This window comes from Roseobacter sp. TSBP12, from assembly GCF_009129705.1.
Classification (GTDB): Bacteria; Pseudomonadota; Alphaproteobacteria; order Rhodobacterales; family Rhodobacteraceae; genus Celeribacter; species Celeribacter baekdonensis_A.
In genome coordinates, this window is the sequence record NZ_PYIB01000031.1 from 1 (window position 1) to 48,787 (window position 48,787).

Here is a 48,787-nt window from a genome sequence, read left to right on the forward strand (position 1 = left end):
AAGAGGAAGCCGCAAAGGAGGTTGGTAAGAAAGGTTCATCGTCAAAATGACGGTTCTTGTGCCTGTTCTCATAACGCCTCCGGGTGCGCTTTTTACCTCTATTGATGAGGTGAAAGCGCACCTTCGCGTGTCGCATTCTTATGAGGACACCCTGATTTCTCAACTCACATCTGCGGCAGTTGCGTATCTTGATGGGTGGAAGGGGGTTTTGGGGCGCTGTATCATGCCGCAAACGTGGAGTGTGGATGCTGAGGCGGGCGATGTCTTGTTGCCCTTTCCCGACATCACAGATGCGCGGGTTGGTGGTGTCTCTGTGCCAATCACGCTCTGTGCAAATGGCGCTGTCGTGACCATCGAAGAGGCCGGGACAGTAGAATTTGATTGTGAGTTGCCAGAGTCAAACCGTGAAGTGGTCAAGGTCATTGTCAAGCTTTTGGTGGGCCATTGGTATGAGAACCGCGAAGCTGTCGTCATCGGAAATATCACGACATTGCCGATAGCCGTTGATGCCCTTATGGCACCATTGCGGTGGAGGGTGATCTGATGGCGGCTGGACGATTTCGAGAGCCGGTTACCTTTGAGCGTCTGGTCGCTGGTGATGATGGATATGGGAATCCGAATTCAGCCTGGGCGGATATCGAAACAGCGCCCGGTGTGGTCATGATGCTTTGGGCGGATATGCTTGAAGGTCTTGGAAAAGAGGCTATTGCGTCCGGTCGGCTGGAAAGCCCGCGAACTGCCACAATCCGATTTCGTCAGTCTGATGATGTTTTGGCAATTGGTGAGGCTGATCGCATTAAAGCGCGCGGTGCAACATGGGACATTCGCGGCATTGGTGCGGTTGGTCGAAAGGGTGCGGTCGTTGAAATGACCTGTGAAGAGGTCACTTCTTAGCGGCATCCTCAATGGCTGCAATGATGCCGCCAAGACCAATGTAAATCACACCAAATCCGATCGCCAATACGGCCAGTATTTCGTGGATTGCTGATTCCGCAGTGAGGAAAGTGACCATGCCGCCAAACATGAAAACAATCGAAATAATCATGAGAATGGTTTTCAAGAAGGGGTCTCCAAATGACTGTGATCGGTGGTGATCGTGTTGCAAGAAAATTGTCCGCTTTGCCTGATCGTATCAAAAAAAAGGTCGATCAGGCGACAAAAAAAAGTGGTGACGAATTGATCGCCATGACGAAGGTCTTGATCCCGGTTAAGAGCGGCAAAAGTCGCGCGGATATCAAGGGCAAACAGAACGCCGATGGGTCATATCTGGCTGACTTTGGTGCAAAGTCAAAGGTGATTGAGGGTGAGAGTGGCCCAAGGCCATTTGTAAATCCAGTGCTCAATGTCACGCGTAAGCGGCGTAAAAATCGTGCGAAGCGCGCAGTGAGCAAGGCGGCAAAGGAGCTTTTCAATGGCTGACGATTCAGCGCTTGCTTTGCAATCTGCGCTTGTTGGCTGGTTAAAGGCGGATACTGGCGTATCCGCACTTGTGTCTGGTCGCATCTATGATGAGCCGCCGCAGGATGTTGTTTTTCCCTATGTTCGGATCGGCAACATTGATCTGAGTGCGGATCGCATCGGGTGCTTTACGGATGATGACATCAAATTTTCGATTGAGTGCCATTCACGGCCCGTGAATGGTCGTGTTGAGGCCACACGAATTTCCGCCGCGGTGCGCACGTCTCTTGATGATGCGGCGCTGATATTGCCGGGATTTTCCGTCGATTGGTGTGATTACCTCACGCAAGCCGTGATCCGCGCGGCGGATGGCAAAAGCTACATCGCGACTGTCGCTTTTGAGGCGTCTATCGCTTTGGCCGACTAAACGCCCTTCGGCAAGGCAATCCGGGCGCAGGCCCATTTCCAAAAAATGGAGGCCGATATGGCAAAGAAAAAGGGGCGCACGCTCCTGATCAAGATTGGCGATGGGGCGGACCCAGAGGTTTTTACGACGCTCTGCGCGTTGACGACCAAAACCATCACGATCAACAACGAAGAGATCGATGTGACGACGCCTGATTGTGATGCGCCTGAGGGTCCGATGTGGACCGAAGTTCTTGATGGCACCAAGCGTGTGAGTTTCTCCGGCAACGGTATTTCAAAAGGTCGCACCGAAGAAGTGGCGGCGCTCACCACTGTTTTGGCCGACACGCCGTTTGCCAATTTGCAGGTCATCGTTCCAAATTTTGGCACATTTGCGAGCAGCTTCTTTTTCTCAAGTTTTGAGCTTGGCGGGGAAATGTCAGGCGGTGTGACCATGGGCATTTCGGCTGGGTCGTCTGGCGCTGTGACCTTTACGCCGGAGGCTGATTTTGGCGATTTCTGGCACGGGCGCATATGAAGAGGAGATCGGCGGGGAGTCCCGCCGTCTCTTGTTGCGGAACGCTGAGATTGAGCGGTTTGAGCAGCAATATGATTTCGGCGTTTTCCAGTTGTTCGATCAGCTTTTTGGTCGTGGAGATGCGCCCAAGGTCAGTCATGTGCGTGACATCGTGGCACTTGCGTTGGTGGGCGGTGGCATGACGGATCGTGCGGCTGACGCGCTGATCGCCTCTCTGCCGCCATCCGATAATCTGTCTTTGCGACTGACCGCACAGCGCCTTTTGGGCGTGACTTTTATTCCCGCTGCTTTGGTCGATGGGGATAAAAAAAAAGCGGCTGGATCGCGCGTGAAAAAGTCGATCGAAAAGAGCGGTACGATGCAGGTCAGCGCGTTAAAAACATCTGTGGAGTGATGGGGCGATTGCCCGCCGAGGTGCGCGCCCTCACGCCAAAAGAGACCAGTGAATTGGTCGAGGCGTGGAATGAGGCACAGGCGGCAGCGTCTGGAGAATTGCCGCCGCCCACAATCGAAGATCTAGAGGAGCTTGAAGCGCGCTATGCCTGATGAAAACCTTGAACGCATCACGATCCTTTTACAGGCAAAGGACAAAGATTTTGCGCGCGCGATGGATCGGAACAACAAACTGATTGCGCGCATGACGCGGGATGCAAGTAAAAATACCACAGGTATGGCGCGTACCGTTGATGGAAATCTGACAAAAATCAGCAAAAGTGCGACGGCAATGGGCAAGACGTTCATTGCCGGTATTGCGGCGGGTGCGATCACAGCTTCGCTTGATATGGTCCTTAGCAACATCGGTCGTACGGTCAATGGCATTGCTCAGATCGGCAATGAGGCAAAGCGGTCCGGTCTTGGGGTGGAGGAATTCCAAGAGTGGTCATATGTCGCGGATCAAAACCGGATCAGCGTCGATTCATTGGTCGATGGATTCAAGGAACTGAACCTTCGGGTGGACGAATTTACAGTCACTGGCGTCGGTCCGGCTGCGGAGGCGTTGCAGCGCCTTGGATACACATCCGATGAATTAAAGGAAAAAATCAAAAAACCATCTGACTTGATGCTTGAAATGCTGGGACGGATGGAGGGTTTGGATAAGGCGGCACAAATCCGTATCTCTGATGAGCTGTTTGGGGGCACGGCGGGTGAGCGGTTTGTCGAGCTGTTGGGTCAGGGTCAGGTTGCGCTGACGGATACCATAGAGCGGGCACATGAGGTTGGTGCCGTGCTTGATGATGTGATGATCAAAAAGGCAGATCAAATTGACCGTCAGTGGGCCGCTTTGTCAGTCAAGATGCAGGGATATGCAAAAAAAGCGGCCATGGGTTGGGCAGAGGTATTGTCTGACATGGGGACGACGACCCTTGATGATATTTTTCCCAATGATGCGCTTGCTAAATCAATGCTTGGGTCTGATGTCTTTGCAAAATTTTCAGAAATCGGTGATTTGAGGGCTGAGCAGGCTGATGAGTTAAGAAAGCTCGCGGATCAAATCGGCGCGGTTTTGGCCGAATCTGAAAAGTTGTCTGGGTCGCTTTATGCTGATGCAGAACTGTCTGGTATGAGTGGTTTTGGCGATATCGGTGCCGACTTGGGGCAGGCCGCGCAGAACATAGCGGCATTAAATGCCCAGCTAGAGAATGGCATGATTGATGTTGATGAGTACAACGCGTCCCTTGGCGATACTCTCGATTCAGCTATGGATGCAGCGGGCAGTTTGGAGAATGTTGCCGGTGTCGATATGTCGGCAATCAGCGAGCAAATTTCATATATTGTTGGAGTTCTTTCCGCCGCGACGGCTCAATCGGACAGTTTAAATGCATCTCTTGCAAATCGGCCTGTAGCAACATCGCCGGAAGCAGCGGCGTTATCCGAAATTGCCGCTCTTGGCCGGCAAGCCGCAGCGGCATCGGACTATGTAGCAGAGCAAGAGCGCATCCAAAGTCTGACCAAAGATCAGCTATCACTTGAGCGCGAGATTGCATCTGTCCGATCAGAGGCGCAGAAAAAGGGGCTCACCCTATCAGATTCTCAGGTGTCCTCTATTGCTCAGGGGAATATTGCCGCAAATTCATCAAGGTCAGGTGCTGGTCGCGGTGGTGGATCATCGTCAAGCGTCAGTGATGATATGCGCGAGGCTGCGCGTTGGATCGACAAGACGCGCACGGCGCTTGAGCTGTATGAGGCCGATATTGCCGAGCTTGAGGAGTTGAATGCCAAGGGGTTTTTTGCGGCACATCCTGAGGCCTATTCCCGCGCCATTGAGATGGTCGAAGAGGCTTTGTCCGATGCAAATGGAGAGGCCAGTATTTTTCTGATATCAGCGCTGATATCGGTGAGGCCATATTGGATGTGGCGGGCGGGGCGACAGATGCTTTTGATCGGTTGTGGCAGGCTATCAAGCGTGCCGCTTTGGAATATGCGCTTTTTGGCAGTGGCGGCGTCTCTGGTTTCAGTTCTGGTCTTTCGTCTCTTCTGGGGTCTGCTTTTGGTGGCTCCGGTGGCGGAATTATTGGATCACTTTTGGGTGGTGCGCGGGCTGGTGGTGGGTCTGTGAGTGCCGGTGTGCCCTATCTCGTCAATGAAAATACGCCAAATTCTGAGGTGTTTGTGCCGTCACAAAATGGTGCGATCCTCAATGTGCCGCAAGCGCAAAAGGCTTTGTCCGGGTCTGTGTCGGGGGGTGAGGTCAGGGTGGTTGTTGACGTCAATGTCAATGATGATGGCACCCTTGGTGCGATCGCGCGCCAAGAAGGTGCAGCCGCTGCGTTGCCGGTCGCTGTGCGTGTTGTGCAGCAAAACAATCGTAACGTATCAGAGCAGCAAAGGCGTCCAAAATGACGGTTATTGACTGGCCTCTTGACATCAATGGTCGCATTGAGGGTTCGCCGTTTTTGTCAATGACGTCTGTGACGGCGGGTCCTGGCCTTGATGGTGATGAGCAAATCGTGGGTCGCGAAAATGGCGTTTGGGAAGTAAAGATCACTACGGGGAAGCTCATTCGTGAGACAATTCCTGTCTGGCGCGCATTCATCCATTCTTTGCGCGGGCGGCAAAATCCGTTTCGCTTCAAGGTCTGGAATTCTTTTGCTCTGCCAATTTCCGGCCCGATCCCGGATGGCGGTATCTGCATTGTGGCCGCTGATGCGCCAGCCGGTAGCACGATCATAAATCTGTCTGGATATTCGGGCGAGAACATCAATCCGGGCGGGTATTTTTCGATTAATGACTTTTTGTATGAGGTCCAATCAAATGCTTCTGGTGTGGTCTCATTTTTGCCGCCTCTGCGTATGTCTGTGGCGGTGGGTGATGAGGTGAAAATATCAGGTCCAACCATCCTTTTGCGGCTGTCAAATGATAGCGATGGTCGGGCCTATCCGACCGGCATGCGCTACGCTGCACCTGTTACATTCACGGCTAAAGAGGTCTTTCAGAGATGAGCGTTTTTCTTTCGACGCAGCCTGACCCTGAGGCCATGATGTCGGCTTTGGACCGAGAGGTGATCCACAAGGCTTTCATGCTGGAAATGGATTTTGCCAGCGGTCCTGTGCGTGTCTCAGATTGGAGTGTGCCATTTATCGCTGGTGGCTATGAGTGGGAAGGTCTTGGCGATCTCGTCGGCATGAGCGAGATCGGCGGTGGCAGTGAGCTTGCGCCATATCGTGAGTATCAGCTTGGTTTGCCAAAAGATTTGGTCGGATATTCTGAGGCACGTATCCCTGAGCTTATCGGCAACAGGGCTGATTATTTGGGTCGCTCCGCAAGGCTTTGGATGCAGATTTTTGATCCCGTGAGCCTTGATGAGCATGGCCGTCGTGTTCCGCTTGGTGATCCGATTACAATGGATTACGGCATCATGTCCCGAGTGATTGGGACGTTTGTTCCGGGTGGAGCCGTGGTGTCTCTCACTGTTGAGGGCGGTCTTTTCCGTGCTGGTGTCCCGCTCTCTGGCTATTACACCGACCGCGATCAACAAAGGCGGCATCCCGAAGACCTGGGATTGGGATTTGTGGTCGAGGTGTCTGACACCGAAATTAAGCTCACGGACTGGTGATGTTTCTGAAATTTGTGAGTGAAACACGATCAGACCCTTGGGTCTGGGGGCGCAATGACTGTTGCCTGTGGCCGTCTTTGGCATGGGAAAGTGTGACAGGGCGAAACCCCGGATATCACATCATTGGCGCTTATGACGACTGGATGAGCTGTCGTCGCGTAATGATTTCTGGGGGCGGGCTTTTGAATATGAGCCGTAAAGCGATGCGCGGTGAGCGCGCCGGCGAAACGCAGGATGGGATCGCCGTGATCCGCACGGCGGGTCAAACTCTTGGGGCAATTCTTGTTGGCGCTCGGCCCTATGTGCGCACGAAAACCGGCATAATGATGCCATGCAGCTTTGAGATATTGGAAGGGTGGGGCGTGTAATGGTGCAGGCTGTCGCATGGGCATTTACGGCTCTCACCGGCCTGACGGGTAGCTTGTCTGTCTTTGGCGTGACTCTGGTCGGGGCTGGCGGGGCGCTCACGCTTGCCGGGTCTCTCGTGAATTTTGCGCTTATCAATGCCGCAAAAGGAGCCTTTGCAAAAGGTCAGAGTGCCCCGACGCCGGATGACATCAAGACCGTATTCAAGCAGACTGTAGGGCAGCGGTTTGTGCATAAGGGTGAGGTCCTGACGGGTGGTCAGGTCGTCTTTCGGCGCGCCAAAGATGGGTTTTATCATCAGGTCACCGTTCATGGTCATGGCGGGCCATATACAATTGTTGAGACGCGCCTTGATGGCGATGTGGTCGAGATTGATGGGGAAAATTTTGTCGCCAATAAGTATCTCTACGACACTGATGATGGTGGTCTTTTTGGTGATTGGACCATTGATTTAGGCCCGCCATGGGACCCTGAGGTTGGATTGCCCACAAATGTTTCTCGGCGGGTCTATGTTGAGACCCGCACAGGTCAAATCCCAGAGACGCACTATTCTGAGCTCACGTCTTACTATCCGGTCTGGACAGAAAACCACCGGCTCGATGGTCTGTGCTCCACATATATGCGGCGGCAACAGGTTCCCGCAGAAAGCTATCGCGATGTCTTCCCGACTGATCCGCCTATCATCACGCAAGTGCTTCGATCTCCGCCGATATATGACCCAAGGTCGAACGGCTATGCATACTCAGACAATGCTGCGCTTCAAATTGCTGATTTTATTGGGTCGCCGGATGGTCTGAATGTGCCTGTCCGCGTCAATATGAATTGGCTATCCGCCGCAGCGGATGATTGCGATGATGCGATCCCGCTTGCTGGCGGCGGCACAGAGCCGCGCTATCGGGTGTCGATGACATATTCCATGACGGAGGCCCCGCAGGATATTTTGGGGCGCATGCTTGCATCCTGTGGCGGTGACATTGTCCTCTTGCCGGATGGGACATTCGGGATTCGCGCCGGTAAATATGATGCGCCAACCGTCACTTTGACGTCTCGGGACATCATTGGCTTTGATGAGGTCAATAATGGCCCGGACCTGCTTGATTATTTTACCGAGCTTCCTTTCACATACACCGATCGCAGCCTTGATTATGTCTCTGTGACCGGCGATCCATGGGTGCGCGACGATTTGGAGGCTGAGTTTGGTGCAAGCCTTGTTGCCGATACCTTTGATCTTTCGGCGGTGCCGAGTCACAGCCAAGCGCGGCGATTGGCAAAGCTGAAAAGCTACATCGACAACCCGGAAAAGCGCATCACTGTGCGGCTGCATCCGCGTGGTCTGCGCGCCATCCGCGAGCGCCTTGTGACTTTGGATTTTGGAATTTTGTCAGGCGTTTATCTGATTGAAAAAGCGCCGATTGTAGACATGAGCACACTTCAGGTGACGCTCCAGCTTTCGCTCTTTGACTTTGCGGCGACGACATGGAGCACCATCGAAGAGGGCCTTCCGCAGGTGCGACCGGATGATGACACGCCAAGCACAATCCCGACATTGGCAAATTTCAATGCCGCGCCGTCTGGTGTGCAGACGGCCCAAAACGCATGGGCAGCGGCGATTGGTGTGGCATGGGATGCGCCCGTGTCGGATGCTCTCACGCCGCGCATAGAGGTCTCTCCGGCTGGGGCGGACACTTGGACCACTCTTGTTGTCACTGCGATGCAGACAAGCGCAAACACCGGAATCCTGACAGACGGTGCGCTTTATGATGTGCGTGGATGTCTTGTCACACCAGGCGGCACCAAGGGCGCATATGTCATTGAGGAGGATGTGCCGGCATTGGCCGTCTCTACCGCCCCTGATGCACCATCATCATTGATCGTCACCGACAACGCCGATGGCACAGCAAATGTCGAGGTCACCGCCTCCGCCTCCGCCTCAAATTGGAAAACACAGGTGCTGCGCGATGCTGTCGTTATTTTCGAGTTTGCGAGTGAGGCGGCTGTTGTCCTCGAATTCACAGACAGCCCCGGCGCCGGGACATATGACTATACCGCCAAGGCCATCAACGTGTCACAGATCGAAAGTGTTCTGACGCCGACGGTCACGGCCACAATCACATAACATCGGAGTACATGACATGGCGACAGCCAAAACCAACATCGTTGGTCCTATTGAGATGCCTGATGGCTCCAAGCCTGGCAGTGGCGTGATTTCTTTCCAACTGAACAAATGGGATGTCGAGTTGGGTCAGGCTGTTGTTGCCGGTGCTGCAGAAAGCTATGCACTTGATGTCGATGGCAACTTTTCGGCCATGCTCTGGCCGCCGGAAAGTGGGGTCAATGGGCGGCTTTACAATGTCTCATTGCATTATGTGATTGCTGGTCTCAATGGTCCGGTATCAAAGACCGAAAACCTTGGGCCGATTTCGTTTTCCGGCCCAGGACCGCTTGAGATCATGTCCCTGTTGGGTCAAGACATTGAAGAGCCAACCGCACCAAGTGTCCTAGCATTGGCTCTGTCAGCCCAAGCGGCGGCTACAGCGGCGGCTGGATCGGCGCAGGTAAATGCCGATCAAGTGGCTGCGATTGCCGCGCAGTTTGGTGATGTGGCCGGAGCAATTACTGCGGCAGAGGCGGCACAGGACAAGTCCGAACAATGGGCCGAAAATCCAGAAGATGTTGAGGTTGATCCGGGTCAGTATTCGGCCAAGCACCACGCTGCGAAGGCATCTAAACAGAAAGATATTGCGGCTGCTCATGCTACCACAGCAAACGAAAGTATGGCTCTAGCTGAAGCTGCCGCCGCTATGGCAGAGACATACGCAGGGGTTGTTGATCGGGCCACGTCTGTCGCTGGTCTTGAGGACCCAGCAACGCTGGCGGATGGTGATCAGGCAATCGTTAGCGGGTCCGGTGACATCGCGGTGGACGGACTTTATGAGGTGCAAACAGGCGCTTGGGTGCGTATCGGCGATTCTGGTCTGGGTGGCAAATCTGACAAAACGGCGAATGCAGCGAGTGCGGTGTGGCGCGCCGATGTTTCGGGAACGGCAAATGCAATTATCCTGACACTCACTGATTGCGATCTGACAAATGCGCAAATTCTCGCCTCTAAAACACGCATTTTGTTTACGCCGACCGCTGCGAACACGGCTGCGCCGACTGCGACGGTGGCCGGTGTGACGCGTGATTTGGTTGATTACACAGGCGGTGCGATGAAGGGCGGTGAAATTCAACCGGGCAGGTCGATGATCATTCGGCCAAATTTGCCGGGCGCGACTTTTATTGTTGAATTCAATGCGGCGGACGTTTCTACGATCAATCATCACCTCGCGCGCTCAACATCTGTGGCCTATTCTAACGATGGCACATATGACATTTACACTCTGACCACGCCACGGCCTGTGAGCGCGACAGATGGCACACTTGTATCTTTTCAGGTGCCTCAGGCCAATACCGGACCAGCAAAGGTGGTCCTGAATGGATCATCATATTTGTGTAAACATGGCGCGAATGAGGCGTTTAGCGGCGGAGAGTTTAAGCTCAATCGTCATGCTCTACTGCGCTTTGCCGGTCCGCCACAGAGTGCTTGGGGACTGATCGCATCGGGCGTCACCACTGCCGATCTGGATGCTGTCATTGCGGACACCATTTCAAATTCGGACCGCATCGCATTGCTTGAGGCGATAGCAGGCATTGGCAGTTTTGCCGATGAAGCGCGGACCTTGACCACTAAAATTATGGGCGTGAACCCGCTTGACGTTGCTTGGCCTGATGATCCACGAAATCCAGTCAATTTCTACACATGGAACGATGGCGTACGCACAAAAGCAGCTGCCCGCACAATCAAAATCGGGGCATCTGGGGATTCCATTGACACGGGTGCGACCGCTGAGGGCGGAGCCGCAGGGCCGTATGCTCCGGCGCAACTATTGGCCGACCGCGCGAGTGATGCGTTTGGGCTGATGCAGAATGTCGAATTTGCGGTTGATATGAAGGCCGTTGGCGGCACAGTCATCTCGCAGTTTCTGGCGCAAATTCAGGGCACGGTTGAAACGGACCACGACATTTGGGTCGGTTTTAATCCGATGAACTCGGGCGGAAAAACAGATATGGATGGGCAATCTAGCTATCCGTCTATGCCGCAAGATCTGTTAGAAATCGTTGCCGAAATTCGCGGGCGCGGCGGCATGCCCTTCCTATCCACGACTGAACACCCGCATTTGGCGCGCGGTGGTGCGCAAGATTTCCCGGACACACACCGTCAATATTGGCCCTATCTCAGCTATTCCGTAACAGCAACACACGCCTTCGACGCAGTTGCGAATACGATTTCTGGGCCATTTGAGACCTACTCTTTTGGCGGTGAAGCAATTGGTATTGGCTCCCGCTTGTCTGTCGCGACAGGTGACTGTGCGGGCACATACACAGTGACTGCGAGATCGGGTGGCACGGTCACAGTCTTGGAGACGATCCCGGTCACAACATCCTACTCCGTCCTCGTGCGCATGGTCGAACTGGATGAGGAAACGACAATCTGGCCGCCCGATAGCGACAGCGTGGTCATACGCGATTGGACAGGCAACGGCATCCCAACTCCCGGTCTGCGCACATATGGCTATCTCAATAACTCATACCGGCTGGTGGCGGATTTATTGGATGTGGCACTTCTGGATATCGAAAAGGCGACATTCGCCTATGTGCTCGAACCATATTGGGCCACTGGGTCATATGATCAAAGCACACTCTATGACGTGCTCTATGGTCCAGTGGCGTACAATCACAAGCTGGCGGAGCATTACACCAACATCAATGGCCGGGTGATGGCTAAGCTGATCCGCCACATTGAGGAGGGCACGCTGCAACAAAACCGGGTGATTTGGTGATGATTTTTTTACTCAAGAGAGTGTGGGGGTAACATGAGCTGTATCAAGCACATGTGCAGATGGGTCAGGCCCGCATCGCGATTTTTGCGCAAAAATAGGCATGATCTTTGGACGCTGGCCGTGCCGGTCTTTTTTGTCACGACGATTGGCCTCTCGTCCATCGGAACGGGTGCCGGGTTTTTGATCATTTGGGCCGCTGCGCGGCAGGTGGGAAGGTTGGCCACCCATGTCTGAGGATGAAAAAAGCGCCGAAGTCGATAAAAAGGTCGGCTGGGTCCAGGTGTTTGCCACGCTCTGTGCGATGGCGTTGTTTGTCGCTGATTATGGTCTTGATGTTTTGGCCAAGCCCGTCCCGCAGTGGACCTACATGTCTCTGGGCCTTTTGGCGCTTGGTGTTGAGGCCGGGGCACTGCGTCGGTTGTTGTTGCAGATCGTGCGCGCGTTGGCGCGTGTGCCTCAGGATGGGGGTGAAAAATGAAATTTGTAGGGACGGGTGAGCGGCTGGCCGATCTGGATATATCGGCGCTCGCAGCAAGCATTGGCTGTGGAGAGGATCACCTGCATGCGGTCATGGATGTCGAAACATCGGGCGGCGGTTGGGACGATAAGAACCGCCTTAGGGCGCTGTTTGAGCCGCATATTTTTTACAAAGAACTGCCGACTATGGCCGAGCGTGAGCGCGCCGTGCGTGAGGGTCTGGCCTATCGCAATTGGGGTGAGCGCGCCTATCCTCGCGACAGCTATCCCCGAATTCTGGCCGCGATGGGAATCAATCGCGAGGCAGCGTTCAGATCTACATCGTGGGGCCTTGGGCAGGTCATGGGCTTTAACGCCCGCCTTGCTGGATACATCACCGCCGAGCACATGGTGAGAGTCTTCCTTGAGGGCGAGGCGGAGCAATTGGCGGGCATGGTGCGTTTCATCGTCAACAGCGGTTTGGATGATGAGTTGCGCCGCAAGGATTGGGCCGGTTTCGCGCGCGGCTACAACGGCCCCGGATATGCCAAGCATGGATATCATACAAAGCTGGCCGCTGCGTACAAGAAATGGCAGGGCATCAAGGACACGCCCTTTGTTGTGGATCGTACCGCGCCGGATTGGAACACGGCGCTTGAAAAGCGTCAGGCGCTCTCATGGCTGCGGGCATTTAATTTGGTGCAATCATGAAGTGGGTCACCAAATATGCGCTTGGCGCGGCTCTGGTGGCCTGTCTGGGCCTCTTTGCATGGGCGCAGGGGCTGCGGGCGGACAAGGCAGATTTATCCGCTGACTTGCGCGCGCTGCGCACAAATTTGGCGCAACAGACGGCGCTTGCGACATCGCACAAAGAAGAGGCCGCGCAATGCCGGGTGATCCTGTCAATCAGAGAGGGAGTGTCAAATGCGACGGACGATGATTTGTCTCACCGCCTGTCTCGTCCTTAGCGGATGCGCCGGCACCACGGTGCAAGTGCCGGACGGTCAGGTCAATTTTTGCGATGTGGTGACGCGCGAAAAAACATTTGTGCCGGACACCGCGCGTCAGATTGTCCTGACCGATCGCGCCACCGCCGAGCAGATCGAATTTGAGAATGGCGTTTTTGAGGCGGAGTGCTGATCACTCACGCGCGACTGCGTCGGTCGGCCAGTCGTCGGGACGGTATCCTCTGAGATAGGCGGTCATGAGCCGCGCATGCCACAGGGGCACCTGCGCCGCCGACTCGATGTTGTAGATCCGTGATTTGTCACCCAAGCCAAAGAGCGGAGCGGCTTGTTCTGCTTTGAGGCCCAGCGACAGGCGGGCCTCTTTGAATTCTGCGGGGGTCATACCTCACGCACCGACACGTCGATTTCATCAAGATACTCGTAGACCGTGCCGTCAAAATCCACGCCAAACATCGGGTCATTGTCGCCACTGAACACGCTTGCGACCCACTCATAGAACTCATCGATCTGATCGGCGGGAACATCGTAGGCGCGGTGGCGCGTGTCGTGGCTGACGATATGGGTTGCGCCTTCTGTCTTCGGCATCCCACCGTCGCGCCAGTCTGCTTTGTGGAAGAGTGCAAAATCGGTCATCTGTCTATCTCCTGTTGGGCGTCTGCCCGTTTCCATGCATTTATAGTGCGCTATCCGCACCACTATTGCAATAGGAAAAATGCGGAAAACGCATATTATTTTGTGATCTGATATTTTTGCGAAGTGTGCATAGGTTCCGTGAACCTGTTGAACTTGATCTATGCTTGATAAATTGCCCAAATGAGACATTTAAAAACAGTCACTTGGGCCAGAAAACAATGGGTTGGCGGATACTTGCTTCGTTTACACCGAAGATGTCGGGAGTTCGAGCCTCTCACGACCCACCATCCCCCTCTACTCTTGGCAAAACGCAGTCTTTGATCTGGCGTGTATTGGCAATTCTGATCCCGGTTTTACGACCGAAGAGTCCAAAGCATCCTTGTCTTTCGCACCTGTCCTTTCGTCCTCTCAAACCGCTCGTGCCTGTGCCATGAACTTTTTTCACCCCTTAGACGCTTTTCCTCGATTCCCCGCTTGACGGGGGCGCGTACCGGCCATAGAACGCCCCTCACGTTCGGGGCTCGGCCCCGGTCGGGTAGCGGGCGGTTGTAGCTCAGTTGGTTAGAGTACCGGCCTGTCACGCCGGGGGTCGCGGGTTCGAGCCCCGTCAACCGCGCCATGCTACCACACCGGAAACGGCACGCGTCTGAAAGGGCGCATAGGAAAGACCTTGCCTCTTTTGGCAATGCGCGGTTGTAGCTCAGTTGGTTAGAGTACCGGCCTGTCACGCCGGGGGTCGCGGGTTCGAGCCCCGTCAACCGCGCCACTTTCTCACTCTGAGATCCATGATGTTCTCTCATACCTGTTACCTTTGACCCTCTTGCGCTTTTGCGCCGGCCCCCTCAGCATGGCCTCTCGCACACCGCGCGCTAGGGGGCATTCATGGGCCGTATCGACATCAAAACCTTCGGCCTCTTGCTGCTGACGCTCCTCGCTTTTGCGGGTAATTCGCTTTTGACCCGCGCCGCGCTGTCGGACCCGGCGCATGCCACAGGTGGCAGCGCCATGGCATTTGCGGCCGTGCGGTTGATGTCTGGGGCGGTGGTTTTGGCCGGTTTGGCAACGTGGCGGCATCAGCCCCTGCGCCCTAGCCGTTCCGATTTGCCGACCATTTTGGCCCTGTTCACCTATGCCGCCGCCTTCTCGCTCGCCTATGTCTCGATGTCGGCGGCCAGTGGGGCTTTGATCCTGTTCGCGATGGTTCAGGTCACCATGTTGGTGCTGGGCTATCTGCGGGGCCACAGGATCGGTGGGCGGGCGATTTTGGGCGTTGTCATCGCCTTGTCTGGCCTTGCATGGCTGCTGTTCCCCGGCTTGACGGCTCCGCCTTTGGGCGCGGCTCTTTTGATGGCGCTCGCGGGGGGCGCTTGGGGCGTTTATAGTCTGCTTGGGCGCGGGGCCTCGGCACCTTTGGCGCGCACGGCGCGCAATTTCGTCGGCACGGTGCCCTTGGCGCTGATCGCATTTTTCCTCAGCCCAATGGCCACGGCGCTCACCGGTTTCGGCTGGCTCATGGCCCTCACCTCCGGCGCTGTGACCTCGGCCTTGGGCTATGCGCTATGGTATGCCGTGCTGCCGCGCCTGCCGCCGTCCTTGGCCGCAAGTGCGCAGCTCTCAGTGCCCGTCATCACGGCCTGTGCGGGAGCACTTTTGTTGGCCGAGCCGATGGGGCTGCGCGTGGTGATGGCCTCTGGATTGATCCTTGGTGGGGTTTGGCTCAGCGCGCGCGGCTGATGGGTCAGTCGATCCGGTAGGGCAGGGTGCCACGGTTGTTCGGATCAATTGTCAGACGCCGTTCCAGCGGCGGGATCGAGCGTTGGTGGCAATCGCGCCGCTCGCAAATCCGGCAGGAAATCCCAATCGGTTCAAACGCCGCCGGTTTGGTCACATCCAAGTCATCGGCATACACCATCTCTGAGGCGTGGGTAACCTCGCAGCCCAGTCCAATTGCATAGCGCCGCACAGGCGCATGAAAGGCGCCACCGGGTTTGGACACATCCCGCGCGATCGACAGGTAGCGCACCCCATCCGGCGTTTCCGCCAATTGCCGCAGGAAATGTCCGGGCCGCTCAAAGGCTTGGTGGACATTCCAAAGCGGGCACGCGCCGCCATAGCGGGCAAATTGCAACCGTGTGGCAGAGTGGCGTTTGGTGATGGTTCCGGCCTGATCGACACGGACAAAATAGAACGGAATGCCCTTGGACCCCGGACGCTGAAGCGTCGAAAGCCGATGCGCAACCTGTTCGATGGACGCGCCAAAGCGATCCGACAAAAGTTCAAGATCATGACGCACCTCTTGGGCCGCCGCCAGAAATTCGGTGTAGGGCAAAAGTGCGGCACCTGCGAAATAATTGGCCAAGCCAATGCGGGCGATTTGTCGGGCTTGTTCGGATTGAAACCGCGCCAGATCCAGCGTGGCGTCCAACAATTTGCCTTGGGTCACAAGGGCGAGTTGGTGCAGGATTTGAAAGCTGCGTGTGGCGCCTGAGGCACGGGCCGAAATGGTCAACGTGCCGCTGTCCGGGTCAAACCGGCGCAGGCTATCGCCGGAGGCGCGCAGGGTGATGCCGCTGCGCTCCAATGTGTCAATTGCGGCCTTGACCACATCGCGGCTCTCGCCATGCGGGCGGGCAAAATTTTCCGCCGCGCGGTCCACCGGATCGATGTAATTGTCGCAATAATGAAAGAAATCGCGCACCTCTTCCCAGGCGCTGGGTCGGGCGGGATTGTTTTCGCGATCCAGTGCCTCGTCCATCGAGGCCAACCGTTCGGTGGTCTGACGATAGGCGCGGTGCAGTTCCAAGAACGCCCGTGCGAGTGCGGGCGCGTTTGAAGCGGCGAGGCGCAGATCGGCCAAGGGCGGCGCGCCGTCGGCAAAGACCGGATCGACCAAAGCCTCGCGCATATCGGTGACCATGCGTTCGGCGTCGCCCGAGGAAAGCTCGGTCACGTCAAAGCCAAACTCCTGCGCCAACGCCAGGACCACGCCGGTCGAAACCGGGCGGTTGTTGTTTTCCATCTGGTTGAGATAGGGCAGGGACACGCCGAGTTTTTCGGCAAAGGCACGTTGGGTCAGGCCCAGCCGTGTCCGGGTCTCGCGCAGTTTCGCACCGGCGTAGAGTTTTTGCTGAGCCATGGCTGCCCTCGTGTCTCTGAGTTATTTGCAAAGTAAGGTTTGCCAGTGCAAACCCGCCTTGGCAAGAGGGTTCAGAGCGGGGGTGGTGGCTCAGCTTGCGGCAATCACCCGTTCACGCCGCACCACCCAAATCGCGGCCAGGATCGACGCGCCGGAGGCAGCGGCCATGATATACAAAAGGGGCAGCGCGCCACCTTCGACGGTCAGAACCGAGCCTGCAAAGGCCGCCAAAATTGCCCCGCCGCCGATATACATCGAACCGCCCAGTCCCGCTGCCGTACCCGCAAGATGTGGGCGCACGGAGAGCGATCCGGCGATGGAATTGGGCAATTGCATGCCATTGCCAAGGCCAACAAAGGTGATGAAAAAGAAAAAGCTTTCGGGCGTGGCATGGTCCAAGAGGAACAAAACGAGCGAGCCGAGGATGCCCAACGTGCTGACGCTCGCGCCGATCATGATCATCGTGTTCATGCCGAGGCGTGTGGAAAATTTACCGGCCAGAAAATTGCCAAAGAAATAGCCAACGGCGGGCGCGGCCATGTAGAGGCCAAGCCGATCTTCTGAAAGGCCAAACAACGTCGAGCCGACAAACGGCGCGCCGCCGAGAAAGGCGAAATAGGCCCCTGATGCGGTGGCCGCCGAAAGGGCATAGCCCAGAAAGCGCTGGGATTTAAGCAGTTCCGGAAAGCCGCGCAGCGTGTCCATCATGGACCCTGTGCGCTTTGGCGCGGTTTCGCCAGCATCGAAAAACACCATGGCCAACAGCAACAGACCAACGCCGAACAGCAACCAAAAGCTGCTCTGCCAGCCATAATGTGAGGTCAAAATACCGCCCACGGAGGGCGCAACCATGGGCACAAGCGACATGCCCATGGTGACATAGGCGATCATCTGCGCCGCCTCTTCGCCCGGCACCATGTCGCGCACGATGGCGCGTGACAGCACCATGGCGGTGACGATCCCGGCCTGTGTGGCGCGCAAAACCAAGAACACGCCAGCAGTGGGGGCAAAAATGGCGCCAAGCGTCGCAAGGAGAAAAATCAAGATACCGCCGATCAACACCGGACGGCGACCATAGCGATCAGACAGGGGGCCGACGACAAGTTGCAGCACCGCATTGACGCCAAGGAAAATCGCCACGGACAGCTGCATCACCCGATATTCAGTGCCGAAATAGGCGGTCATTTCGGGCAAGGCGGGCAAAAACACGTTGATGGTCATGGCGGACAATCCGGCCATGAGCACCAAGGTGACGATGTGTGGCGGCGTTGTCCGGTCGAGAAAGCGGACAACGGGCTTTGACGAGATGTTGGGCTTTTGTGTCATGGCGCAACAATAGGCGGCCATGCTCGGCTGTCTATGGCAAACCCATACATGTTTTTGCACAGGGCATTCTCTGCGGATAGAGACTCTCACCGCCCTGCGAGTATGGCGACCTCATTGCCATGCAGCAGGACCAAATCCCCGCTCTCGTTGATTTCAAAGCGGTCGATGGTGGCCAATGTGGCCAAAAAATCATGCTCCTGTTGCATCGCATCCATGGCGCAGGCCATGCGCGTTGTGGCCAGTGGTCCAATGATCACCTGGCCCTCGCCGGTGATCGACATCTGCCCTGTAAAGCGGTTACAGCCTGTCGAACCCGAAAGCTGACCAGAGTCTGTGACGGCAAGGGTGATAGGGTGCGCCGCAAGCGGGGGGTGGCCAGTATGGTCTTTTACCTGCCAGTCCCCTTGCAAAAGCGCCATTGTGTCGCCGCCACAGCCGCGAAACTCAGCCGTCGCGGTGGCGAGGGTGACGGTCTGTGGGTAAGGCCGTCCGCTCATGTCATCGTAGCACATCTTATCCTGCCGGGTGAGAGTGAGGCCAAAGGCCGGGATGGCGTAGATCGTGCGCACCCCGTCCTGAACGGGGTCAGGTTGGCGCAGGTCAAGACGGTCTTCGCCATAATTGAGATCAAAGAGAATCCGCTCTCCGGTGAGCTGAACCCGCCAACCGGGCTCATTGCCCTGCGCCCTCCAGGGGGCGGTGAGGGGCTCAAGGCGGCAATCGATCAGGGGCGTGCCGTTGAGCGTGACCGTCGCTGCGCGGCCCTTGACCCAGACAAGCGTGCTTTCGTCGGGTGTTGCAAACTTTGCCCCATCTGCGGACGGCACGTGCGGCAGGGTAAATCTGTCGCCGTCTGTCGCGATCACAAGGGCCTCACCCGCGAAGGTGATATCGAAGGCCTCAGAGGCACAGACCATCCGGTAGGATTTCGTGTCAGCGCTGTCGCCTGCGGGGGTGTCATCTGCGAGGCTGGGGGTGGCGAGGGCCATCAGGGCAAGGGTCAGTGCGATGGACGGGGAATAGGGGACTCTATACATATATGCCTCATACAAAGAGATCGTCTTGATCATTGCCGTGAGGGTATCAGTCGTGAGAGGGGAGACCCAAGGGGGTAGATTTTGCGGTCGGCACAAATCTGCCACTCCAATTTTCAGTGTCGAATATTTGCGAATTTGCGATTAGCAAAAAAATTATTTTGCATAGTTTGCAAATCTGCCAGACTCTGCTTTGATGCGGAGCTTTGCCCGCGTAAGGTGCGCCCTGAAATGACGAGGAGGCCCACCCGTGAAAGACATCATCCAAGAACTTCACGATCGCCGCAATGAGGCCCGTCTGGGAGGCGGACAGCGACGCATCGACAGCCAACATGCCAAAGGCAAACTCACCGCACGCGAGCGGGTTGAGCTTTTGCTGGATGAGGACAGCTTTGAAGAGTTTGACATGTTCAAAACCCATCGCTGCACCGATTTTGGCATGGAGGAGAGCAAACCCTACGGCGATGGCGTGATCACCGGCTGGGGCACGATCAATGGCCGCATGGTCTATGTGTTCAGCCAGGATTTCACCGTGTTCGGCGGGTCTCTGTCGGAAACCCACGCGGAAAAGATCGTCAAGATCATGGATATGGCGGTGCAAAACGGCGCGCCTGTGATCGGGCTGAACGACTCGGGTGGGGCGCGCATTCAGGAAGGCGTGGCGTCCCTTGCGGGCTATGCCGAAGTGTTCCAGCGCAATATCATGGCCTCCGGCGTCGTGCCGCAGATCTCCGTGATCATGGGGCCATGCGCGGGGGGCGCGGTCTATTCGCCTGCGATGACCGACTTTATCTTCATGGTCAAAGACACGTCCTATATGTTCGTCACCGGCCCTGACGTGGTGAAAACCGTGACCAACGAAGTGGTGACCGCCGAGGAACTGGGGGGTGCCTCGACCCACACCAAAAAATCCTCGGTCGCCGATGGTGCCTTTGAAAACGACATCGAAGCGCTGACCGAAGTGCGCCGCCTTGTCGATTTCCTGCCGCTCAACAACCGTGAGAAAGCCCCGGTGCGCCCGTTCTTTGATGCGCCGGATCGGATTGATGCCTCGCTCGACACGATCATCCCGGACAATGCCAACACCCCCTATGACATGAAAGAAGTGATCTACAAGATCGCGGATGAGGGTGATTTTTACGAGATTCAGGAAAACCACGCCAAAAACATCATCACCGGGTTCATCCGCCTCGAAGGCCAGACGGTCGGCGTGGTGGCGAACCAGCCGATGGTCTTGGCCGGGTGCCTCGACATCGACAGTTCGAAAAAAGCCGCGCGGTTTGTGCGCTTTTGCGATGCGTTCGAAATCCCTGTTTTGACCCTCGTCGATGTTCCGGGCTTTTTGCCGGGCACCTCTCAGGAATATGGCGGCGTGATCAAGCATGGGGCGAAACTGTTGTTTGCCTATGGCGAAGCGACCGTGCCGAAAGTGACCGTGATCACCCGCAAAGCCTATGGCGGTGCCTATGACGTGATGGCATCCAAGCATCTGCGCGGGGATTTCAACTACGCCTGGCCGACCGCAGAAATCGCGGTGATGGGGGCCAAAGGTGCCACCGAAATCATCCATCGTGCCGATCTGAAGGATGCGGAAAAGATCGCCAATCACACGGCCAATTATGAGAGCCGTTTTGCCAATCCTTTCGTGGCCGCCGAACGGGGCTTCATCGACGAGGTGATCCAACCGCGCTCGACCCGCAAACGCATCACGCGGGCCTTCGCCTCTCTGCGCAATAAAAAGCTCGAGAACCCGTGGAAAAAACACGACAATATCCCGCTCTAAGCGGGGTCGTGAGGACAGATGACCCGCAGTCAGTGGCATATCTCTGAGGCGGATGGCGCGGTGACCTTGTCGCGCCGTCTGCCCGCACAGTTTGATGTTGCGGTGCAAACCGTGATCTCAGGCGGTGCGGGGCTGCGCAAAGTGCGCATCGCTCATCAATTGCGCCAAGACATGTGGCGGGCACTGCAAAATCTGCGCGGGTTCAGCCCGGTGGTGCGCGTCGTGGCGATTGGTTCCGATCTTGAAATCACCGCTGGCGGCACGGTCGCCGGACGGTTCCCGAAGGCGGCCACAGAGGCGCGGTTGAGCGAGGTTCTGGAAAACCCAAATCTGCGCGCCCGTTGGGCCAGATATGCCAAGACCCACACGGCCACCACAGATGATGGCTCAAACACAGATGATGGCTCAAACAAGGAGAGGACCACATGATCACCCGTCTTATGACCCTCTGCCTTGGGGCGTCTTGCGTGGCTTTTGCGGCCGCCGCCGATTTGATGCCGGTCGAGAGCGAAGATCTTTCCGTGCCCTCAGGCCAGCCGGTTGAATTTTATGAGAACCTGATGGATCGCCCGGCGATGGGCCTGACAGCGCGATTTCGCTTTGTTGCGCCTGAATTACGGGCCCGGTTGAGCCAGATGTCCTATGAGGAGCTTGAGGCCGATCTTTCGTATCTTTGCCAAAGCTACGCCTTACCGCGCCTGTCTCAGCCGAAACCTGTGATGGTTGTGATCTCTTTGTCCGAACAGGCGACCGAATTCGGCGCCCCCTCGGAAGACATCCCGCAAGTGTTCGAGGCCTACCGCCCGATGGTCACGCCCGCAGGCGAAGTTTGCGCATGGGAGGCGTTTTAACATGGCCCCGAAATTTCATATGTTCTCCAACGGCCCGCGCCCGGTCGCGCCGTTTTCCCATGCGGTCGAAGATGACGGTTGGGTGATCCTGACCGGGCAAATGCCGACCGACCCGGCCGCGCCTGACGCACCGCTGCCCGAGGGGATCGAGGCGCAGACCCGCCGGGTGATGGACAATCTGTTGTTGATCCTGGCCGAATTGGGCCTTGGCGCGGCGCATATTATGCAATGTCGGTGTTTCCTGACCGAATTCGAGCGCGATTACGCCCTGTTCAATGACACCTACAAAAGCTACTTCCCGCCTGAGAGGCTTCCGGCACGTACCACGGTGGGCGTGACCGCGTTGGCCGTTGGCGCGTTGGTTGAGATCGACCTCATTGCGCGCCGACCAGATCAGGGAGACAGCTGATGGCACGCGACTATATGACCAAACACAAAGGATTTCCGGGCCGGTTTCCGGGAACCGATTTCCAATTCACCATTCGCCGCGCGAACCCCAAAGGGGTGACGCCGCTCAAGGCGCTGGAACGTTACAAAGACCGCAAGGCGCTCGACAAACGGGTCGATGCGGCGTTTTTGATGGCGCTGGTCGAACAGTTTGGCGAGGAGCCGTTTGAGCGCGGCAATTTGGACGCGGGTCGTTTGTCCTGGCTCTTTGGCCGCGAAGTTGTGCCCGCCGATCCCGAGGATTTCGATCCGGCCTCTTATGAGGCGCTTCTGAAGGTCGATATGGGCCGCGCTATGGCCTCCTATCCCGAAATTTTCGCCTCGGAAGAGGATGAAGAAGCCCCGGATTGGGACGAGATGTGGAACGGGGAGCAAGAGGACTGATGCGCGGGTTTTCGCTTGGCACATCGGCATTTGCGCGAACTGCTGCCAGTTTTGGCGGGCGGTTTGGCTATGCTCTTGCGAGCGAAGGCGATGCACCCCATCTTAGTCACAGGACGCAGGTGACCAGCAACACCTCGCCCTGTTCTGAAAACCGTTACCCTTCCCCTTTGGCGAGGTCTGTATGTCCCCCATATGGATCTCGCCGCTCTTCTTTGTGCGTGGGTTTTTCTCGCGCGGATTTTTGCGCACATGGGCTTGGTTTTGCCGATTTCACGGTGAGCCGCATTTGTCGCTTTGCGTGGGCTGCGGGCTGGGATAGAATCACTCCAGTCGTAACATCATCAGAAGCAGAAAAAACATGCGCAAATCCATTCTTGTTCTTGGCCTCATCTCCGTTACAGCCCTTGCCGGTTGTTTGCAGACCGACGGGGAGCGCGCACTTGCAGGTGCCGCAGCGGGCGCTGTCGTCGCAGACGCGACTGACAACAATGTGCTCACCGGGGCCGCTTTGGGCGCGCTTGCGGGCACCTATTGCGACAACGCGGGCGTTTGTAACTAACTTTATTCGTCTGACCGGCCCGCACTCCGCGCGCCCGTTTGACCGATCACAATACAGCTTCCCGGGCGGGGTCCGCCGGGGAAGCTTTTTTGTGGCCAAAACCATACCGACCATCATGACAGAAAGTTCAAAGACCACCCGTGCAACCGCGCGCGTGCTCTGCTGAGATTTGAGAAAAGGGAGAGGGACTGTGGATGTTTGACAAGATCCTGATTGCGAACCGCGGCGAAATTGCTTGCCGTGTGATGAAAACCGCGAAGAAAATGGGGATCAAAACGGTCGCCATCTATTCCGATGCGGATAAAAACGCCCTGCATGTGGCGATGGCGGATGAGGCGGTTCACATCGGCCCGCCGCCCGCAAACCAATCCTATATCGTCATCGACAAGGTGATGGATGCGATCCGCCAGACCGGTGCGCAGGCGGTGCATCCGGGCTATGGGTTCCTCTCCGAGAACTCGAAATTCGCCGAGGCTCTGGCGGCCGAAGGCGTGGCCTTTGTGGGTCCCCCGGTTGGTGCGATTGAGGCCATGGGCGACAAAATCACCTCGAAAAAACTGGCGCAGGAGGCCGGTGTTTCGACCGTTCCGGGCTATATGGGCCTGATCTCGGATGCGGATGAGGCGGTGAAAATCTCCAACCAGATCGGCTATCCGGTGATGATCAAAGCCTCCGCCGGTGGTGGCGGTAAGGGCATGCGCATCGCATGGACGGACGAAGAGGCCCGCGAAGGCTTTCAATCCTCCAAAAACGAAGCCGCAAGCTCCTTTGGCGATGACCGGATTTTCATCGAGAAATTCGTCACCCAACCGCGCCATATCGAAATTCAGGTGCTTTGCGATGCCCATGGCAATGGGATTTATCTGAACGAGCGCGAATGTTCGATCCAACGCCGCAACCAAAAGGTCATCGAAGAAGCCCCGTCGCCTTTCCTTGATCCCGAGACCCGCAAAGCCATGGGCGAACAGGCCGTCGCACTCGCGAAAGCGGTGGATTATGCCTCCGCGGGCACTGTGGAATTCATCGTCGATGGCGACCGCAATTTCTACTTTTTGGAAATGAACACCCGGCTTCAGGTGGAACACCCCGTGACCGAGCTGATCACCGGCATCGACCTGGTCGAACAGATGATCCGGGTTGCCAATGGCGAGCCGCTTTCGATCACCCAAGACGACGTGAAAATCAACGGCTGGGCGATGGAAAGCCGTCTTTACGCCGAAGACCCCTATCGCGGCTTTTTGCCGTCCATCGGGCGCCTGTCGACATACCGCCCACCGGCGGAAATTGTCACCGACACCAATGTCGTGCGCAACGACACGGGCGTTTATGAGGGTGGCGAAATTTCCATGTATTACGACCCGATGATTGCGAAACTTTGCACTTGGGGCCCGGATCGCGCAACCGCGATTGAGAACATGCGCAATGCGCTCGACGGGTTTGAAGTCGAAGGCATCGGTCACAACCTGCCGTTTCTCTCCGCCGTCTACGACCACCCGAAATTCATCGCGGGCGAAATGACCACGGCCTTTATCGAAGAGGAATATCCCGAAGGATTTGAAGGGGTTAATCTGCCATACGCCGATCTGGAACGGATCGCTGCGGCCACGGCGTCGATGTACCGGGTCGCCGAAATTCGCCGCACCCGCGTGTCGGGGCGGATGGACAACCACGAACGTGTGGTGCCCAACGAGTGGGTCGTTCAAATCGGCGATCTCGATTTCCCGCTGACGATTGAGGCGGATAAAACTGGCTCGACCGTGTTGATCAACGACAAGACATTGCGGTGTGAAAGCACATGGGTTCCGGGTCAAAGCCTGGCCGTGATCGACATGGGTGATGACCGTTTGACGCTGAAAGTGGGCAAAACGCCGGGGGGGTTCCGCATCCGCAACCGGGGTGCCGATATGAAGGTCTATGTCCGCTCGCCACGTGCCGCCGAACTGTCCAAATTCATGATCGAAAAATTGCCGCCGGACACGTCCAAATTGTTGCTCTGCCCGATGCCGGGTCTGATCGTCAAAGTGAATGTCGAAGAGGGCGATGAGGTCCAGGAAGGCCAAGCGCTGTGTACCGTTGAAGCGATGAAGATGGAAAACATCCTGCGTGCTGAACGCAAAGGCATCGTGTCCAAAATCAACGCAGCGCCGGGCGACAGCTTGGCCGTCGACGAAGTGATCATGGAGTTCGAATAAAGCGATGCTGCGCTGGCTGATCCATTTTGTGTCTTTTCTGTGCTCAGCCAGCGCAGGCCTTTGGGTTTTTATGGTCTCTCAACACCATCTGGGTACGCCTTTACGCAAACTGATGCTGGCACATAGTGCTTTCGTGCTCGACGTTTGGCTGCTGATCTTGAGTGCTGTTGCTTTTGGCCTCGGTTTTGCGGCCTTTTGGTTGCTCTACACTGTTTTGACAAAAGAGATTCGAAACATGGGTGACGTGCAGCGCGCGGCCATTATCGGTGCGACGATCGTGGCGGCGTGTCTGTTTCCCATTCGACTGGGTTGGTTGGCCAACACCGAGAGTTTGACCGCTTTCGTGGTTGCAATGTTTGTGAGCGCTGCAATATTTGGCGCGAAAATGATGCGCAGAGAGGCGGCAGAATGAGCTGGCTTCTTCGCGCGCTTCATACTGGTTTGAGGGACGGAGAGCCTGTACGAGAGCTCCCTTTGTGTTCCAGTCTGGGCACATCACCCCTTTTAAGTTCACCCGAGGATGTCTTTGGGTCTGACACTGTTGGCCCCGATGTTGCGGCTGGCCCCGTGTCGGATGTGCGCGCAGTTGCGGCGCAAGTGCCTCAGCCGCCACCGTGCAGCGCGTTTTGGATTTCCTGTTGCCGCAGTGGCGTTTTGTCAATCGCGCGGGTGATTTCGCGCACATCCCACGGATCGGGTTTGCGCAGCATCACGCGCCCGTCTTTGTCGACGATCACAAGACCAAATCCACGCGGGCGCAGTTCTGTGCGCACCATGCTTCTGGCCGCCGGGTCGGTGTCGGTGATCACCACCACATCGCGCTCCAAAAGCGCCTCCGGGCGCGTGGCCAAAAGGTCCAGTTGTTCGCGAAAACTCGGGTCCAGCGGGCTGTCGGCGAAAACCACCAAGACCCTGTGGGTCCATTTGAACTCGGAGAGCGCGACCTCGCCGGCGTCTTGGATGACAAATTCCACCTCCTGCGCCTGGAGCGCGGGGGATGACATGAGAAAAACGGCAGTCAGTACTGCGGCATAGATATGTTTCATCGGACCTCCCGGATACCCTCTATATAGGGTGCCCAGAGGCCCAAACCAAGCTTAAGCGCCCCCCATATGGGATGCGGTGACAGAAAACGGAGAGGAGCCTGAAATGACGGACAGGAAAAAGTGGGAAGCGCTTGCCGAGAAAGAATTGCGGGGCAAGCCGCTTGAGACGCTTGACTGGGAGACGCTCGAGGGCATCAAGGTCAAGCCGCTCTACGCCGAGGACGATTTGGTCGGCATGGAACACCTTGCAATACGCCGGGGCAGGCACCGTTCACCCGTGGCGTGAAGGCGACGATGTACGCCGGGCGGCCCTGGACGATCCGCCAATATGCGGGCTTCTCCACCGCTGAAGAATCAAACGCGTTTTACCGCAAAGCCTTGGACGCGGGCCAACAGGGCGTCTCTGTCGCCTTCGATCTGGCCACCCACCGCGGTTATGATTCCGATCACCCGCGTGTTGTGGGCGATGTCGGCAAAGCGGGCGTGGCGATTGATTCTGTCGAGGATATGAAAATACTGTTTGATGGCATTCCGCTTGATAAAGTCTCCGTCTCGATGACGATGAACGGCGCGGTTATTCCGATTTTGGCGTCTTTCATTGTCACCGGCGAAGAGCAGGGCCATGACAAGGCGCTTCTGGCCGGGACCATCCAAAACGACATTCTCAAAGAGTTCATGGTGCGCAACACCTATATTTATCCGCCCGAACCTTCGATGAAAATCATCGCGGATATTATTGAATACACCGCCAATGAAATGCCGAAATTCAACTCGATCTCGATTTCCGGCTACCACATGCAGGAAGCGGGCGCGAACCTGGTGCAGGAGTTGGCGTTTACGCTGGCCGATGGCCGCGAATATGTGCGCACGGCGATCAAGGCCGGGATGGATGTGGACCGGTTCGCGCCGCGCCTTTCGTTCTTCTTTGCGATTGGTATGAATTTCTTCATGGAAGCCGCCAAGCTGCGCGCCGCGCGCTACCTTTGGACCCGCGTGATGGAAGAGTTCGATCCGAAGTCCGACAAATCCAAAATGTTGCGGACGCACTGCCAGACCTCTGGCGTCTCGCTGCAAGAACAAGACCCCTATAACAACGTCATCCGCACCGCCTATGAGGCGATGTCGGCGGCCTTGGGCGGCACGCAGTCGCTGCACACCAATGCGCTCGACGAAGCCATCGCTTTGCCGACCGAATTTTCCGCCCGCATCGCCCGCAACACCCAGTTGATCCTGCAAGAAGAAACCGGCATCACCCATGTCGTCGATCCGCTGGCGGGGTCTTACTATGTTGAAAGTCTGACCAAGGAACTGGCCGACAAAGCCTGGGCTTTGATGGAAGAGATCGAAGAGATGGGCGGCATGACCAAGGCGGTCAATTCCGGCATGCCAAAATTGCGGATTGAGGAAACCGCAGCCCGGCGTCAGGCCCAGATCGACCGGGGGACCGAGGTGATCGTCGGCGTCAACAAATACCGCAAGGACAAAGAAGACCCGATCGACATCTTGGACGTCGACAACGTTGCCGTGCGCGTCAGCCAGGTCAAACGGTTGGAGAGCATCCGCGCCAGCCGTGACGGGGCGGCAGTCGAGGCGACATTGGCCGCACTGGAAGAAGCGGCAAAATCTGGCAAGGGCAACCTGCTTGCGTTGGCGGTGGATGCCGCCCGCGCCCGTGCAACCGTGGGAGAAATCTCGATGGCTATGGAAAAAGTGTTCGGCCGCCACCGCGCCGAAGTGAAAACCTTGGCGGGCGTCTATGGCGCGGCCTATGAGGGCGATGAAGGCTTTGCCCAAATCCAAAAAGATGTGGAAACCTTTGCCGAGAAAGAGGGACGCCGCCCGCGCATGTTGGTGGTGAAAATGGGCCAGGACGGCCATGATCGCGGCGCAAAAGTCATCGCCACGGCCTTTGCCGACATCGGCTTTGACGTCGACGTTGGTCCGCTGTTCCAAACCCCGGAAGAGGCCGCCCAAGACGCCATCGACAACGATGTGCATATCATCGGCATTTCCTCGCAAGCGGCGGGTCACAAGACCCTCGCGCCGAAGCTGATCGAAGCGCTGAAAGAACAAGGCGCCGAAGAGATCATCGTGATCTGTGGCGGCGTGATCCCGCAGCAGGATTATGAGTATCTCTACAAAGCCGGGGTGAAAGCGATCTTTGGCCCGGGCACCAATATCCCGGCGGCTGCGCGTGAGATTTTGGATATTCTGAGCGCGGGTCAGGACTGACCCACGGTTCAGATGCATGTAAAAGGGCCGGGACATATCCCGGCCCTTTCTCGTTCAAACCACAGGTTGCGCTCAGTGAGACGCGTGAACTGCAGGGGAGAGAATCTCGTCTTCTGCGCCCTTGGCATCTTTGGCGGACGGCGCGAGTTTGAGCACGGTAAAGCCGATGATCGCGGAGATCACAGAGCCTGAGAGCACGCCGATGCGCACTTCGTTCATGTGGAACGCATCCTCAAAGGACAGCCCGCCGATAAAGAGCGACATGGTGAAACCGATGCCTGCAAGTGCTGCCACACCGTAAATATGCATCCACGTGGCCCCAAACGGTTTGCGCGCCACGCCGAATTTCACCAGTAGCCAGGTGATGCCAAATACACCGATTTGCTTGCCCAGAATCAGGCCCAAAGCGATGCCCAAAGGCAGCGGCGAAAACACGTCGGCCAAGGTCACACCGGTCAACACCACGCCCGCGTTTGCGAAAGCGAAGATCGGCACGATGACAAAGAAGACATAGGGCGAGAGCGCATGTTCAAGCGCATGAAGCGGCGATTTGCCCCATTTGTCTTTGAGCGGGATAAAGAAGGCGGTGATCACCCCGGCCAAGGTCGCGTGCACCCCGGATTTGAGCACCAGAACCCATAGGATCGTGCCCATAAGAATGAGCGGTGCGATGCGGTGAATGCCCGCCCGGTTCATCAAGAACATGATCAACAGCGGAATCGCGGCCAAGAACAGGTAATCGAGGTGCAGCTCAGAGGTGTAGAAAAACGCGATGATCAGGATCGCGCCCAAATCGTCCAAAATCGCCAGTGTCAGCAAAAAGATTTTCAGCGAGGAGGGGACGCGGTCGCCGACCAGTGCCAAAATGCCCAAAGCAAAGGCAATATCGGTGGCTGCGGGGATCGCCCAGCCGGAGTGAGTCTCGGGCGAGGAGAGGTTGAGCGTGAAATAGATGATCGCCGGCACAAACATGCCACCCACCGCGGCCATGCCGGGCAAAACCACATCGCGTGGATTTTTGAGTTTGCCTTCCAAAAGCTCGCGCTTCAATTCCAACCCAACCAACAGGAAGAATACCGCCATAAGGCCGTCATTAATCCATAGAATCAAAGGTTTGGATAATCCTTCTCCCCCAAGAGTTACGGAGAAATATGAGGAGAGCGCGCCATCATAAAGCGGGTAAAGCGAAGAGTTTGCCACGAACATCGCGGCGACGGCAGCCACCATAAGCACGATGCCACCAGAGGCCTCACTGTCGAAGAATTGTTCCAATTTGCGCAGGAGCATTGTCTTTTTCTATTCTTTCCTGAAGGTTGATCAAAAGGGTGCGTCATCTAGAGATGGGGGCAACCTTGATGATTTCAACAGCGTTTTAGTCAGGACAAACAAAATGCCCTATCGGATTGACCATTTAGTAATTTCTGCTGCCGATTTGCAGCAGGGGAAAGAATGGGCTGAGGGGTTGCTGGATGTCGAATTTGGTCCCCGCGGTGTGCATCCCGATATGGGCACGCAGAATCATCTGGTGGCGATGCGCCCCGACGCCTACCTTGAAGTGATCGCGGCGGATCATGACGCGCTGCGCCCGGATTATCCGCGATGGTTCGATTTGGACAATTTTGGCGGCCCGCCGCGTTTGACCCATTGGGTGGTGTCTTGCCCCGATCTTGAAGAGGCATGGGAGTTGGCCCCGGCCAATGTGGGGCGGATCCTGTCCTTTCGCCGAGGGGATTATGCTTGGCGGATGATTGTTCCGGAAACCGGTATTTTGCCCTTTGATGATTGCTTTCCGGCGCTGATCGAATGGCATTCGACCCGCCCGGTGCACGCCTTGGCGGACGCAGGTCTTTTGATGCGGCGGCTCAAAATTTCCCACCCCGAACCAGACGCGCTACGCGCCGCTTTGTCGCCCTTTGTTGCGGCGATGGAACATGTGCGCATTGTGCAATCGGACACCCCCGGCCTGACCGCCGAAATCAGTACCCCCTCTGGAGAGATTTGGATCGCATGACACACCATCCCCACCTGCGCGACGCCACAGTCGATGATGCGCCCGCCCTCAAAGCCATTATGGCCCCCGTGATTGCGGGCTCGACCGCGTCGTTTTCCTCCGTTGAACGCGATGTGGCCGATTGGGCCGCCATGGTCACCGACCGGCTCGCGCGTGGGCGCGCCTTTTATGTTGCCGAGCTTGAGGGCGAGGTGGTCGGCTATGCCACTTATGATCAGTTTCGCCCCGGCAACAATGGCTACCGCTTTACCATGGAGCATTCGGTCTATCTCAATGACGCGGCGCAGGGGCGGGGGCTTGGCCGGGTGTTGATGTTGATGGTCGAAGAACATGCCCGCGAGGCGGGGCTGCATTCGATGATCGGGGCGATTGATGGTGACAACGCCGCCTCCATCGCCTTTCACAAAGCCCTTGGCTACAAAGAGGCGGGGCGTGTGCCGCAGGCCGGGTTTAAGTTTGAGCGTTGGCTCGATGTTCTGTTTATGCAGAAGTTTTTGTAACATCTGTCACGCAAATGTCGCGGCTGCAGGGTGTTTTGCGGCCTGACAGCGCAGGCGGCACAGGCTAAAGTCATCTCATGTCGATTTGGTCCCTCATCTTGGAGGCGCTGAAAGCGCTTCGCGCCGGCGAAAGTCTGGCCGCGGTCTTTGAACAGTTTCGTTCAGAGCCGGAGCGGCGCGTGGGCTTTGCCATTGGGGTGATCGCCTTGGGCGCGAAAATGGCCAAGGCAGACGGGCGTGTCACCCGCGACGAGGTCACGGCCTTTCGCGAAGTGTTCCAAATCGCCAAAGAGGACGAAGCCGCCGCCGCGCGGGTGTTCAACCTCGCACGTCAAGACGTGGCAGGGTTTGAAGACTACGCCAAGAGCGTGAAGAAAATGTACGGCACGGATTGCCGCCCGTTGATGGATTTGCTCGATGGCCTGTTCCACATCGCCATGGCGGACGGTGAATATCACCCCGGCGAAGACGCATTTTTGGCCCGTGTGGCCGAGATTTTTGACGTCAATGACCGGGCCTTTCGCGCCCTGCGCGCGCGCTATGTGCCAGAGGCATTGCGTGATCCCTATGACGTCTTGGGGGTGACCCCAGATGCGCCGCTCAGTGAGATCAAACTGGCCTATCGCACCCTGGTGCGCGAAACCCATCCTGATCGGATGATCGCCCGTGGCGTGCCCGAAGAAGCGCTGCAATTGGCCAATGACCGGATGAGCGAAATCAACGCCGCTTGGGATGAAATCAGCGCCGAGCGTGCGGCCTGACATGCGCATTGCCACGTATAATGTCGAATGGTTTGATGCGCTGTTTGACACGCATGGGCACCCTTTGGCCGATGACGCATGGTCGGCCCGATACAATGTCACCCGCGCCGCTCAGCTTGAGGCTTTGGGCATTGTCTTCACCGCGATGGACGCCGATGCGGTGATGGTGATCGAGGCCCCGGACACCAACCGGCGCCGCAAAACGGCGCGCGCGCTGGAACACTTTGCCACTTGGGCCGGGCTGCGCACCACCGCCGTGGAAATAGGGTTTGTCAACGAGACCCAGCAAGAGATCGCCTTGATGTATGACCCTAAGGTGCTGCGGGCGCATCACGATCCGATGGGGGCACCGGCGGACCTTGGCACCGGGCTTGAGGTTCCGGCGTTCAATTCGGTGTTTTGGTTGGACCTCGACACTGACCGCGACCGCGAAGAGGTGCGGTTTTCCAAGCCGCCTTTGGAGCTTGCGATGGAGACCTGTGCCGATGGCTTTGCCTTTCGCATGATCGGCGTGCATGTGAAATCCAAAGCCCCGCATGGCGCGCGTAGCCACGAAGACGAAATCCGCATTTCGATTGAAAACCGCCGCAAACAGTTGGCGCAATGCATTTGGCTGCGCGAGCGGGTCGAGGCGCATTTGGCGGCGGGGGAGTCGATCATCGTGTTGGGCGATTTCAACGATGGGCCGGGGCTGGATGCGTATGAAAAACTGTTCGGCCGCTCAGGCGTTGAGGTTGTGATGGGGCGCGAGGACCCGGATGTGGACCAAAATATGCGCCTCTATGATCCGCATGCGATCAAAGCCTTTGCGCGCCGCGGCGGCGAGGCCCTGTCTTCGGCGCGGTTTTATATCCAGCAGGAAAAACGCTATCTGTCGGCCCTGCTGGACTATGTGATGGTCTCGCAGAGCCTGCGTGCCGGGACGACGTGGCGGATTTGGCACCCGTTTGATGATCCGGTCTGTTTCACCACACCGGAGTTGCAACACGCCCTTTTGACCGCCTCGGATCATTTTCCGGTGACGATTGACCTGACCCTGCCACCAAAGGCTGAAATCTCGGAGCAGATCGTGTAGGCTGTCATCATGAAACAGATTGTCGCCCGCACCTCTGTGAGCCTTCTAGTACTCTGCGCCTCCCCGCTCGCGGCGCAGGAGGCGTCTGAGGGCATGGATTTGATGCGCGAAGGGGCGCGCATTTTGCTGGAGCAGTTGTTTCATCAGATGGAGCCCGTGCTCAAAGAGCTGGACGGGGTGATGGATGATATGACGGCCTATGATCCGCCTGTGATCTTGCCCAATGGCGACATCTTGATCCGGCGCAAACCGCCGATCAAAGAGGCCCCCATGCCGGATCAAGAGGCCGCACCTGACGATGCACCAGAGGGGGCAATAGATATTTAAAACTTGGCGTGTTTGATCTCGGCCTGCGCGCCCAAGCTGTTGGCGAGCGATTGAAACCGCGCCTGTGCCACTTCGCCAAACAGGTCTTCGGCCTCGGGGCGTAGAGTCAGGATCAAGACTTTCTTTTTCGGGAAATAGTCGAGTTTGGCCAGCTCATCCGGGGCTTCAAACGCGAACATCGCACCAAATCGCATGGCTTTCCCCAAGACCTCGGCATCGCGGATGTCTTTGTCTGGCAGCATTCCAATCAGATCGGCAAAAGGCGTACCTTCGCGCGAATTTTTGTAACGGTGCAACAGCGCCAGCCCCAGAAAAATCCGCTCACTATGGGTCAGCCCGCCAAGATTGGCGCGGGTCGCATTGTCAAAACACACCTCGGCGCGGTAGTCGGGGTGTGCCCGCCAGGTTACGTCATGCAACAGGCAGGCGGCGCGGACGATGCGCATTTTCTCATATTGGCGGGCGCGGAACATCGGTTCGATGAAGCGATGCAGGCGCTTGCCAAATCCGGGTGTGCGCGCGTCTTTCATTTCGGAAAACCGGCAGGCTTCGATCAACGGATCGCGGACGCGGATTTGTTCGGGCATTTGCTCATACAAAAGCCCCTCGCGGATGCCGTAGGACGAGATGCAAATCTCTTTTGGATGAAAGGCATGGACCAATTGGCGCAGCACTTCCGAGGCGATCGGAACAAGGCTCATCCGCGCCGATGAGGTGCCGGTTTTGGCGCGCAGCTCGTCCATGTTGCTTTTGCGAATGAATTTGATCGTGTCCGTGACCGCCCGGCTCGACATCCGGTATTCATGTAGCACATGCAGCGGGTAATTGCGCCGTTCCATGTCGATCCGCGCAATCGCCCGCCATGAGCCGCCGACCAGGTAAATCCGTTTGTGATCTTTACCCATTTTGGCGACAAGATCGGCCATGATCGGGGCGATATGGTCCTTAAGCCCGGTGCGCCCGCCTTTGAGCCCCTGAAGTTTCAGCGGCCCAAGCGGCGAGGTCAAACGTTTGCCTACGGTGCCGCCGGCGACGACCGCAAGCTCCATAGAGGAGCCGCCGATGTCACAGACCAAACCGTCCGCTTCCGGCCAGCCCAGCAAGACGCCCTGCGCCGAGAGCCGCGCCTCTTCCTCGCCATCAATCACCCAAAGGCTGAGGCCGGTCTCCCGCTCAATCTCCTCCCGAAAAGCAGGACCGTCCTCAGCCTCCCGCACCGCAGCCGTGGCGACGGCTGTGAGCGGGGGGATTCCCATGCCTTGGGCCAATTTTTGAAACCGCCGGATGGCGACCATGGCCCGCAATTTGCCTTCGGGGTTCAATCGACCGGTTTCCCGCAACCCCGCGCCCAATCCACACATGATTTTCTCATTGTAGAAATAGGCCGGACTGCGCGCCGCGCCGTCAAAGACGACAAGGCGTACGGAGTTTGATCCAACATCGACCACGCCCACACGAGACAAGGCCCGCGCCTCTTCGTCGAGAAACAGAGGGCGGCCAAACACGCCCCAATCCTGTTGCTCCGCGCCAGACTGGGCGGCATCCGTCGATGTGGTCAAAGTGTATCCCCTAGCTTCGCTCAAGACAGTGCCAAATGCGATGGGGTCCTGTCAATTGCTTGAAATCTGAGCAGAAAAGAAATCCGGTGTGAATTTAGCGTTCCGGGTCCAAAATTCGCGCCGCCAAGGCGCGTGAAATCGGTTTTCCGGCGCGCAGGGCCTCGCGATCCAAAGCCTCGACAATGTCGCGCACGGCGGCGGCCGAACGTTCCATGCGTTTGACCAGCCATGTGATCAGCTGTTCGGACACGATGAGTTGGCGGTCCTCAAATTGTTTGACCAAAAGCACGGTGAGCAGCATGTCATCGGGCGGCTCGATTTGCGCCACGGGGGTGCCCTGCATCCGCGAGGCCAGATCGGGCAAAGACAGCGCCCAGCGGTTTGGTGCCGTGCATGCGGTCAGCAAAAGCCGTCCGCCCTCGGCCAAGGTCAGGTTGTGCAGGTGAAACAACGCCTCTTCTGCGGCGCGGGCATCGGGCAGATCGGAGATCTGATCGGCATCTTCAACCACGACAAAGCGGCGCGTGGCGAGGGCGGGAATGTCGGCCTCTGCCAACTCCGACGAGGCGAGGATCACGGCATCGCGATCATTGGCCCAGACCTGTGCCATATGGGTTTTCCCCGCGCCTGCCGGGCCGATCAGGACCAGCTTGCCCGAAGGCCATGTCTCAGTCGCGTCCAGAGTGGCCAGCGCCAACATATTGGAGGGCGCAACAAAAAATGCATCCCGTCCCAGCGCTTCGCGGGCTGGTAAATCCAAGGTGAGTTGTTCAGCCATGGCTTAGCTTTCGCCACCGCGTGTGCCGTCAAGTTCAGATTGGTCCTCGGGCATCGGGGCCGCCGCATCGGAGAGGCCCCTATAGAGGCGACCCTCGCGGTATTGATTGGCGGCGAAGCGTGCGACGACGCCAAGGGCGGCGGCGAGTGGCACGGCCACCAACATGCCGACAAAGCCAAACACTGTGCCAAAGGCAGACAGCGCAAAGATCAGCCACACCGGGTGCAAGCCGACGGAGGAGCCGACCAAGTTCGGGGTCAGGATATTGCCCTCAACAAATTGCCCAAAGACAAAAATGCCAACCACGGCGGCGATCCAATACCATTCACCCCAGAACTGAAACAGCGCCAGACCGATGGCCAAAACGCCGCCAACGGCGACGCCGACATAGGGGATAAAGGTCAGGATTCCGGCAATGGCACCGGCGACCAGGCCGAATTTCAACCCCACCAGCATCAGGCTTGCGGCATAAAACGTTCCCAAAATCAGACAGACCGTGCCCTGGCCGCGGATGAACGAGGCCAGTGTGCGGTCGATGTCAGAGGCCAGGCTACGGATCACCGGGGCGTAATCGCGTGGCAAAAGCTTGTCGACTTCGGCGACCATCCGGTCCCAGTCGAGCAACAGGTAAAAGGTGATCACGGGCACCAGCACGAGCAGCACCGCGATATTAAACACGCTCATCGCCGAGGAGAGCACAGAGGACAAAAGCGCGCCGCCTTTTGAGCGTATGGCCTCGCCGATTTGCAATAGGGTTTGGTGCAATTGCGAGTTTTCATCCAGCAAAACCGGGAATTTTGCGGTCAAAAATGTCTGGAGATTGTTGAACAGGTCCGGCGCTGTGTTGACCAGATCGGTCGCTTGGCGCACCAGCGTCGGCAAGACCACCAAGGCGGCCAGCACAAACAGGATGACGGCGGACAGGGTGATCGTCAATGTGGCGGCCACCCGGCTAAACCCCCAAGATTCAAGCCGATCCGCCACCGGGTCCAACATATAGGCCACCGCCATGCCTAAGACGAAGGGCAAAATCACATCGCCGAGCAACCACAACAGCGCAAAGAACCCCGCCGCCGCAAAGCCCCAGTATTTCATCTGATCGCGGACTGGTAACGCCATAGTATCCCTTTGGTGTCGCTTTGCTTTGCTCCCATATCGCCCGTGAAGGGACAGGTTTCAAGGGGAAGAGACGCGATCAAACCCGTCATGGCCCTGTGCCGCAAGGACCGGAACGGTCGGGGAACAGGCGTTGGTGCTGCTTTGGCTTGTGTGCTCCATGGTGATCGCTTAGACCAAAGCAAACCTGATCATCACTTGAGGGCATCCCCGCATGCGTCTGTCGCGCTATTTTCTCCCGGTTCTGAAAGAAACGCCGTCTGAGGCCCAAATCGTCTCGCACCGTCTGATGTTGCGCGCGGGCATGATCCGCCAACAGGCGGCGGGGATCTATTCCTGGCTGCCTTTGGGCTACAAGGTCCTGAAAAAAGTGGAACAGATCGTCCACGAAGAACAACAGCGCGCGGGTCACATCCCGCTGTTGATGCCGACGCTCCAGTCTGCCGATTTGTGGCGCGAAAGCGGGCGCTATGACGATTATGGCGAAGAGATGCTGCGCATCACCGACCGCCATGGCCGCGATATGCTGTACGGGCCCACCAACGAGGAGATGATCACCGACATCTTTCGTTCTTATGTGCGCAGTTACAAAGACTTGCCGCTCACGCTTTACCACATTCAATGGAAATTCCGCGACGAAGTCCGTCCGCGCTTTGGCGTGATGCGGGGGCGCGAATTCCTGATGAAAGACGGTTATAATTTCGATCTGACCGTTGAGGATGCGCTGCACGCCTACAACCGCCATTTGGTCAGCTATATCCGTACTTATGAACGCATGGGCCTTCAGGCGATTCCGATGCGTGCCGACTCCGGCCCGATCGGCGGCGATGACACTCATGAGTTCCTTGTCTTGGCCGACACCGGCGAATCCGAGGTGTTTTATGATGCCGCAGTCACCGACATCAAACTCGGAAAACGCGAGATTGATTACGACAGTCATGAGGCCTGTCACGCGGTGATGGAAGAGTTCACCTCGCTCTACGCCCGTACCGATGAAACCCATGACGCTGCCCTGTTCGAACAGGTCCCCGAAGAGCGCCGTCGCGTGGCGCGTGGCATCGAAGTCGGTCAGATTTTCTTTTTTGGCACCAAATATTCCGAAGCCATGGGCGCGACCGTCCAAGGCCCGGATGGCAAACCGACACCGGTCCAAATGGGCTCGCACGGCATTGGCGTGTCCCGCCTTTTGGGCGCGTTGATCGAAGCCAATCACGATGACAAAGGCATCATCTGGCCCGAAGGCGTGACGCCCTTTCATGTTGGCATCGTCAACCTGAAACAGGGCGATGCGGAGGCGGATGGGGCCTGTGAGGCGCTGTACAAATCCTTCGAGGCGCTTGGGCTTGAGCCTTTGTATGATGACCGGGACGAACGCGCGGGCGGCAAATTTGCAACCATGGACATCATCGGCCTGCCGTGGCGGATCACCGTTGGTCCGCGCGGTTTGAAAAACGGTGTTGTCGAAGTCACCTCGCGACGCACGGGCGAGAGCGAAGAGATGACGCCGGAATTGGCCATCGCGAAAATTGCTAAAATTTACGCGGACCTGTAAGGCGAAAAGTGCTAAAATTTACGCGGAGCTTTGACATGAAAATCGCAAAGATTTACGCGGATTTATAAACGTCGATCTTGGCCGCATAGGCAAGAAATCGCGGTTTTGACCATCGGGGGCGGGGACATGTTTGTCTTGCGCCCCCGAATCCTTTTACCCTGCGCGCCATGATCCTCACGTCAGATGGGGGCGAGGCAGAGGAGCGCGACATGATCGTCAAAACACTCACACTTGTGGGTGGCCTGTTTGGGGCTGCCATTGTTTCCCAGTTCCCAGAGTTTTCCCAACAATATACCCAAAGGCTCGGCGGTCAGGTGGATGCCCTTGCCGTTGTGATCACGGATTTTGACGCCTCGGCGCAAAAGGCCGATATGACGCGCGAGGCTGCATTGGCGTCGATGGGCGGTTCGGTGTTTTTGGAAAACCGCCGCCGTGATATGCGCATCACTTTCGCCCGTTATGATCGCTTGTCCGAGGACTTGAACATGCTGCGCGATGCCACGCCTCTGGAGCGTTTGACCATGCCACAGCGCATCTCCGATTTTGAATTGGCCCACACCACATGGGACAATTTCGTGCCCGCCATGCCGTTGTCTGTGGCGGGCGGTTTGTCCGCGCTGATCGGGTATTTCGCCGGATGGGGCGGCGTGTTTGCCGTGTTGTGGCTTTTGATCTGGCCGTTCAAGCGCCGCAAATCCAAAGACGGGCTGACCTTCTAAGCCATTACTATAACGCTCTGTTCACGCGTCTGTTTGCTCTAAAAGCCGGGCGGGCGCTTGACCTTTGCCCTGTCAAAGGGAATGGTCTGGCAACTTTGAACGGAGCCCCATCGGACCATGACACAGGCCAAGTCAACCAAGCCCTTCTCGCGCTTTGAGTGGAAAATCGCATGGGCCTACCTGCGGGCCCGACGCGAAGAGGGCGGCGTCTCGGTGATGACCTGGATCTCGTTGATCGGTATCACCTTGGCGGTGGCGGCACTGATCATCACGCTGGCGGTACGCACCGGATTTCGCGATGAATTTGTCGCCACAATTCTTGGCTCCAACGCCCATGTGACGGTCTATTCCTCGATCTATGTCAATGAGGCGGGCCAAACCGCGCGCACCATCCCGGACTACGCGCAATGGGCCAAATCCCTTGCCGCCGTGCCCGGTGTGACCCGCGCCGCACCCTTGGTGAAGGGACAGGTTTTGGCCTCTTATCGTGGCTCCAATGCGGGGGTCGAGATTTACGGCATCGCGCCTGACGACCTGATGACGATCCCCCGCGTGGCGATCACTCCGGACGACCACTGGGGCGATGTCACCCGCTTCAGTGAGGGCGTTGCCATCGGTTCCGGTGTGGCGCGTGAGCTGGGGGTGACGGTTGGTGACAAGATCAAATTGATCTCGCCGGACGGGGCCAAAACCGCCTTTGGCACAAGTCCGCGTGTGTCCTCTTTCGAAGTCGTCTATGTCTTTTCCGCGGGCCGTTATGATATTGATAAAACACGGGTTTACCTGCCGTTCTCTGAGGCTCAAACCTATTTCAACCGGGGCGATACCGCCGATGAGATCGAGGTTATGGTGACCCACCCGGAAGCGGTCGATGACATGACCTTTCCCCTACTGCAAGCGGTGGGGGAGCGCGGGCTGGTTTGGACCTGGCGCGATGCGTCGGGGTCATTCCTGCGCGCACTCGATATTGAGGACAATGTGATGTTCGTCATCCTCTCGGTCCTCGTGCTGATTGCGGCGATGAATATCGTGTCCGGCCTGATCATGTTGGTCAAAAACAAAGGCCGCGACATTGGCATTTTGCGCACGATTGGTCTCACTGAGGCCTCCGTGCTGCGGATCTTTTTCATCTGTGGCTCGCTCACCGGTGTGGTTGGCACGCTGTTTGGTGTGCTCATCGGCTCGCTGTTTGCCATCTACATTGATCAGATCATGTCCTTTGTGAATTGGATGAATGGCGGCGGTGCGTGGGACCCGTCGATCCGGGGCATCTATGCGCTTCCGGCCGAACTACGCGCGGCGGATGTGTTTAAGGCCGTGTCGCTCTCGCTTGGCCTGTCCTTTGTGGTCACGATTTTCCCAGCGCGCCGTGCCGCGCGGATGAACCCGGTGGAGGCGCTGCGTTATGAATAATATGTTAGAGATCAAAGGCATCACCAAGACCTACAATGCCGGAAAACCCAATCAGATCGAGGTCCTGCGCGGCATTGATTTGACCCTCAAACGCGGCGAGGTCGTGGCCCTGACCGCGCCGTCCGGGGCGGGGAAATCGACGCTGTTGCACATCGCCGGGCTGTTGGATGTGCCGGATGCCGGGACGGTGACGATTGCCGGTCAGGATATGACGGGTCTGGGCGATCGTCGGCGCACCGCGATGCGGCGCGCGGGGGTGGGGTTTATCTACCAATTTCACCACCTGCTGCCGGAGTTCACCGCGCTTGAAAACGTGGTCCTGCCGCAGCTTGCCAATGCCGTGCCTGTGGCTGAGGCCGAAGCCCGCGCGATGGCGTTATTGGACAAAGTCGGCATCTCCCGCCGCGCCACCCACCGCCCCGCAGCCCTGTCGGGGGGCGAGCAACAACGGGTGGCATTTTGCCGGGCGCTGGCCAACGGGCCGGGGCTTTTGCTGGCGGATGAGCCGACCGGGAATCTTGATCCAGAGACCTCGGATTTGGTGTTTGACGTGCTGATGGAACTGGTCCGCGACGAGGGCTTGTCTGCGCTGATCGCCACGCACAACCATGAGTTGGCGGCCAAGATGGACCGGGTGGTGAAGCTGGATATGGGGCAGGTCGTCCCAGCGTGAGATGTCGGTCGCAAGGCGCTGTTTTCATGCAAAATATGCATGATGTGTTTCGGATGAATTCGGGCCGGCCCGCCCGTGCTGAGGGCCGACCCCTAAAGGATCAATTCAACAGGTCAGACATAATCCCGATGGCCGAAACCACGATGGCGGCATCGCGGGCGATCTTATAGATTTGCCCGTCATATTGCGCATAGCGGTATCCGTCCGGGTCAGGCAGATGATAACGATCATAATCGCGCAGGATCACATAGCCCTCCGGGAGGCGATCCCCGTAGCCATAAAGCATTTTCTTGGCGTGGCCGGGCGGGATGTGACCAACGCCCCAGCCTTTGCCGTTGTTATGGCCATGGTCCGCGAAAGCCGGCGCGGCGGTGAGGGCCATGACAGCGATAAGGAGCGGTTTGGTCAGATTGGACATGCGAGCCTCCAAATGGGTTTTCAGCACTATACCGGAGGCGGCGGGGCAAGGTGACCTGACAGTTTCGTGATGAGCGGAATGGGGCTGATTTTAGATCGCGTCAATCTCATCGCGCTTAATGATTTCCATGTTTACAGTGAAGAGCACCATTTCCCAGCGAGTGAATATTTCTTGTAGAACGACTAAGAGAAAGGCGGACACCTTCGCAGTTTTCTTGATCTGCCCACGAACAGTCAAAACTTCTATTTCATCAATGAAGGCTTTAGCGACATCTACAAACGCTTCTGCTTCAACTCTGGCCAACAGTCGGCTATCCATTTTCTCAGCTTCATCAACAAACGCGTTTACAGAAAAAGATCGCACGAAATCTTTGGATTTTTCTGATTGCCAAAGCACTCGCAGCATGTGGACCGTCGTTTCGACGTGGCCAGACAACTCATACATTTCTTCTACAATTGATCTTGGAAATGCAGTTTCCACATTAACTGGTGTTCCTGCTTCCCTGTAAGCTTCAAAGTAACGTGATAAATCCCAATAGATGCATTTTAGGTGATCGGCGCCAAGCGTCTTTCGAAAGATTCTAAACATCCAATTCCTCAACAAACTGCGCATTCTCTTGAATATACTGATACCGCAGCTCCGGCTTTTTCCCCATCAAACGCTCGACCAGATCGGCCGTTTCACCGGGGAAATCCTCTTGGATTGTCACCCGGATCAGCTTGCGGGATTTGGGGTCCATTGTGGTCTCTTTCAAATCCTTCGCGTCCATTTCGCCGAGGCCTTTGAACCGCTGCACGTCAATCTTGCCCTTGCCGCCAAGACCCTTTTCCATCCAAAGGTTTTTCTCAGCATCATCAGAGACATAAAGCCGTTTCGCGCCTTGGGTCAGGCGGTAGAGCGGCGGGCAGGCGAGATACAGGTGGCCTTGGTCGATCAGCGGGCGCATTTGGGTGTAGAAGAAGGTCATCAACAGCGCGGCAATATGGGCACCATCGACGTCCGCATCGGTCATGATGATGATTTTCTCATAACGCAGGTCTTCGACGTTAAAGCGCGTGCCCATTTGGACGCCCAAGGCTTCGCAGAGGTCCGAGATTTCCTGGTTGGTGTTGAGCTTGCCGGAGGCCGCGCCCAAGACGTTTAGGATTTTACCCTTGAGCGGCAACAGCGCCTGCGTTTCGCGTTTGCGCGCGCCCTTGGCGGAACCGCCCGCAGAGTCGCCCTCGACGATGAACAATTCGGTGCCGACGCGGTCTTTCGAGGAGCAATCGGTCAGCTTGCCCGGAAGCCGCAGTTTCTTGGTCGCTGTCTTGCGCTGGGTCTCTTTTTCCTGGCGACGACGCAGGCGTTCCTCGGCGCGCAACACGAGGAAATCGAGGATGGAACCGGCGGATTTCGTATCGGCGGCGAGCCAGTTGTCAAAATGGTCGCGCACGGAGTTTTCGACCATGCGCTGCGCCTCTGTGGTGGCCAGACGGTCCTTGGTCTGGCCAACAAATTCCGGCTCACGGATGAAACAGGACACCAAAGCGCCCGCCCCTGTGGTCAGGTCTTCGCGGGTGATGTTTTGGGCCTTTTTATTGCCAACCAAATCGCCGTAAGCCTTGATGCCTTTCAGGATCGCGGCCCAAAACCCGGCCTCGTGGGTGCCGCCCTCGGGCGTGGGCACGGTGTTGCAATAGGACTGGATAAAGCCATCGCGCGCAGGCGTCCAATTGATCGCCCATTCGACCTTGCCGGGGGCTTTGAATTTTTCAAAAGACACGGAGCCCGCAAAGGGTTTGTCGGCATAGGTGGTGGCACCGCCCATGGTCTCTGAGAGGTAATCGGCAAGCCCGCCGGGGAAATGGAATTTTGCCTCAAGCGGGGTGTCACCATCCTTGATCGCGGTTTTCCAACGGATTTCGACGCCGGAAAACAGATAGGCTTTGGAGCGTGCCATGGCAAAAAGGCGGGCGGGTTTGAGTTTGAGCGCGCCGAAAATCTCGGGGTCCGGGTGAAAGGTCACGGAGGTGCCGCGACGGTTCGGCGCCGCGCCGATTTTGGCCAGCTTGCCCTGCGGCACACCGCGGGAAAATTCCATGGCGTAAAGCTCTTTGTTTTGCGCCACTTCGACACGCAAATGATCGGACAGCGCGTTGACCACAGAGGAGCCGACGCCGTGCAGACCGCCCGAGGTCTCATAGCTGTCGCCAGAGAATTTGCCCCCGGCGTTCAGGGTACAGAAAATGATTTCGAGCGCGGATTTTGACGGGTCTTTCGGGTGCGCACCAATCGGGATGCCACGGCCGTTGTCGCGCACCGAGACATGGCCGTTTTCATGCAGCTCGACCTCAATCCAGGATGCGTGACCGGCGACGGCTTCGTCCATCGAGTTGTCGATGATCTCGGCCACCATGTGATGCAGAGCGCGCTCATCCTTGCCGCCGATATACATGCCGGGGCGCAGCCGGACGTGCTCCATGTCTTCGAGGACTTGAATGGATGAGGCGTCATAGGTGGAGGCTTTGGCTTTGAGATTGGGATCGGGGTGGCCGGATAGGAGATCGTCGGACATGGGCGTGGCGCTCGATTCTTAGAGTTTGCTCGTTGGGCTAGGATTAGACCATTCAGAACCGGGTGACGCAAGCTGTTGAGGCGCGCGGGCGCGGGGGCAGAGAAAACCTTGCCTCAGATCAAGGAAAAGAAAGAGATTTCATGTAACAGGGGGTGTAACGGATGTAAAAATGGAGAACCGCCTGCATGACGACGACTGTAAAAGCTGTGCCTGCCGCTGTGAAAAATGAACCTGTGGCCGGGCAGGAGGGCGTTGCCGTCGAGACCATGCCTGTGGCGGCGCACGACAGGGTGACGGAACCGGCCACACGCGGTGGACCTAAAACATTTCCAACCGTGACGCCGGACAAAATCCGTGCGGCCTTTGAGACCGGGAAATATCCCTACCGCAAAAAGATGACGCGGGTGGAATATGAGACCACGAAAGTCGCGCTTCAGGCCGAATTGTTGAAGGCCCAGATCTGGGCGCAAGAAACGGGCGAGAAATTCGTGTTGTTGTTTGAGGGCCGCGATGCGGCGGGCAAGGGCGGCACGATCAAACGGTTCATGGAGCATATGAACCCGCGCCACGCCCGTGTGGTGGCGCTGAACAAACCGACCGACGAAGAGCGCGGCCAATGGTTTTTCCAACGCTATGTCGAATATCTGCCGACCTCGGGCGAATTCGTGCTCTATGACCGCTCTTGGTACAACCGCGCGGGGGTGGAGCGGGTGATGGGGTTTTGTACGCCCAATGATTACCTCGAATTCATGCGTCAGACGCCGGAATTTGAACGGATGCTGACGCGTTCGGGCATCCGGCTTTATAAATACTGGTTCTCGGTGACCCAAGTCGAACAGCAACGTCGCTTTGCCTCGCGCGAAAACGATCCGTTGAAACAGTGGAAACTCTCACCGATTGATAAGGCCTCATTGGACAAATGGGACGATTACACCGAAGCGAAAGAGGCGATGTTTTTCTACACCGATACGGCCGATGCGCCTTGGACGATTGTGAAATCCAACGACAAAAAACGCGCGCGGGTGGAATGTATGAAACATTTCCTGTCCACCATCGACTACCCGGACAAGGATATGGACTTGATCGGCCAGCCGGATCCGTTGATCGTGGGCAATGCGGGCCATGTGGTGCATCGCTCCGAACATATCTTAGGTACGGCATTGCACCCGGACGCGCGGCGCGGACGCAACGGCAAAGTCTAACGGGCGGCTCACCTCAGGCTAGAGTGTTTGATCTGCAATGAAGACAAAGGCCCTGTCCGCAAGGATGGGACTTTTGTGTGTCAGCCGTTGGCGGCGGCGAATTTGCTCATCAGATAGGGGCCGGAGGTGACGGGTTTTGTGGCCGCACCCGACAGCGGGGTGATCTTGGCGTGCCAATTGGGTTGGTGGAAAAACGCCAAGGACATCCGTCGCTTGGTGGCCCAATCGGGCGGAGTGACAACACGGTGCAGCGTCGAGGTCCAGCGCCCAGCCGTCCAAAGCGTCATCAGATCGCCGATGTTGATCACAAACGCGCCGTCAATTGGCGGCACGCCGCGCCAATCGCCCTCGGGCGTGAGGATTTCAAGGCCGCGCGAGCCGGGTTCTGGCAACAGGATGGTCAAAGAGCCGTAATCGGTATGTGCCCCAGCACGCAATTGGTTTTCTTTCGGCGCGCTGTCTTGGGCCGGGTAATTGAGGGCACGCAGCGCCGAGATCGGCGTGTCGATAAAGGGGGTGAAATGGTCCTGCGGCAGATTGAGGGCGACAGCAAAGACTTCCATGATCCGAACAGCGAGCGCCTCCATTTCAGTATAATAGGCGCACCATGCCGCGCGGAAATCGAGCATGTCTGGCCATGGCGTAGGCGCATAGCAAAAGGCCAAAGCGTCTGGGTCGGTTTCGCCGGGCGGGATGCTCAAAGGCCCGCCATTGAAGCTTTCCTTCAAATCCGGCGGCGTGTCTTCGCCGCGCGATTTTGCCAAAGCCTCGGTGCCCGGACCAAGATAGCCATAGGGCGCACCGGGGACGGGGCCGACCCGGTGTTTCACCTCGGGCGCAAGATCGAAAAAGCCGCGCGCCTTGGCCCAAATCGCGTCGATCACCGGCTGTGGCACGCCATGGCCGGTGATCGCGAGAAACCCGGTTTCGATACAGATGCGGTCCACCTCGGCGGCAATTTTGGCCTTGCCGGAGGCATCGGCTGCGGCAAAGGCGGCAAGGTCAAGCAGGGGGAAATCGGGTTGGGGCGTGTCTGTTTTGGGCATGGCGGTCTCTTTAAGGTCGGGCATTTGGGACACCGTTTCGCGCCCCCGTACCTCTGTCAACCGGAGCGAGGCCACAGGGACGTGCACAGGGGGTGCGCAAGAACGGGCTCGCCAGAAGGCTGAGGCAAGGTTAGGCTGGGCGGAACCGCAGACAGAGAGACGACAGGACGCGCATGGACGAGATCGTGTTACGCTCCGCGACGCGCGCGGACACAGAGGCGGTGACGCGCTTGGTGGCGCAGGCTTTTGCGATTTACACACCGAAGATCGGCAAACCCCCGGCGCCTGTGTTTTATGACTATGGGGCGCTGATTGAGACGGGCTTGGTGAGCGTGGCCATTGCTGGCGCGGAGGTGCTCGGCATGGTCTATCTCTACGCCCAAGACGGCGGCACGGCGATGCTGGATGTTCTGGCGGTGGCTGAGGCGGCACGCGGGCACGGGCTGGCGCGGTTGTTGATCGCGCGCGCCGAAGAACAGGCGCGCAGGATGGGGGCGCAGCGTATCGACGTTTATACCAATGTCGTGATGGAGGGACCGCTGGTTTTATATCCCAAACTGGGATTTTCCGAGACCCATCGCGGTGAAAGCGACGGGTATCAGCGGGTGCATTTCAGCAAAGAGCTATAAGGGCGGATCGCTCAGGCGTCGTCGCCAAATCCATTCATCCGTTTGGCCCATTGAAACGCCACGATCATGCCTTTGAACCGCGGCAACAGGAACAGCGACAAGGCAACGGTGCCCGTGGCAAAAATCGCGATCAAGACCAAAGGATCGGGGCGGAATTCGATAAAAGCCCAGCCCAAAAGCGGCGCCATCAGGTGGCCGACAATCAAAATGGTCAGATAGGCGGGGCCGTCATCGGCACGGTGATGAAACAATTCCTCGCCGCAGACCGGACATTCGTCGCGGACTTTCAAATAGCCTTTCATCATCGGACCGCCGCCACAGGAGGGGCAGCGCCGTTTCCAGCCGCGCAAAAGGGCGGGGCGCATTTCGCGTTCGCCTGCACGCGCCGGGGCGGTGTCAGACAGGGAGGAGGGGGTGGCGCTGAGGCCCTGAGTCGTGTCGGTCATGTGCGGTTCGCCTCTTTGCGGATATGGGCGTGAGTTTAAGCGACAAAGTCTTACGCAAACCTGCGCGCTTTGTCCTTGCGTCCCGATGTCGCGTCCGGGGGGGGGGGAGTGTCTTTCACATTATTTGAGCCGTTTGCGACGGAAGTGCGAGGGTGGCCCGTTTCATAAGTATCAAAGCGCGCTGCATGTAGGTCTCGAAGCGAGGTCGGAGCGGCGCGCAGGAGTAACCCTGTGAAAAGGAAATGAACATGAAACGCAATACATTTGTCTCAGCTCTCGCTTTGCTTGCCGTGCTGGGTGGGTCCGTCGCGGCGTTTGCCGCTGGTGGTCCGAACAATCCCGATCAAATGGGCGGGATGCGCGGCGATATGAAAATGGAACGCGGACAGGGCTTCATGCCGTTTGGGCCGGAGTTTGATTTTGCCACCGTGGACAGCGATGGCGATGGCAAACTGTCCTTGGCCGAGGTCGATGCGTTCAAAGCGGCGCGGTTTGCCGAAGTGGATGCGGATGGCAATGGCACAGTGGATGCGGCTGAATTGCTCGCCCACCAAGAGGCGCAGCGCATGAACCGGATGCAGATGCGCGCCGAAGCCATGATCCAAAACCGCGACACCGATGGCGATGGTGTGTTGAGCGCCGAAGAAATGGGCAACGCCCCGCGCGTGAGCCTGTTTGACCGGCTGGACCGCGACAAGGATGGCACGATCAGCCAAGAAGAACTGGCCCTGATGCAACAGCGGATGCAGGGCCATATGCAAAACGGGCGTTCGGGGATGAAAGTGCCGGGTCAGGGCCGGAACTAAGCGTTGGGAGCGCGGGGAAGGGATTTCTCTTCCCCACCGCCTCACAGTGGACGCCACCAACAGTTTGAGATAGCCATAGCCGGTGATGGATATGCCCTTTGACGCCCTGAGTGATGTCTCTGATGACGCGTTGCTGATTGCCTTTGGCAATGGCGATGCGGCCTCGGCGCGCGCGTTGACGTTGCGTTTGACGCCAAAGGTTCTGGGCTATGCCGCGCGACTGTTGCGTGATCGGGCGGAGGCCGAAGATGTGGCTCAGGAGGCGATGCTCAGGCTGTGGAAAATCGCCCCCGAATGGCGACAGGGCGAGGCCAAGGTTACCACATGGCTCTACCGGGTGGTGACCAACCTGTGCACGGATCGGCTGCGTAAAAAACGCGGCAATGCCTTGGATGAAATTGCCGAGCCCGAGGATGATCGCCCCTCGCAAGAGGCGGTGATGATCCAGCGGGAGCGGATTGATGCGTTGAACGCGGCTTTGGCGACATTGCCAGACCGACAACGCGAAGCG

The 48,787-nt window shown here is 57.4% G+C and carries 55 protein-coding genes, 3 tRNA genes and 1 pseudogene; 43 read left to right on the forward strand and 16 right to left on the reverse strand.

Features of this window, described 5'->3' with window-relative positions; all coding sequences use genetic code 11:
* Nucleotides 1–46 precede the first annotated feature (46 nt).
* Both C8029_RS10225 and C8029_RS10230 read left to right on the forward strand, forming a co-directional pair.
* Nucleotides 47–544 (forward strand): head-tail connector protein, encoded by a 498-nt coding sequence (locus C8029_RS10225; RefSeq protein WP_152002839.1) that lies wholly within the window; start codon nucleotides 47–49, stop codon nucleotides 542–544.
* The gene (locus C8029_RS10230) at nucleotides 544–894 is read left to right on the forward strand and encodes a head-tail adaptor protein (RefSeq protein ID WP_152002840.1); all 351 of its coding nucleotides are present in this window, start codon (nucleotides 544–546) and stop codon (nucleotides 892–894) included. Before C8029_RS10225 ends, C8029_RS10230 begins: the two co-directional genes overlap by 1 nt.
* On the opposite strand, the gene C8029_RS22025 is transcribed toward C8029_RS10230, so the two are convergent.
* Entirely contained in the window at nucleotides 884–1,060 is a 177-nt protein-coding gene (locus tag C8029_RS22025; RefSeq protein ID WP_193217635.1) for a hypothetical protein, read from the reverse strand. The genes C8029_RS10230 and C8029_RS22025 overlap by 11 nt on opposite strands.
* Before the next feature lie 14 nt (nucleotides 1,061–1,074).
* On the opposite strand from C8029_RS22025, the gene C8029_RS10235 reads away from it, so the two are divergent.
* From C8029_RS10235 to C8029_RS10300, 15 genes are all read left to right on the forward strand, one after another.
* Nucleotides 1,075–1,419, forward strand: a complete 345-nt coding sequence (locus tag C8029_RS10235; protein WP_152002841.1) for an HK97 gp10 family phage protein — start codon at nucleotides 1,075–1,077, stop codon at nucleotides 1,417–1,419.
* A complete protein-coding gene (locus C8029_RS10240; RefSeq protein WP_152002842.1) occupies nucleotides 1,412–1,825 on the forward strand; it encodes a DUF3168 domain-containing protein in 414 nt (137 codons plus the stop codon). The genes C8029_RS10235 and C8029_RS10240 overlap by 8 nt, the downstream gene beginning before the upstream one ends.
* A gap of 57 nt (nucleotides 1,826–1,882) precedes the next feature.
* Nucleotides 1,883–2,341 carry a phage tail tube protein gene (locus C8029_RS10245; RefSeq protein ID WP_152002843.1) on the forward strand — a complete coding sequence of 153 codons (459 nt, stop codon included), beginning with the start codon at nucleotides 1,883–1,885 and terminating at the stop codon, nucleotides 2,339–2,341.
* On the forward strand, nucleotides 2,313–2,735 hold the full coding sequence (locus C8029_RS10250; protein ID WP_193217636.1) for a GTA-gp10 family protein: 423 nt from the start codon (nucleotides 2,313–2,315) through the stop codon (nucleotides 2,733–2,735). The genes C8029_RS10245 and C8029_RS10250 overlap by 29 nt, the downstream gene beginning before the upstream one ends.
* Complete coding sequence (locus C8029_RS22030; protein ID WP_193217637.1) at nucleotides 2,735–2,887, forward strand: hypothetical protein; 153 nt, start codon at nucleotides 2,735–2,737, stop codon at nucleotides 2,885–2,887. Before C8029_RS10250 ends, C8029_RS22030 begins: the two co-directional genes overlap by 1 nt.
* Nucleotides 2,880–4,898: a phage tail tape measure protein gene (locus tag C8029_RS10255; protein ID WP_152002845.1), complete on the forward strand. Its 2,019-nt coding sequence runs from the start codon at nucleotides 2,880–2,882 to the stop codon at nucleotides 4,896–4,898. Before C8029_RS22030 ends, C8029_RS10255 begins: the two co-directional genes overlap by 8 nt.
* Nucleotides 4,899–4,906: 8 nt before the next feature.
* On the forward strand, nucleotides 4,907–5,182 hold the full coding sequence (locus C8029_RS10260; protein ID WP_152002846.1) for a hypothetical protein: 276 nt from the start codon (nucleotides 4,907–4,909) through the stop codon (nucleotides 5,180–5,182).
* Nucleotides 5,179–5,781, forward strand: coding sequence for a hypothetical protein (locus C8029_RS10265; protein WP_152002847.1), 603 nt, complete (start codon nucleotides 5,179–5,181; stop codon nucleotides 5,779–5,781). Before C8029_RS10260 ends, C8029_RS10265 begins: the two co-directional genes overlap by 4 nt.
* Nucleotides 5,778–6,395, forward strand: a complete 618-nt coding sequence (locus C8029_RS10270; RefSeq protein WP_152002848.1) for a hypothetical protein — start codon at nucleotides 5,778–5,780, stop codon at nucleotides 6,393–6,395. The genes C8029_RS10265 and C8029_RS10270 overlap by 4 nt, the downstream gene beginning before the upstream one ends.
* Entirely contained in the window at nucleotides 6,395–6,763 is a 369-nt protein-coding gene (locus C8029_RS10275; RefSeq protein ID WP_152002849.1) for a DUF6950 family protein, read from the forward strand. The genes C8029_RS10270 and C8029_RS10275 overlap by 1 nt, the downstream gene beginning before the upstream one ends.
* Nucleotides 6,763–8,877 (forward strand): phage tail protein, encoded by a 2,115-nt coding sequence (locus tag C8029_RS10280; protein ID WP_152002850.1) that lies wholly within the window; start codon nucleotides 6,763–6,765, stop codon nucleotides 8,875–8,877. The genes C8029_RS10275 and C8029_RS10280 overlap by 1 nt, the downstream gene beginning before the upstream one ends.
* A 16-nt stretch (nucleotides 8,878–8,893) precedes the next feature.
* Nucleotides 8,894–11,641 carry a hypothetical protein gene (locus C8029_RS10285; RefSeq protein WP_152002851.1) on the forward strand — a complete coding sequence of 916 codons (2,748 nt, stop codon included), beginning with the start codon at nucleotides 8,894–8,896 and terminating at the stop codon, nucleotides 11,639–11,641.
* Nucleotides 11,642–11,867: 226 nt separating this feature from the next.
* On the forward strand, nucleotides 11,868–12,119 hold the full coding sequence (locus C8029_RS10290; protein WP_152002852.1) for a hypothetical protein: 252 nt from the start codon (nucleotides 11,868–11,870) through the stop codon (nucleotides 12,117–12,119).
* Nucleotides 12,116–12,808 carry an N-acetylmuramidase family protein gene (locus C8029_RS10295; protein WP_152002853.1) on the forward strand — a complete coding sequence of 231 codons (693 nt, stop codon included), beginning with the start codon at nucleotides 12,116–12,118 and terminating at the stop codon, nucleotides 12,806–12,808. The genes C8029_RS10290 and C8029_RS10295 overlap by 4 nt, the downstream gene beginning before the upstream one ends.
* Before the next feature lie 213 nt (nucleotides 12,809–13,021).
* Entirely contained in the window at nucleotides 13,022–13,237 is a 216-nt protein-coding gene (locus C8029_RS10300; protein ID WP_152002854.1) for a putative periplasmic lipoprotein, read from the forward strand.
* Here the strand turns inward: C8029_RS10300 and C8029_RS10305 are convergent, their stop codons facing one another.
* The gene (locus C8029_RS10305) at nucleotides 13,238–13,447 is read right to left on the reverse strand and encodes a hypothetical protein (RefSeq protein ID WP_152002855.1); all 210 of its coding nucleotides are present in this window, start codon (nucleotides 13,445–13,447) and stop codon (nucleotides 13,238–13,240) included.
* The gene (locus C8029_RS10310) at nucleotides 13,444–13,698 is read right to left on the reverse strand and encodes a hypothetical protein (protein WP_152002856.1); all 255 of its coding nucleotides are present in this window, start codon (nucleotides 13,696–13,698) and stop codon (nucleotides 13,444–13,446) included. The genes C8029_RS10305 and C8029_RS10310 overlap by 4 nt, the downstream gene beginning before the upstream one ends.
* 220 nt (nucleotides 13,699–13,918) lie before the next feature.
* Here C8029_RS10310 and C8029_RS10315 point away from each other — a divergent pair.
* The 4 genes from C8029_RS10315 to C8029_RS10330 all read left to right on the forward strand — a co-directional run bounded on the left by C8029_RS10315 (nucleotide 13,919) and on the right by C8029_RS10330 (nucleotide 15,432).
* A tRNA-Ser gene (locus C8029_RS10315) sits at nucleotides 13,919–13,985 on the forward strand.
* Nucleotides 13,986–14,240: 255 nt separating this feature from the next.
* A tRNA-Asp gene (locus tag C8029_RS10320) sits at nucleotides 14,241–14,317 on the forward strand.
* A 70-nt stretch (nucleotides 14,318–14,387) separates the two neighbouring features.
* Nucleotides 14,388–14,464 (forward strand) — tRNA-Asp (locus tag C8029_RS10325).
* A gap of 116 nt (nucleotides 14,465–14,580) precedes the next feature.
* Nucleotides 14,581–15,432, forward strand: a complete 852-nt coding sequence (locus tag C8029_RS10330; protein ID WP_152002857.1) for a DMT family transporter — start codon at nucleotides 14,581–14,583, stop codon at nucleotides 15,430–15,432.
* Between the two features lie 4 nt (nucleotides 15,433–15,436).
* Here the strand turns inward: C8029_RS10330 and C8029_RS10335 are convergent, their stop codons facing one another.
* From C8029_RS10335 to C8029_RS10345, 3 genes are all read right to left on the reverse strand, one after another.
* Nucleotides 15,437–16,834, reverse strand: coding sequence for a helix-turn-helix domain-containing protein (locus C8029_RS10335; RefSeq protein ID WP_009572836.1), 1,398 nt, complete (start codon nucleotides 16,832–16,834; stop codon nucleotides 15,437–15,439).
* A gap of 90 nt (nucleotides 16,835–16,924) precedes the next feature.
* Complete coding sequence (locus C8029_RS10340; RefSeq protein WP_009572835.1) at nucleotides 16,925–18,181, reverse strand: multidrug effflux MFS transporter; 1,257 nt, start codon at nucleotides 18,179–18,181, stop codon at nucleotides 16,925–16,927.
* 65 nt (nucleotides 18,182–18,246) lie between these two features.
* On the reverse strand, nucleotides 18,247–19,197 hold the full coding sequence (locus tag C8029_RS10345; RefSeq protein WP_193217638.1) for an META domain-containing protein: 951 nt from the start codon (nucleotides 19,195–19,197) through the stop codon (nucleotides 18,247–18,249).
* Nucleotides 19,198–19,444: 247 nt separating this feature from the next.
* On the opposite strand from C8029_RS10345, the gene C8029_RS10350 reads away from it, so the two are divergent.
* From C8029_RS10350 to C8029_RS10385, 8 genes are all read left to right on the forward strand, one after another.
* Complete coding sequence (locus tag C8029_RS10350) at nucleotides 19,445–20,977, forward strand: acyl-CoA carboxylase subunit beta (RefSeq protein ID WP_009572833.1); 1,533 nt, start codon at nucleotides 19,445–19,447, stop codon at nucleotides 20,975–20,977.
* A gap of 18 nt (nucleotides 20,978–20,995) precedes the next feature.
* Nucleotides 20,996–21,406 carry a hypothetical protein gene (locus C8029_RS10355; RefSeq protein ID WP_009572832.1) on the forward strand — a complete coding sequence of 137 codons (411 nt, stop codon included), beginning with the start codon at nucleotides 20,996–20,998 and terminating at the stop codon, nucleotides 21,404–21,406.
* Nucleotides 21,403–21,828, forward strand: coding sequence for a DUF6497 family protein (locus C8029_RS10360; RefSeq protein ID WP_009572831.1), 426 nt, complete (start codon nucleotides 21,403–21,405; stop codon nucleotides 21,826–21,828). Before C8029_RS10355 ends, C8029_RS10360 begins: the two co-directional genes overlap by 4 nt.
* Before the next feature lies 1 nt (nucleotide 21,829).
* A complete protein-coding gene (locus C8029_RS10365) occupies nucleotides 21,830–22,237 on the forward strand; it encodes a RidA family protein (protein WP_009572830.1) in 408 nt (135 codons plus the stop codon).
* On the forward strand, nucleotides 22,237–22,659 hold the full coding sequence (locus C8029_RS10370) for a hypothetical protein (protein WP_009572829.1): 423 nt from the start codon (nucleotides 22,237–22,239) through the stop codon (nucleotides 22,657–22,659). Before C8029_RS10365 ends, C8029_RS10370 begins: the two co-directional genes overlap by 1 nt.
* Before the next feature lie 358 nt (nucleotides 22,660–23,017).
* Nucleotides 23,018–23,218 carry a YMGG-like glycine zipper-containing protein gene (locus C8029_RS10375; protein WP_009572828.1) on the forward strand — a complete coding sequence of 67 codons (201 nt, stop codon included), beginning with the start codon at nucleotides 23,018–23,020 and terminating at the stop codon, nucleotides 23,216–23,218.
* Between the two features lie 194 nt (nucleotides 23,219–23,412).
* A complete protein-coding gene (locus tag C8029_RS10380) occupies nucleotides 23,413–25,410 on the forward strand; it encodes an acetyl-CoA carboxylase biotin carboxylase subunit (RefSeq protein WP_152002859.1) in 1,998 nt (665 codons plus the stop codon).
* 4 nt (nucleotides 25,411–25,414) lie between these two features.
* The gene (locus C8029_RS10385; protein ID WP_009572826.1) at nucleotides 25,415–25,822 is read left to right on the forward strand and encodes a YihY/virulence factor BrkB family protein; all 408 of its coding nucleotides are present in this window, start codon (nucleotides 25,415–25,417) and stop codon (nucleotides 25,820–25,822) included.
* A 190-nt stretch (nucleotides 25,823–26,012) separates the two neighbouring features.
* Here C8029_RS10385 and C8029_RS10390 read toward each other — a convergent pair whose 3' ends face one another.
* Nucleotides 26,013–26,456, reverse strand: a complete 444-nt coding sequence (locus tag C8029_RS10390) for a DUF4174 domain-containing protein (protein ID WP_009572825.1) — start codon at nucleotides 26,454–26,456, stop codon at nucleotides 26,013–26,015.
* Between the two features lie 103 nt (nucleotides 26,457–26,559).
* Between C8029_RS10390 and scpA the strand changes: the two are divergent.
* Nucleotides 26,560–28,688, forward strand: a pseudogene (gene scpA / locus C8029_RS10395) (methylmalonyl-CoA mutase).
* 72 nt (nucleotides 28,689–28,760) lie between these two features.
* Here the strand turns inward: scpA and nhaA are convergent.
* A complete protein-coding gene (nhaA, locus tag C8029_RS10400; RefSeq protein ID WP_009572823.1) occupies nucleotides 28,761–29,975 on the reverse strand; it encodes a Na+/H+ antiporter NhaA in 1,215 nt (404 codons plus the stop codon).
* A gap of 103 nt (nucleotides 29,976–30,078) precedes the next feature.
* On the opposite strand from nhaA, the gene C8029_RS10405 reads away from it, so the two are divergent.
* The 5 genes from C8029_RS10405 (at nucleotide 30,079) to C8029_RS10425 (ending at nucleotide 33,362) form a co-directional block, all read left to right on the forward strand.
* Nucleotides 30,079–30,699 (forward strand): VOC family protein, encoded by a 621-nt coding sequence (locus C8029_RS10405; RefSeq protein WP_009572822.1) that lies wholly within the window; start codon nucleotides 30,079–30,081, stop codon nucleotides 30,697–30,699.
* The gene (locus tag C8029_RS10410; protein WP_009572821.1) at nucleotides 30,696–31,199 is read left to right on the forward strand and encodes a GNAT family N-acetyltransferase; all 504 of its coding nucleotides are present in this window, start codon (nucleotides 30,696–30,698) and stop codon (nucleotides 31,197–31,199) included. Before C8029_RS10405 ends, C8029_RS10410 begins: the two co-directional genes overlap by 4 nt.
* A 77-nt stretch (nucleotides 31,200–31,276) precedes the next feature.
* Nucleotides 31,277–31,960 carry a molecular chaperone DjiA gene (locus tag C8029_RS10415; protein ID WP_009572820.1) on the forward strand — a complete coding sequence of 228 codons (684 nt, stop codon included), beginning with the start codon at nucleotides 31,277–31,279 and terminating at the stop codon, nucleotides 31,958–31,960.
* Between the two features lies 1 nt (nucleotide 31,961).
* Nucleotides 31,962–33,035, forward strand: coding sequence for an endonuclease/exonuclease/phosphatase family protein (locus C8029_RS10420; RefSeq protein WP_051130639.1), 1,074 nt, complete (start codon nucleotides 31,962–31,964; stop codon nucleotides 33,033–33,035).
* Nucleotides 33,036–33,044: 9 nt separating this feature from the next.
* Nucleotides 33,045–33,362, forward strand: coding sequence for a hypothetical protein (locus C8029_RS10425; RefSeq protein WP_009572818.1), 318 nt, complete (start codon nucleotides 33,045–33,047; stop codon nucleotides 33,360–33,362).
* Here C8029_RS10425 and C8029_RS10430 read toward each other — a convergent pair.
* The 3 genes from C8029_RS10430 to C8029_RS10440 form a co-directional block, all read right to left on the reverse strand.
* Nucleotides 33,359–34,921 carry a Ppx/GppA family phosphatase gene (locus C8029_RS10430; RefSeq protein WP_009572817.1) on the reverse strand — a complete coding sequence of 521 codons (1,563 nt, stop codon included), beginning with the start codon at nucleotides 34,919–34,921 and terminating at the stop codon, nucleotides 33,359–33,361. The two genes, C8029_RS10425 and C8029_RS10430, sit on opposite strands and share 4 nt — an antisense overlap.
* Before the next feature lie 94 nt (nucleotides 34,922–35,015).
* Nucleotides 35,016–35,699, reverse strand: a complete 684-nt coding sequence (locus C8029_RS10435; RefSeq protein WP_152002860.1) for a P-loop NTPase family protein — start codon at nucleotides 35,697–35,699, stop codon at nucleotides 35,016–35,018.
* A 3-nt stretch (nucleotides 35,700–35,702) separates the two neighbouring features.
* Complete coding sequence (locus C8029_RS10440; protein WP_009572815.1) at nucleotides 35,703–36,818, reverse strand: AI-2E family transporter; 1,116 nt, start codon at nucleotides 36,816–36,818, stop codon at nucleotides 35,703–35,705.
* A gap of 211 nt (nucleotides 36,819–37,029) precedes the next feature.
* On the opposite strand from C8029_RS10440, the gene proS reads away from it, so the two are divergent.
* From proS to C8029_RS10460, 4 genes are all read left to right on the forward strand, one after another.
* Nucleotides 37,030–38,367 (forward strand): proline--tRNA ligase, encoded by a 1,338-nt coding sequence (gene proS, locus C8029_RS10445; RefSeq protein ID WP_152002861.1) that lies wholly within the window; start codon nucleotides 37,030–37,032, stop codon nucleotides 38,365–38,367.
* Between the two features lie 209 nt (nucleotides 38,368–38,576).
* Nucleotides 38,577–39,086: a DUF2937 family protein gene (locus C8029_RS10450; RefSeq protein WP_152002862.1), complete on the forward strand. Its 510-nt coding sequence runs from the start codon at nucleotides 38,577–38,579 to the stop codon at nucleotides 39,084–39,086.
* 117 nt (nucleotides 39,087–39,203) lie between these two features.
* Nucleotides 39,204–40,499: a lipoprotein-releasing ABC transporter permease subunit gene (locus C8029_RS10455; RefSeq protein ID WP_152002863.1), complete on the forward strand. Its 1,296-nt coding sequence runs from the start codon at nucleotides 39,204–39,206 to the stop codon at nucleotides 40,497–40,499.
* Nucleotides 40,492–41,172: an ABC transporter ATP-binding protein gene (locus C8029_RS10460; RefSeq protein ID WP_152002864.1), complete on the forward strand. Its 681-nt coding sequence runs from the start codon at nucleotides 40,492–40,494 to the stop codon at nucleotides 41,170–41,172. The genes C8029_RS10455 and C8029_RS10460 overlap by 8 nt, the downstream gene beginning before the upstream one ends.
* 100 nt (nucleotides 41,173–41,272) lie before the next feature.
* Here C8029_RS10460 and C8029_RS10465 read toward each other — a convergent pair whose 3' ends face one another.
* The 3 genes from C8029_RS10465 to C8029_RS10475 form a co-directional block, all read right to left on the reverse strand.
* Nucleotides 41,273–41,590 (reverse strand): RcnB family protein, encoded by a 318-nt coding sequence (locus C8029_RS10465; protein ID WP_152002865.1) that lies wholly within the window; start codon nucleotides 41,588–41,590, stop codon nucleotides 41,273–41,275.
* Nucleotides 41,591–41,680: 90 nt separating this feature from the next.
* Nucleotides 41,681–42,178 carry a hypothetical protein gene (locus C8029_RS10470; RefSeq protein WP_152002866.1) on the reverse strand — a complete coding sequence of 166 codons (498 nt, stop codon included), beginning with the start codon at nucleotides 42,176–42,178 and terminating at the stop codon, nucleotides 41,681–41,683.
* Nucleotides 42,171–44,147 (reverse strand): DNA gyrase/topoisomerase IV subunit B, encoded by a 1,977-nt coding sequence (locus C8029_RS10475; RefSeq protein WP_152002867.1) that lies wholly within the window; start codon nucleotides 44,145–44,147, stop codon nucleotides 42,171–42,173. The genes C8029_RS10470 and C8029_RS10475 overlap by 8 nt, the downstream gene beginning before the upstream one ends.
* A 185-nt stretch (nucleotides 44,148–44,332) precedes the next feature.
* Here C8029_RS10475 and ppk2 point away from each other — a divergent pair, with 185 nt between their 5' ends.
* The gene (ppk2, locus tag C8029_RS10480; protein ID WP_152002868.1) at nucleotides 44,333–45,349 is read left to right on the forward strand and encodes a polyphosphate kinase 2; all 1,017 of its coding nucleotides are present in this window, start codon (nucleotides 44,333–44,335) and stop codon (nucleotides 45,347–45,349) included.
* Between the two features lie 80 nt (nucleotides 45,350–45,429).
* On the opposite strand, the gene C8029_RS10485 is transcribed toward ppk2, so the two are convergent.
* Entirely contained in the window at nucleotides 45,430–46,395 is a 966-nt protein-coding gene (locus C8029_RS10485) for an isopenicillin N synthase family dioxygenase (protein WP_226946301.1), read from the reverse strand.
* 173 nt (nucleotides 46,396–46,568) lie between these two features.
* Between C8029_RS10485 and C8029_RS10490 the strand changes: the two genes are divergently transcribed.
* Nucleotides 46,569–47,024 (forward strand): GNAT family N-acetyltransferase, encoded by a 456-nt coding sequence (locus C8029_RS10490; RefSeq protein WP_152002870.1) that lies wholly within the window; start codon nucleotides 46,569–46,571, stop codon nucleotides 47,022–47,024.
* A gap of 11 nt (nucleotides 47,025–47,035) precedes the next feature.
* Here the strand turns inward: C8029_RS10490 and C8029_RS10495 are convergent, their stop codons facing one another.
* Nucleotides 47,036–47,389 carry a DUF983 domain-containing protein gene (locus tag C8029_RS10495; protein WP_051130637.1) on the reverse strand — a complete coding sequence of 118 codons (354 nt, stop codon included), beginning with the start codon at nucleotides 47,387–47,389 and terminating at the stop codon, nucleotides 47,036–47,038.
* 329 nt (nucleotides 47,390–47,718) lie between these two features.
* On the opposite strand from C8029_RS10495, the gene C8029_RS10500 reads away from it, so the two are divergent.
* The gene (locus C8029_RS10500; RefSeq protein ID WP_009572803.1) at nucleotides 47,719–48,276 is read left to right on the forward strand and encodes a CREC-EF hand family protein; all 558 of its coding nucleotides are present in this window, start codon (nucleotides 47,719–47,721) and stop codon (nucleotides 48,274–48,276) included.
* Between the two features lie 85 nt (nucleotides 48,277–48,361).
* A partial coding sequence (locus C8029_RS10505; RefSeq protein ID WP_152002871.1) for a sigma-70 family RNA polymerase sigma factor occupies nucleotides 48,362–48,787 on the forward strand: 426 nt, incomplete at its 3' end.

Excerpts from the sequence above, each read along its gene's own strand:
- C8029_RS10225 (WP_152002839.1), top strand. The coding sequence starts at position 47 with ATGACGGTTCTTGTGCCTGTTCTCATAACGCCTCCGGGTGCGCTTTTT.
- C8029_RS10230 (WP_152002840.1), top strand. The coding sequence starts at position 544 with ATGGCGGCTGGACGATTTCGAGAGCCGGTTACCTTTGAGCGTCTGGTC.
- C8029_RS10235 (WP_152002841.1), top strand. The coding sequence starts at position 1,075 with ATGACTGTGATCGGTGGTGATCGTGTTGCAAGAAAATTGTCCGCTTTG.
- C8029_RS10240 (WP_152002842.1), top strand. The coding sequence starts at position 1,412 with ATGGCTGACGATTCAGCGCTTGCTTTGCAATCTGCGCTTGTTGGCTGG.
- C8029_RS10245 (WP_152002843.1), top strand. The coding sequence starts at position 1,883 with ATGGCAAAGAAAAAGGGGCGCACGCTCCTGATCAAGATTGGCGATGGG.
- C8029_RS22030 (WP_193217637.1), top strand. The coding sequence starts at position 2,735 with ATGGGGCGATTGCCCGCCGAGGTGCGCGCCCTCACGCCAAAAGAGACC.
- C8029_RS10255 (WP_152002845.1), top strand. The coding sequence starts at position 2,880 with ATGCCTGATGAAAACCTTGAACGCATCACGATCCTTTTACAGGCAAAG.
- C8029_RS10265 (WP_152002847.1), top strand. The coding sequence starts at position 5,179 with ATGACGGTTATTGACTGGCCTCTTGACATCAATGGTCGCATTGAGGGT.
- C8029_RS10270 (WP_152002848.1), top strand. The coding sequence starts at position 5,778 with ATGAGCGTTTTTCTTTCGACGCAGCCTGACCCTGAGGCCATGATGTCG.
- C8029_RS10275 (WP_152002849.1), top strand. The coding sequence starts at position 6,395 with ATGTTTCTGAAATTTGTGAGTGAAACACGATCAGACCCTTGGGTCTGG.
- C8029_RS10280 (WP_152002850.1), top strand. The coding sequence starts at position 6,763 with ATGGTGCAGGCTGTCGCATGGGCATTTACGGCTCTCACCGGCCTGACG.
- C8029_RS10285 (WP_152002851.1), top strand. The coding sequence starts at position 8,894 with ATGGCGACAGCCAAAACCAACATCGTTGGTCCTATTGAGATGCCTGAT.
- C8029_RS10290 (WP_152002852.1), top strand. The coding sequence starts at position 11,868 with ATGTCTGAGGATGAAAAAAGCGCCGAAGTCGATAAAAAGGTCGGCTGG.
- C8029_RS10295 (WP_152002853.1), top strand. The coding sequence starts at position 12,116 with ATGAAATTTGTAGGGACGGGTGAGCGGCTGGCCGATCTGGATATATCG.
- C8029_RS10300 (WP_152002854.1), top strand. The coding sequence starts at position 13,022 with ATGCGACGGACGATGATTTGTCTCACCGCCTGTCTCGTCCTTAGCGGA.
- C8029_RS10305 (WP_152002855.1), bottom strand. The coding sequence starts at position 13,447 with ATGACCCCCGCAGAATTCAAAGAGGCCCGCCTGTCGCTGGGCCTCAAA.
- C8029_RS10310 (WP_152002856.1), bottom strand. The coding sequence starts at position 13,698 with ATGACCGATTTTGCACTCTTCCACAAAGCAGACTGGCGCGACGGTGGG.
- C8029_RS10330 (WP_152002857.1), top strand. The coding sequence starts at position 14,581 with ATGGGCCGTATCGACATCAAAACCTTCGGCCTCTTGCTGCTGACGCTC.
- C8029_RS10335 (WP_009572836.1), bottom strand. The coding sequence starts at position 16,834 with ATGGCTCAGCAAAAACTCTACGCCGGTGCGAAACTGCGCGAGACCCGG.
- C8029_RS10340 (WP_009572835.1), bottom strand. The coding sequence starts at position 18,181 with ATGGCCGCCTATTGTTGCGCCATGACACAAAAGCCCAACATCTCGTCA.
- C8029_RS10345 (WP_193217638.1), bottom strand. The coding sequence starts at position 19,197 with ATGTATAGAGTCCCCTATTCCCCGTCCATCGCACTGACCCTTGCCCTG.
- C8029_RS10355 (WP_009572832.1), top strand. The coding sequence starts at position 20,996 with ATGACCCGCAGTCAGTGGCATATCTCTGAGGCGGATGGCGCGGTGACC.
- C8029_RS10360 (WP_009572831.1), top strand. The coding sequence starts at position 21,403 with ATGATCACCCGTCTTATGACCCTCTGCCTTGGGGCGTCTTGCGTGGCT.
- C8029_RS10365 (WP_009572830.1), top strand. The coding sequence starts at position 21,830 with ATGGCCCCGAAATTTCATATGTTCTCCAACGGCCCGCGCCCGGTCGCG.
- C8029_RS10370 (WP_009572829.1), top strand. The coding sequence starts at position 22,237 with ATGGCACGCGACTATATGACCAAACACAAAGGATTTCCGGGCCGGTTT.
- C8029_RS10375 (WP_009572828.1), top strand. The coding sequence starts at position 23,018 with ATGCGCAAATCCATTCTTGTTCTTGGCCTCATCTCCGTTACAGCCCTT.
- C8029_RS10380 (WP_152002859.1), top strand. The coding sequence starts at position 23,413 with ATGTTTGACAAGATCCTGATTGCGAACCGCGGCGAAATTGCTTGCCGT.
- C8029_RS10385 (WP_009572826.1), top strand. The coding sequence starts at position 25,415 with ATGCTGCGCTGGCTGATCCATTTTGTGTCTTTTCTGTGCTCAGCCAGC.
- C8029_RS10390 (WP_009572825.1), bottom strand. The coding sequence starts at position 26,456 with ATGAAACATATCTATGCCGCAGTACTGACTGCCGTTTTTCTCATGTCA.
- nhaA (WP_009572823.1), bottom strand. The coding sequence starts at position 29,975 with ATGCTCCTGCGCAAATTGGAACAATTCTTCGACAGTGAGGCCTCTGGT.
- C8029_RS10405 (WP_009572822.1), top strand. The coding sequence starts at position 30,079 with ATGCCCTATCGGATTGACCATTTAGTAATTTCTGCTGCCGATTTGCAG.
- C8029_RS10410 (WP_009572821.1), top strand. The coding sequence starts at position 30,696 with ATGACACACCATCCCCACCTGCGCGACGCCACAGTCGATGATGCGCCC.
- C8029_RS10415 (WP_009572820.1), top strand. The coding sequence starts at position 31,277 with ATGTCGATTTGGTCCCTCATCTTGGAGGCGCTGAAAGCGCTTCGCGCC.
- C8029_RS10420 (WP_051130639.1), top strand. The coding sequence starts at position 31,962 with ATGCGCATTGCCACGTATAATGTCGAATGGTTTGATGCGCTGTTTGAC.
- C8029_RS10425 (WP_009572818.1), top strand. The coding sequence starts at position 33,045 with ATGAAACAGATTGTCGCCCGCACCTCTGTGAGCCTTCTAGTACTCTGC.
- C8029_RS10435 (WP_152002860.1), bottom strand. The coding sequence starts at position 35,699 with ATGGCTGAACAACTCACCTTGGATTTACCAGCCCGCGAAGCGCTGGGA.
- C8029_RS10440 (WP_009572815.1), bottom strand. The coding sequence starts at position 36,818 with ATGGCGTTACCAGTCCGCGATCAGATGAAATACTGGGGCTTTGCGGCG.
- proS (WP_152002861.1), top strand. The coding sequence starts at position 37,030 with ATGCGTCTGTCGCGCTATTTTCTCCCGGTTCTGAAAGAAACGCCGTCT.
- C8029_RS10450 (WP_152002862.1), top strand. The coding sequence starts at position 38,577 with ATGATCGTCAAAACACTCACACTTGTGGGTGGCCTGTTTGGGGCTGCC.
- C8029_RS10455 (WP_152002863.1), top strand. The coding sequence starts at position 39,204 with ATGACACAGGCCAAGTCAACCAAGCCCTTCTCGCGCTTTGAGTGGAAA.
- C8029_RS10460 (WP_152002864.1), top strand. The coding sequence starts at position 40,492 with ATGAATAATATGTTAGAGATCAAAGGCATCACCAAGACCTACAATGCC.
- C8029_RS10465 (WP_152002865.1), bottom strand. The coding sequence starts at position 41,590 with ATGTCCAATCTGACCAAACCGCTCCTTATCGCTGTCATGGCCCTCACC.
- C8029_RS10470 (WP_152002866.1), bottom strand. The coding sequence starts at position 42,178 with ATGTTTAGAATCTTTCGAAAGACGCTTGGCGCCGATCACCTAAAATGC.
- C8029_RS10475 (WP_152002867.1), bottom strand. The coding sequence starts at position 44,147 with ATGTCCGACGATCTCCTATCCGGCCACCCCGATCCCAATCTCAAAGCC.
- ppk2 (WP_152002868.1), top strand. The coding sequence starts at position 44,333 with ATGACGACGACTGTAAAAGCTGTGCCTGCCGCTGTGAAAAATGAACCT.
- C8029_RS10485 (WP_226946301.1), bottom strand. The coding sequence starts at position 46,395 with ATGCCCAAAACAGACACGCCCCAACCCGATTTCCCCCTGCTTGACCTT.
- C8029_RS10490 (WP_152002870.1), top strand. The coding sequence starts at position 46,569 with ATGGACGAGATCGTGTTACGCTCCGCGACGCGCGCGGACACAGAGGCG.
- C8029_RS10495 (WP_051130637.1), bottom strand. The coding sequence starts at position 47,389 with ATGCGCCCCGCCCTTTTGCGCGGCTGGAAACGGCGCTGCCCCTCCTGT.
- C8029_RS10500 (WP_009572803.1), top strand. The coding sequence starts at position 47,719 with ATGAAACGCAATACATTTGTCTCAGCTCTCGCTTTGCTTGCCGTGCTG.